Below are 57,671 nucleotides of genomic sequence, written 5' to 3'. Positions count from 1 at the left end.
CAGCTCGAGGGTGTACGTGTGGCGCACCCGCTGCTGGCTGGGGGGTTCGACGGTGGCGGAGACGATCTCGGCGCCCTCCAGGGCGATCGCCTCGGTGAGGTCGGCCAGGAGATGGGGCCGGCCGAACGATTCGGCGACCAGCGTCACCCGGCATTCGGTGGTGTCCCCCCAGCGCACACCGATCTCCGCGCGCCCCCGGCTCTTCATGTCCGCCACCGCGGCGCACTCCCCGCGGTGCACGGTCACCACTCCCCCGCGGACCGCGAACCCGGTGATCTCGTCCGGCGGCACGGGCGTACAGCATCCGGCGAGCCGTACGGCGGCTCCGGGCCGGTCCACGAGGACGTCGGCGCGCCGGGGGCGCGCGGCCGGGGCTCCGTCCGCGGGGCGGGCGGTGGGGGCGGCCTCGGCGGTTCCGGCCCGGGTGGCGCCGTCGGCGGGCCCGGTAATGCCGCCGTGCGCGGCCTCGCCGTCGGTGCCGCCGCCGGGGTGCGCGGTGAGCCAGCGCTGGATGGCGATGCGGGCGGCCGCGGTGTGGGCGTGCTCCAGCCACTCGCGGGAGGGCTCGGAGGCCGGGTCCTGGCCCATGAGGAGCTGGACCGTGTCACCGTCGCCCAGGACCGTGCTGAGCGTGGCCAGGCGGCCGTTGACCCGGGCGCCGATGCAGGCGTGCGCGTCCTCGCCGTACTGCGCGTACGCGGCGTCGACGCAGGTGGCGCCCTCGGGCAGGCCCAGGGTGCCGCCGTCGGGGCGGAACACGGTGATCTCCCGGTCCTGGGCGAGGTCCTCACGCAGGGTGGACCAGAACGTGTCGGGGTCGGGGGCGGCCCGCTGCCAGTCGAGCAGCCGGGACAGCCAGCCCGGGCGGGTGGGGTCGGCGCGCTCGCCGTCGGCCGGGGCGTCGGCCGCGGGTGGGTCGGTGTTCGAGGTGTCGGTCGCGGCGGCGTACGGGTTGCCGAGCGCGACGACGCCGGCCTCGGCGACCTTGTGCATCTGGTGGGTGCGGATGAGGACCTCGACGACCTGGCCGTCCGGCCGGGCGACCGCGGTGTGCAGCGACTGGTACAGGTTGAACTTCGGTACGGCGATGAAGTCCTTGAACTCCGAGACGACCGGCGTCATGCAGGTGTGCAGCTCACCGAGGACGCCGTAGCAGTCGGCGTCCTCGTTCACCAGCACCAGCAGCCGGCCGAAGTCGGTGCCGCGCAGCTGCCCGCGTTTGCGGGCGCGGCGATGGACGGAGACGAAGTGCCGTGGCCTGATCAGGACTTCGGCGGGGATGCCCGCCTCCCGCAGCACACCGCGGGCCTCGTCGGCGACCTCGGCGAGGGGGTCCACGGAGCGGGCGGCGTTCTCGGCGATGAGTTCCCGCGTGTGCTGGTACTCCTCGGGGTGGAGGATGGCGAAGACCAGGTCCTCCAGTTCGGTCTTGAGGGCCTGCACACCGAGGCGTTCGGCGAGCGGGATGAGGACGTCACGGGTGACCTCGGCGATCCGCGCCTGCTTCTCGGGACGCATCACACCGAGGGTGCGCATGTTGTGCAGGCGGTCGGCGAGTTTGATCGACATCACGCGCACGTCGTTGCCGGTGGCGACGAGCATCTTGCGGAAGGTCTCCGGCTCGGCGGCGGCTCCGTAGTCGACCTTCTCCAGCTTCGTGACGCCGTCGACCAGGTACCGCACTTCTTCGCCGAACTGTTCCCGCACCTGCGCGAGCGTCACCTCGGTGTCCTCGACGGTGTCGTGCAGCAGTGAGGCCGTCAACGTGGTCGTCTCCGCGCCCAGTTCGGCGAGGATCAGGGTCACGGCGAGCGGATGGGTGATGTACGGCTCACCGCTCTTGCGCATCTGGCCGCGGTGGGAGGACTCGGCCAGGACATAGGCGCGGCGCAGGGGTTCGAGGTCCGCGTCCGGGTGGTGGGCGCGGTGGGCCTCCACGACATGGCCGATGGCGTCGGGCAGCCTGTCGCGGGCGGCGGGGCCGAGCAGCGCGGCCCGGCCGAGCCGGAGCAGGTCGATCCGGGGCCGGGACTTCCTGCGGCCCGCCGTGGCCGTGAGCGCCGTGGGCGCTGCCGGGCCAGCGGTCGCAGGGTTCGTGGCCTCCGCACTCATGGGCACCTCCGGCTCTCTTACCGGCGGACGGGGCCCCAGGGCATACGCGGCTCAGGGATGGCGACGTTCCCCCGTCCGTGCCGGTGCTTGATGCTACCGAGCCCACCACGTGCGGCCGACCGCCTCTCGCCGAGCGTGAAACGGATCACCCATTCGAGCGAGGGAAGTGAGGTTTAAGGGTTTGCGCCACACGCGCGGCGCTCGGCCGCGGTTTCGAACGGTCCGGCCGCCGGCAGGCGGTGACCCCGGGCGCGCGACGCCTCGTCCTCCTTGTTCCCGCAGGTCAGTGAGCGGCGTTTTCCAGCCAGTCACCGTCGATCTCGCCCTCGGCGACGATCACGGCGGGACCGGTCATCTCGATCTCGCCGTCGGGTCGCTCGGTGATGACCAGGCGACCGCCGGGCACGTCGACGGTGTACGTCGCCGGGGTGCCGGTGACGGCCGGATCGGCGCCGTCCCGCCGCGCGGCGGCCACGGCGACGGCACACGCGCCCGTGCCGCACGAGCGGGTCTCGCCGGAGCCGCGCTCGTGCACACGCATCGCCACGTGCCGCGGGCCGCGGTCGACGACGAACTCGACGTTCACCCCGTCCGGGTAGGCGTCCGCCGGGCCGACCGGCGGCGGGGCCAGCAGGTGGCCGGCGTGCGCGAGGTCGGACACGAAGGCGACGGCGTGCGGGTTGCCCATGTTCACGTTGCGCGCGGGCCAGCTGCGCTCACCGACGGTCACCGTGACGTCTCCCCCGGGGAGGCGGGCGCGGCCCATGCCGACGGTGACGTCACCGTCCTTCGCGATGTGGACGGCCTTGACGCCCGCGCGCGTGGCGATCGCGAGGTCTCCTGCGGCCACATGTCCCGCGTGCTGGAGGTAGCGCGCGAACACACGCACGCCGTTGCCGCACATCTCCGCGACCGAGCCGTCGCCGTTGCGGTAGTCCATGAACCACTCGGCCTCGGCGGCCATCGCCCTGGCCTCCGGGTGCGCCGCGGACCGCACGACATGCAGCACGCCGTCAGCGCCGATACCGGCCCGGCGGTCGCACAGGGCGGCGACGGTGGCCGGGGGCAGTTCGATGGCGTTCTCGGGGTCCGGCACGATCACGAAGTCGTTCTCGGTGCCGTGCCCCTTGAGGAAGGCGATCCGTGTGCTCATCCCCCGATCGTACGGGAGCGGGGTGGGCGGGGCCGGTGGAGCGGCCCCCGGCCCTTCGCGGGGCGTCACGCGCGCGAGGGACGTCTCAGCGGAGTCTTGCCACCCGCCATACGGCGAGGACGACCACCAGGGCCACCAGCAGGAGGTAGCCGAGCACGACGCGCCAGTCGGGTCGGCGGCCGGAGCCGCGCGGGGGAAGGCCGGGCCAGGTGTAGCCCACCCGGCGGGCGGCCATCATGCCCCAGCCCGCCGCGCACGAGCAGATCAGGAGGCCGAGCATGGCGATGACCGCGCCGCTGTCGCCGAAGTCGAAGGCGAGCGGGAAGGCGAACATCAGGGAGCCGACGGCGGAGAGGCCCACGATGGGGGCCAGCTGCCAGATCCGCAGCCGGCGCTGCGGGCGCAGCTCGACCTCGACCTCCGGCCCGACCGGGTACATCTCCTCGGGGTCGGGTCCGTCGGCGGTGACGCCGCCCAGCGCCTCGTCGGGCCCGTCGTCGGCCAGCCGGTCCACGGCCGGCCCGTCCACGATCAGAACGTCCACGGCCAGTCCGTCCCCGGCCGATCCACCCCTGGCCGATACGTCGGCGGACAGATCGTCAGCAATCAGATCGTCCGCGGTCAGGTCTTCCATGGCCGGACCGTCATCGGTCCGACCCAGCTCATCACTCTCCGTAGTGACGTGCTCGGCACTTCGTGCGGTGTCGCGAGGGCCGGCCTCCATCGCCACGCGCCCTCCCAACTAGGCTCCACTTGGTCGATCGAAGCTCGATGATGGCACGGCGCCACAGGCCGGGATGACCGGCGGCGCATCCCGATGCCATGACGTGATCAGGCTGTGACCGGTCGTTCGACCAACGCCAGGGCCTGCTGCGGAAGTTCCCCACGGTCCGCGAGGGCCCCACTCAACCAGTGCACCCGGGGATCGCGCCGGAACCACGAATCCTGACGGCGCGCGAAGCGTTTGGTCGCACGGACGGTCTCGGCCCGCGCTTCCGCTTCGGTGCACTCCCCGGCCAGCGCGGCCAGCACCTGCTGGTAACCGAGCGCGCGGGACGCCGTGCGCCCCTCGCGCAGGCCGCGCGCCTCCAGTGCGCGCACCTCGTCCACGAGGCCCGCCTCCCACATCCGGTCGACGCGTCGCGCGATGCGGTCGTCGAGCTCCGGACGCGCCACATCGACCCCGATCTGGACGGTGTCGTACACGGAGTCGTGGCGGGGCAGATTGGCTGTGAAGGGCCGCCCGGTGATCTCGATCACTTCCAAGGCCCGGACGATACGGCGGCCGTTGCCGGGCAGGATCGCGCGGGCGGCGTCGGGGTCGGCGGCGGCCAGCCGGGCGTGCAGCGCACCCGGGCCGCGCAGCGTCAGCTCCTCCTCCAGGCGGGCCCGGACCTCGGGATCGGTGCCGGGGAACTCCAGGTTGTCGACGGCTCCGCGGACGTACAGGCCGGAGCCGCCGACCAGGACCGGCCAGCGGCCCTCGGCGAGCAGGGCGTCGATCCGCGCGCGGGCCAGCTTCTGGTACTCGGCGACCGACGCGGCGACCGTCACGTCCCAGATGTCCAGCAGGTGGTGCGGGACGCCGCCGCGCTCCTGCGGCGTCAGCTTGGCGGTACCGATGTCCATCCCCCGGTACAGCTGCATGGAGTCGGCGTTGACGACCTCACCGCCGAGGCGCTGGGCCAGGAAGACACCGAGATCGGATTTTCCGGCCGCGGTCGGTCCGACGACGGCGATGACGCGGGGGGCGGGGGATGCGCTGCTCACCGCACCAGTCTCGCAAACCTCCCCGCATGATCCCGAACGAGTTACGTGACGGCGGGCACGGCGGGTCGTTGCCCGTTGCGAGGTGCCTCCTGCGGGACTGCCGGAGGCGGTGACCCGGGCGGCACGACCTTGTGCAACGGGTGACGCGGGAATTCGCCCGCACGAGTACCGTATGGAGTGGAAATGGGCATGTTCGCACGACTCCTCGGCAGGTCGAAGGCGACTCGGGAGGTGCCGGCCGCCGAGACGCGGACCGAAGCGGAGCCGGCCGGGACCGAGGCGGAGGCTGCGCCGGAGGCGGAACCGGCCGAGGCGAAGGGGGCCGGGCAGACGGAGGCGCATGGCCCGGCCGTGGACGGGAACGAGGACGGGGCCGCGCGGGCGGACGCGGGTACGGATGCCGGTGCGGAGGACGGTGCGGACGACGTGTCCGAGGGTGCCGGGATCCCTCGGCAGCAGTCCGCCGAGGAGGCCGCCGACAGTGAGGCAGGCGACGGCGCCCACAGGTGACCGGGGTGCGAGGAAAGGTGGATCATGGGTCTGTTGGACAACATGAAGGCCAAGCTGGGACCGGCGAAGGACAAGGTGTCGGACCTCGCGCGGCAGCACGGGGACAAGGTCCAGGACGGGCTCGACAAGGCCGCGAAGGCCGTCGACGAGCGGACCAAGGGTAAGTACAGCGACAAGATCCAGGCCGGTACGGGCAAGGCCAAGGGTGCGGTGGACCGCCTCGCCCACAAGGACGGCCCCGAGACCCCGGGGTCGGCCACCCGGCCGATGCCGCCCACCCGGCCGGAGGGCCCGCCACCGGTTTCCTGAGCGTCACGCATCGAGGGCGCCCCGGTCCCGGCGGAGTGTCCCCGGACCCGTGTCGGCGGAGGGCTGCGGGGAGCATCTCTCCCCGGCCGTCCGCCGTCGTCGTAGGGCGGCCGCGGAGCGGAGGTCAGGACCAGGTCGCGACCAGATAGCCCACGCCGTACGGGGCGTCCTCGTACAGCAGGGCGCCGGAGAGGCCGGCGTCCTCGGCCGCGGCGGCGAGGACCTGCCAGGGGGCGCGGCCGGACGCCTTCAGTTCGCGGGCCAGCCCGGGGTCGACGGCCCGCAGGGCCGCGAGGTCCGCCGCTCCCAGCGCCCGTGCCGCCTCGGCGTCGAAGGGCGCCGCCCGCTCGTCCAGGTATCCCGGCGCCTTGAGCGTGCGGCAGGCGCTGGCGTCTCCCATCACCAGCAACGCCACGCGCGCGGCCCGGGCCCCCAGTTCCGCGCCGGCCTCGGCACACCGCTCGGGCGCCAGCGACGTGTCGATCCCCAGTCCCTCGATCGGTGCGTCGGCCCAGCCGGTCCGCTCCAGCAGCCAGGCGGCGACGGCCAGCGAGGTCGGCAGCCCACGTGCGGGGACGACGGCGTCCGGGTCGGCGGAGCCCAGGCGTACGTCCAGGCCGACCCCGAATCCGCGGAAGGACCCCGGGGCGCCCTGGGGATACGGCCCGGCCCCGTCCTGCCCGGCAGGACCGACGACCACCAGGAGGTCGGGGCGTGCGGCGGCGAGCACACCGACCGCGTCCGCGCAGGCCGCGCGCGCGGTGTCCAGTTCTGGTGCGGCACCCGCGGCGACCTCGGGCACGAGAAGCGGCGGGCAGGGGCAGACGGCGGCGGCGACAAGCATGATCGGCAGAGTAGCGCCGCACACCCCCGAACCGGCACTCCGCCGGGGGCGCGGACGCGACTGTTCGGGGGCGGCGTGGGGTGACTCCGGAACGGGCGTGGGCGGGCGGGGACCGACCCCGCGGCGGGCGCGGGTCCGACTCCCGGAGGGGCCAAAACCGATTCCACAGCGGGCGCGGGCGGGGCCGCAGGGTGGCGGGGGGACGGCCCCGGGGGCGACCGCCCGTCCCCGGCCGGCCCGGGATCTCCGCCGTCGGGCGACCCCCGCGTCTTCGATGTCCAGCAGCAGCCCCACCAGGGCTTCCGCACCTCAGGGACGTCCGCGAAGGAAGCCGGGGCCCGACGGCATCCCGGCCGAGGCCGCCCGCAGGTCAGGGAGGGGGACGGCCAGTGGCCGTGGATCGCGCTCCGGTCAGTCGCAGCCGCAGCCCGTCGTCGCGGCCGGCAGGGGGGCCGGGACGCCGATCTTCGGGAGGCCGAGCATGACGCCCGCCGGCTTGGCGAGCTCGGCGGCGTTGCGCTTGTCCCAGGCGTCGCCCGCGCGGGTGCGGCGGACGGCGAGGGCGGAACCCTCGGCGAGGAGGTGGTGCGGCGCGGCGTACGTGATCTCGACGGTGACGACGTCGCCGGGGCGCACCTCCTGCTCCGGCTTGGTGAAGTGGACGAGGCGGTTGTCGGCGGCGCGGCCGGACAGGCGGTGCGTGGCACCGTCCTTGCGGCCCTCGCCCTCGGCGACCATCAGATCCAGCGTGCGGCCGACCTGCTTCTTGTTCTCCTCCCAGGAGATCTCCTCCTGGAGGGCGACCAGCCGCTCGTAGCGCGCCTGGACGACCTCCTTGGGGATCTGGTTCTCCATGGTCGCGGCGGGGGTGCCGGGCCGCTTGGAGTACTGGAAGGTGAAGGCCTGCGCGAACCGGGCCTCGCGGACGACGTGCAGCGTGTCCTCGAAGTCCTCCTCGGTCTCGCCGGGGAAGCCCACGATGATGTCGGTGGTGATCGCGGCGTGCGGGATCGCGGCCCGCACCTTCTCGATGATGCCCAGGTAGCGGTCCTGGCGGTACGAGCGGCGCATGGCCTTCAGCACCGTGTCCGAGCCGGACTGCAACGGCATGTGCAGCTGCGGCATCACGTTCGGCGTCTCGGCCATCGCGGCGATCACGTCGTCGGTGAAGTCGCGGGGGTGCGGGGAGGTGAAGCGGACGCGCTCCAGCCCCTCGATGTTCCCGCAGGCGCGCAGCAGCTTGCTGAAGGCCTCGCGGTCGCCGATGTCGGAGCCGTAGGCGTTGACGTTCTGCCCGAGCAGCGTGATCTCGGAGACACCCTCGGCGACCAGCGCCTCGACCTCGGCGAGGATGTCGCCGGGCCGCCGGTCCTTCTCCTTGCCGCGCAGCGCCGGCACGATGCAGAAGGTGCAGGTGTTGTTGCAGCCGACGGAGATCGACACCCAGGCCGCGTACGCGCTCTCGCGGCGGGTGGGCAGCGTGGACGGGAACGCCTCCAGCGACTCGGCGATCTCGACCTGCGCCTCCTCCTGGACGCGGGCGCGCTCCAGCAGGACGGGCAGCTTGCCGATGTTGTGCGTGCCGAAGACGACGTCCACCCAGGGCGCCTTCTGCACGATGGTGTCGCGGTCCTTCTGCGCGAGGCAGCCGCCGACCGCGATCTGCATGCCGGGGCGGGAGACCTTCCTCGGCGCGAGCCGGCCGAGGTTGCCGTAGAGCCGGTTGTCGGCGTTCTCGCGGACCGCGCAGGTGTTGAAGACGACCACGTCCGCGTCCCCGTCCGACCCTTCGGGCGCCCGTACGTATCCGGCCTCTTCGAGCAGTCCGGACAACCGCTCCGAGTCGTGGACGTTCATCTGGCACCCGTAGGTGCGGATCTCGTAGCTCTTGGGTGCGTGAACGTCCACTGCGGGGCTCCGGTCGCTGCTGCTGGTCATGCCTCAAGGGTAGGTGGTCGCCGAGGGCGCCGAGCCGCGGTGGTCCGGGGCCCGGCCGGTGCGGTGGGGGCGGTGAGGGCGGTGGTGCGTCCTCGGAGGCCGAACATGCTGTGGGCCGGCTGTCGCGGGGCCCGTAAGATCGGTGATCTCGGGGGGAGGTGGTCATGGGCAGGCGGCGCCCGGGCACGCCGACGCTGGAGGAGGTGGCCGCCCGTGCCGGAGTGGGCCGGGGCACGGTCTCCCGCGTCGTCAACAACGCGGCGGGGGTGAAGGACTCGACGCGCGTGGCCGTGCAGCGAGCCATAGCGGAACTGGGCTACGTGCCCAATCTCGCGGCCCGGTCCCTGGCCGGGCGCGGGGCGGACGCCGTCGCCCTCGTCATGACGGAACCGGACTGGCGGCTGTTCGCCGAGCCGTTCTTCTCCGAGGTCGTCCGCTCGCTCGGTGACGCCCTGGCCGACACCGGGATGCAGCTGCTGCTCACCCTGGTGCGCTCGGACGCCGAGCGACAGCGCTTCCTGGAGTACGCCCGTGGCGGCCGCGTCGACGGGGTGCTGCTGATGTCCGTGCACGCGGGCGATCCGCTGCCCGACATGCTCGCCGAGGCCCGGCTGCCGACGGTCCTGCTGGGCCGTCGCTCGGGCGACGAGCACGTCAGCCACGTCGACGCGGACAACGTCGGCGGGGCCCGCAGCGCGGTGTCCCACCTGCTGGGTTCGGGCCGGCGGACGATCGCCACGATCACGGGGCCGCTCGACATGTACGTCGCCCAGTGCCGGCTGCGCGGCTACCGCGAGGCCCTGGCGCAGGCCGGCCTGGTCACCGAGCGGTCCTTGATCGCCGAGGGCGACTTCACCGAGGAGAGCGGCCGCCGCGCCATGGCCCGGCTGATCGAGCGGCACCCGGAGATCGACGGCGTCCTCGCCGCGTCGGACACCACGGCCGCCGGTGCCCTCCAGGCACTGCGCGCGGCGGGGCGCCGGGTGCCGCAGGACGTCGCGGTCATCGGCTTCGACGACTTCCCGCTGGCGGAGCGGACCGAGCCGCGGCTGACCACGGTGCGGCAGCCGGTGGCGGAGATCGGCCGGGCCATGGTCCGGCTTCTGCTGGAGGAGATGGCGGAGACGGAGTCGTCCGTGGCCTGGCGGCACGTCGTCCTCCGTACGGAACTGGTGCTGCGCGAGTCGGCCTGAGGCGCCCGGCGCCCCACCCGTAGCGCCACCCGGCCGTGCGCTCGGGAGCGCTCCCATCGTTCCGCATGCCGATACGGCCCGGCGGCCACCTGCGCTTTCGATACCCCTTCGCCACTTCCCCCGCACACAGTCTTGTCAGGGTCATGAACTCTCCCTACAGTCCCTGCCGAACGGAGGAATGGGAGCGCTCCCATCATCGTGGGTGTGAGAGGGCTCCCGCATCGCACCGACCGTCCCGGAGAGGACCCGCATGCGACCGTCCACGCACCCTGCCCGTGGCACGCGCGGCCTGTTGGGCGCGCTGCTCACCGCCCTCGCCGCCCTCGCGGCACTGCTCACCACCGCCCCGCCGGCACACGCCGACACCGCGATCTGCGAGGCGTTCGGGTCGACCACGATCCAGGGCCGCTACGTCGTCCAGAACAACCGCTGGGGCACCAGCGAGGCCCAGTGCATCACGGCCACCGACTCGGGATTCCGGATCACCCAGGCCGACGGCTCGGTCCCGACGAACGGCGCCCCCAAGTCGTACCCGTCCGTCTTCAACGGCTGCCACTACACCAACTGCTCGCCCGGAACCAGCCTCCCGGCCCGGCTCGGCTCCATCTCCAGTGCGCCCACCGGCATCTCCTACAGCTATGTGAGCAACGCGGTCTACGACGCCGCGTACGACATCTGGCTCGACTCCACGCCCCGCACCGACGGCGTCAACCAGACCGAGATCATGATCTGGTTCAACAAGGTGGGGTCCGTCCAGCCCGTCGGCTCGCCGGTCGGCACCGCCACCGTCGCCGGGCGCTCGTGGCAGGTCTGGTCCGGCAACAACGGCTCCAACGACGTGCTGTCCTTCGTCGCCCCGTCGGCGATCACCAGCTGGAACTTCGACGTCCTGGACTTCGCCCACGAGGCCGTCGCCCGCGGTCTGGCACAGAACAGCTGGTACCTGACGAGTGTGCAGGCGGGCTTCGAGCCCTGGCAGAACGGCACCGGCCTCGCCGTGACCTCGTTCTCCTCCACGGTCAACACCGGCGGCGACCCGGGCGGCCCCGGCGGCTCCACGGCCTGCACGGTGGCGTACACGACGAACGTCTGGCAGGGCGGCTTCACCTCCGACGTCACCGTCACCAACACCGGCTCCGCCCCCGTCAACGGCTGGAAGCTGGCCTTCACCCTGCCCGCCGGGCAGCGGATCACCAGCGCCTGGGGCGCCGGTGTCGCGCCGTCCTCGGGAGCGGTCACGGCGACCGGCCTCGCCTACAACGCGCAGATCCCGGCCGGCGGCAAGGCGTCCTTCGGTTTCCAGGGCACCTACGGCGGCATCTTCGCCAAACCGGCCGGCTTCAGCCTGAACGGTGCCGCCTGCACCACCGCCTGACACAGCCCCCGCACCTCCGCGTGACGCGGCCGCCCGCGCGAGCCTCGTGACGCCACCGGCCGCGCGGCCCTTGTGACACGCCCACCTGCCCCGGGACCCGCCCGTCTCCCACACGCCGATCGGCCGGGTCCCGGTTCCACTTCGCGCGGCCCCCACCGGCTCTCCCGGAAAGGCCCACCCGCATGAGCCTCCTGCCCGCCAAGGATCCGCTCTTCCCCTACGGGTACGGGCTGACGTACGCCGGCACGGACCCGACGCCGACCCCCGCACCGACCCCGACGCCGGATGGGTGCACCGCGCGGTTCCGTACCACCTCGGCGTGGCAGGGCGGATACCAGGCGGAGGCCACGGTCGAGAACACGGGCTCCGCGCCGCTGACCGGCTGGTCGGTCGACTGGGACCTGGCCGGCTCCACCGTCACCAGCCTGTGGAACGGCTCGCTCACGACGGCGCAGGGCCACGCCACCGTCCGCAACGCCGCCTTCAACGGCTCCCTGCTCCCCGGCGCCATCACCACCTTCGGCTTCACCGCGAACGGCTCCGCGGGCACACCGGTACCGCACTGCGCCGGCAGCTGAACACGCCACGGCTCACGGCACCGGCGCTCCCGCGACTCCTGCTCACCCCGGCACCCCTCCGGGGCGCACCACCCGCCCGATCCGAACGGAAGGAGCACCACATGGTCCGACACGGCAGACTCCTGTCGGTGGCAGCGGCCCTGTCGACGCTGCTGTCGGCACTCGCCCTGACCCTCCTGGGGCAGGGCAGCGCACAGGCACACGGGGTGGCGATGCTGCCCGGCTCCCGCACCTACCTGTGCTACCTGGACGCGCACACCACCACCGGTGGACTGGATCCCACCAACCCGGCTTGCCGGGACGCGCTGGCGAAGAGCGGGGCGACGGCGCTGTACAACTGGTTCGCCGTGCTCGACTCCAACGCCGGAGGCCGGGGCTCGGGTTACGTCCCGGACGGCACCCTGTGCAGCGCGGGCGACCGTTCCCCATACGACTTCTCCGCATACAACGCGGCCCGCTCGGACTGGCCGCGGACCCATCTGACCAGCGGGGCGACCATCCAGGCGCAGTACAGCAACTGGGCGGCCCACCCCGGTGACTTCCGGATCTACCTCACCAAGCAGGGCTGGTCACCCACCTCCGCCCTGCGCTGGGCCGATCTGGATCTGATCCAGACGGTCACCAACCCGCCGCAACAGGGGTCGCCCGGCACCGAGGGCGGCCACTACTCCTGGGACCTGAAGCTGCCCTCCGGCCGCACCGGGAACGCCCTGGTCTTCATCCAGTGGGTCCGCTCGGACAGCCAGGAGAACTTCTTCTCCTGCTCCGACATCGTCTTCGACGGTGGCCACGGCGAGGTCACGGGCATGCGCACTCCCGGCGGGACCCCCACCCCGACTCCCACCCCCACGCCCACCCCGACCCCGACGGATCCGCACACCGGTTCCTGCATGGCCACGTACTCCGTGGTCAACTCCTGGAGCGGTGGCTTCCAAGCCTCCGTCGAGGTCATGAACCACGGCGCGGCCCCGCTCGACGGCTGGGCCGTGGCCTGGGAGCCCGGCGCGGGCACCAGCATCAGCAATCTGTGGAACGGCACTCGGTCGACCGGCTCCGACGGCACGGTCACGGTCCGCAACGCCGACCACAACCGGGTCGTCCCCGCCGGCGGCAGCGTCACCTTCGGCTTCACCGCCACCTCGACCGGCAACGACTTCCCCGCCGGTGCGATCGGCTGCGTCACGGCACAGGGCAGCACCTGACGCACCTCACCCCGCGACGATCTCACCGCCGACGGTCAGGAGGTCGTCCGCCGTGGTCCGGGCCGGTCATGCCGGCCCGGACGACGCCGTGCGGCCGGGCGGCGGCCCGGTCCCCGGCCGTGGCTCAGTCCCGCGCCGCCAGGTCGTGCAGGGCGGTGACCGTCCTCCAGTTGCGGGTGGTGGCCGGGATGCCGAGGCGGCGCTCGATGAAGGCGTTGTCCAGCCTCGTCCTGCCGTACCCGTCGGGGACGTGCAGGTGGATCTCGTCGCCGGCCAGCGTGAACACGGCGGTCTCGCCGGCCGGCACCTCCAGCCGGGCGGCCTGTTCGGCGGTCGGCTCCCGCGCGAGGAAGGTGACGTGCAGCTTGGCCGGGTCGTCCTCCCGGCCGAGGTAGGGGTTGCGGGCCACGGTGCGGGCCAGGGACTCGGCCGTGCGCAGCAGGACCGTGACCGACACCCCCAGGTCGCCGGCGATCCGCTCCCCGATGCGTGCGGCCAGCTCGGCGTCGGTCTGCCCGGCCGGGGCCGAGAACACCACGTTGCCGCTGCGCAGATACGTCTGGACGGTCTCGCATCCCAGGGCGGTGAACAGGCCGCGCAGGTCCGCCATGGCGATCTGCGTACGGCCGCCGACGTTGATCCCGCGCAGGAGCGCGACGCGCTTCGTCATGCCACCAACCTCTCACGGGGCGGCATGGAGCGACCGTGCAGGGCGGCCGGTCCGGTCCGATGGGCGCCGCCCGGTCGATTGCCGGACGCCGTGCGCTGCGGGACCTCCGGAACCGGCCCGGGGAGGCAGACGGGCACCGGCCTCCGCCGCCCCCTCGCGAGGCAGGTCACATCGGGGCCTGCCCACGACTCACCGGCCACCGCTGACGGGCGCTCGCCGCCGAAGTCAGGCCGCGCCGCCCGGTGTCCAGCCCTGGCGGCGCAGTACGGCCGACACGTCCGGCGCCCGGTAGTGCTCGCCCTTGAGGACCTTGCCGTCGGCCCGGCGGGCCACTTGGCCGTCCGGGCCGAGCTTGCTCATGTTGGCGCGGTGGATCTCGCCGATCACCTCGTCGAGGTCGATGCCGTGCACCAGTGCCGTGCCGTACGCCACGTACACCACGTCGGCCAGCTCGTGCGCGAGCCGGTCGAGCGGGCCCCCGACCGCGACCTCGGCGACCTCCGCGGCCTCCTCGGCGAGCAGTTCCCCGCGGTGGGCCGCCAGTGCGGGGTCCACCTGCGTCGGCGTGCTGCGGGCATCGAGGCCGAAGGCACGGTGGAACTCACGCACGAGACCGGCGGGCGAAGTGCTCATACGGCGACTCTAACGGCCGCCACTGACAGGGCCCGCCGGCCGCGGCCGGCCCCCGGAACGGCCACGGCCCTGGTCAGTGCCGCGCATCGGCTGGCAGGATCGCCCGCATGTCCAAGACGTTCCCCCGTATCAGCAGGCGCCGGGCGCTCCAAGGCGTGGCCGCCGGTGTCGTGGCCCTCGGTCTGCTGCTGTGGTGGCTGCTGCCCCTGGGCGAGAAGCCGCCGAGCGGGACGATCGTGTTCAGCACCGGTACCCCCCGCGGGGTCTACCAGGAGTACGGCGAGCGGCTGCGCGCCGAGCTGGCCACGGACATGCCCGGCCTGAAGGTGAGGCTGCTGAACAGCGCCGGTTCCCAGGAGAACGTCCAGCGGGTGGCGACCGGGCGTGCCGACTTCACCATCGCGGCGGCCGACGCGGTGGCGACGTACGAACTGCGGCACGGCGAGGGCGCCGGGCGGCTACGCGGGGTGGCCCGGCTCTACGACGACTACGTGCATCTCGTCGTGCCCCGCGGCTCCGGCATCAGAAGCGTCGCGGACCTGCGCCACCGACGGGTGGCGACCGGGCTGCCCGACTCGGGGGTGCGGCTGATCGCCGACCGGGTGCTGCGCGCCGCCGGTATCGACCCGGTCAAGGACATCACCCCGGTGTCGGACGGCATCGACACCGGACCCGACCAGCTCCGGCGGGGGAAGATCGACGCGTTCTTCTGGTCGGGCGGGCTGCCCACGAAGGGGCTGGTCGCGCTGGCGAAGAAGGCGGCCTTCCGGTTCGTGCCCATCGACGACGACCTCATCGCCCGGCTGCACAGCGAGGGCGAGGCGGCGCGCTACTACCGGGCCACCAACATTCCCGAGTCGGCCTACCCGGTCGCGCAGCAGGGCGCGCAGGTGCCGACGATCGCGGTGTCCAACGTACTGATCACCCGGACGGACCTGGACCCCCGGCTCACCGAGTGGCTGACCCGTACGGTGATCAAGAGCCGGGACGGCATCGGCGCCCACGTCCACTCCGCCCAGCTGGTGGACCTGCGCACCGCCATCTACACCGACCCGCTGCCGCTCCAGGAGGGCGCCCGGCGCTACTACCGGTCGGTGAAACCCTAGACCGCGGTCCGAGGGCGGCTGCCTAACGGTGTTCCGCGTGCCGCGGGACCGTGACCGTCACCCGCAGTCCGCGCGGTTCGTGGTGGGCGTAGCCGATCGAGCCGCCGCCCGCCGCGAGCAGGGCGCGGGTGATGGACAGGCCCAGGCCCGACCCCCGTACGTTCTGGTGCCGGCCGCTGCGCCAGAAACGGTCTCCCACGCGCGCGAGTTCCTCGTCGGTGAGGCCGGGGCCGGTGTCGGTGACGACGACCGTGGAGGTGTCGCCGTCGGCCCGGACGGCCACCTCCACCGTGCCGTCCTCGGGGGTGAACTTCACGGCGTTGTCGATCACCGCGTCGAGGGCGCTGGACAGGGCGATCGGGTCGGCCCAGGCCGTGGTGGGCGGACAGTCCCCCGTCAGCAGCACGCCCTGGGCGCGGGCGGCCGGCGACCAGGCGGCCACCCGTTCCTCGGCCAGCGCGCCGATGTCGGTCAGGCGGAGGTCGGCCTCGGCGTGTTCGGCCAGCGCCAGGCCGAGCAGGTCGTCCAGTACCTGCGCGAGGCGCTTGCCCTCGGTGCGGACGGAGGCGATCTCCTCGTTGTCCTCGGGGAGTTCGAGAGCGAGCAGTTCGATGCGCAGCAGCAGCGCCGAGAGCGGGTTGCGCAGCTGGTGCGAGGCGTCGGCGACGAAGGCGCGCTGCTGCTCCAGCACGGCCTCGACGTTGTCCGCCATCTCGTTGAACGAACGGGCCAGCCGTCTGAGTTCCGGCGGCCCCCCGGCGACCGCGACCCGGGACTTCAGGCGGCCGGTGGCGATGTCGTGGGTGGTGGCGTCCAGGACCCGTACCGGTTTGAGCACCCAGCCGGTCAGCCGCAGCGCCGCGCCGACGGCGAGCAGCATGGCCGCGATCTCACCGGCCCCGATGAGCAGCCAGCCGCGCAGGATGCGGGAGCGCATCTGCCCGGTGGGCGACTCGGTGACCACGACCGCGACGACGTCCCCGTCCCGGATCACCGGTGAGGCGACGACGAGCCGGCTGCCCTGCCACGGCCACACCTGCCGCGGGTCGTGGCTGCGCCGGCTGAGCAGTGCCTCGTCGAACGCCCTGCGGACCTCCCCGGCTTGCGGTACGAACCAGTCGCCGGGCGCGTTCGCCATCGCCGAGCCGTTGCGGTAGAAGACGCCCGCGCGGATGCCGTAGACGCCGTAGTAGCTCTCCAGTTCGCTGCGCAGACTCTCCTGGCGCTCGTCCGTGGTGGTACGGCGGGAACCGCTGGGGCCGTCGGTGACGAACTGGGCCAGCGCCGCGAAGCGTGCCGTGTCGTCGATCCGGTCGACGACGACCCGCTGCTGCTGGGCGGCGGCCCAGCTGACGGCGAGCGGGACGCCGAGCGCGAGCAGGACCGCCGCCAGCAGGACGATGAGCAGCGGCAGGAGGCGTGTGCGCACCCGTCCCCGCTAGGCGGCCGGGGCGACGAGCCGGTAGCCGACGCCGCGTACGGTCTCGATCAGCGCGGGCATGCGGAGTTTGCCGCGCAGGGAGGCGACGTGCACCTCCAGGGTGCGACCGGTCCCCTCCCAGCTGGTCCGCCAGACCTCGCTGATGATCTGTTCGCGCCGGAAGACCACCCCGGGCCGCTGGGCGAGCAGCGCGAGCAGGTCGAACTCCTTGCGGGTCAGCTGGACCACCGAGCCGTCCACGCTGACCTGGCGGGTGGGCAGTTCGATGCGCATGGGGCCGAGGAGGAGGGCGTCCTCGCCGCCGGCGGCAGGGTCCTCGTGGACGGTGCGCCGGGCGACGGCGTGGATACGGGCGAGCAGTTCCCCGGTGTCGTACGGCTTCACCACGTAGTCGTCGGCGCCCAGGTTGAGGCCGTGGATCCGGGAGCGGACGTCGGACCGCGCGGTGACCATGATGACGGGGGTGGCGGTGCGCTTGCGGATCTTGCCGCAGACCTCGTAGCCGTCCTGGTCGGGCAGGCCGAGGTCGAGCAGGACGACGCCGAAGCCGTCGCTCTCGGGGACCAGTGCCTGCAACGCTTCCTCACCGCTGCGCGCGTGGGTGACGTCGAAGCCGTGCCGCGCGAGGACGGCGGACAGGGCCGCGGCGACGTGGTTGTCGTCCTCGACGAGGAGCAGTCGCATTCAGGCCCCCTCCGTTTTCAGTGGTCGTACGGTCCCGGTGGTCGCGGGGTCTTGTGCCGCACGCGCGCGCGTGCACCATGGCAGTGACGCCGATGGAGAGGACGGCGTCAAGGGGCCCGGGGTTGCGTGCCGCTTCCGTTATCCGGCCGATACGTGCGCGGCGGCGCGTACTACGACACGTGTCCGATTGCTATCGGATCGTGATGCTCAAGTTCCCCTCAGATGTGATGACGCAGGTCACAGCCGCTCACTACTGTCCTCGGAAACCCGAGGAGGACGGAGCCTGAGAGCGATGACCAAAGTTTCGGTGGCCAAGGAAGACGTGGCCACGTCCGACGACCTGGTCGTCCTGAGCGGCGTCAACAAGCACTTCGGCGCGTTGCACGTGCTTCAGGACATCGACCTGACGATCGCCCGCGGCGAGGTCGTCGTGGTCATCGGGCCCTCAGGGTCCGGGAAGTCGACGCTGTGCCGCACCATCAACCGCCTGGAGACGATCGACTCGGGCGCGATCACGATCGACGGCAAGCCCCTGCCGCACGAGGGGCGCGAGCTGGCCCGACTGCGGGCGGACGTCGGCATGGTCTTCCAGTCCTTCAACCTCTTCGCGCACAAGAGCGTGCTCGAGAACGTGATGCTGGGCCAGCTCAAGGTCCGCAAGGCGGACAAGAAGCAGGCCGAGGAGAAGGCGCGCGCCCTGCTGGACCGGGTAGGCGTGGGCACCCAGGCCGACAAGTACCCCGCACAGCTCTCCGGCGGCCAGCAGCAGCGTGTCGCGATCGCCCGGGCGCTGGCCATGGACCCGAAGGTCATGCTCTTCGACGAGCCGACCTCCGCCCTCGACCCCGAGATGATCAACGAGGTCCTCGAGGTGATGCAGCAGCTCGCCCGGGAGGGCATGACGATGATCGTCGTCACGCACGAGATGGGCTTCGCACGGTCGGCCGCGAACCGCGTGGTCTTCATGGCCGACGGCCGGATCGTCGAAGAGGCCGCCCCCGACCAGTTCTTCAGCAACCCGCGCAGCGACCGGGCCAAGGACTTCCTGTCCAAGATCCTGCACCACTGACGGCGTCGCCGCGGTACCGCCCCGGGCGCGTCACCCGCGCCTGAGGGGCCTCGTTCCTCACCACCAAAGGATGTTCAGCATGAAGCTCCGCAAGGTCACCGCCGCCTCGGCCGTCCTCCTCGCCCTCTCCGTGTCCGCCACGGCGTGCGGCGGCGACAAGAAGGACGACAACAGCTCCTCCGGCGGCGGCAAGAAGATCACCATCGGCATCAAGTTCGACCAGCCGGGCATCGGCCAGAAGACCCCCCAGGGTTACGCCGGCTTCGACGTCGACGTGGCCACGTACGTCGCCAAGAAGCTCGGTTACGGCGCGAACCAGATCGAGTGGAAGGAGTCGAAGAGCGCGGACCGCGAGACCATGCTCAAGCGCGGTGACGTCGACTTCATCGCCGCCTCCTACTCCATCACGCCCGAGCGCCAGAAGCTGGTCGACTTCGCCGGCCCGTACCTGCTGGCCCACCAGGACGTGCTGGTCCGCGCGGGCGACAAGAGCATCAAGACGCCGGCCGACCTCAACAAGAAGAAGCTGTGTTCGGTCACCGGTTCCACCTCGGCGACGAACGTCAAGGAGAAGCTCGCCCCCAAGGCGCAGCTCCAGCAGTACCCGACGTACTCCGCGTGCCTGACCGGTCTCCAGAACAAGGTGATCGACGCCCTGACCACCGATGACTCGATCCTCGCCGGGTACGCCTCGCAGGCCCAGTTCAAGGGCAAGTTCAAGCTGGGCGGCCTGAAGATGACCAACGAGAACTACGGCATCGGCGTCAAGAAGGGCAGCGACCTCAAGGCGAAGATCAACAAGGCGCTGGAGCAGATGGTCTCCGACGGCTCCTGGGAGACGGCCGTGAAGAAGAACTTCGGTCCGGCCGGCTACAAGAACGAGCCCGCGCCGAAGATCGGCGACGTCAAGAGCTGAGGCAACGCCCGGGGAACGCGCCGTCCGTGAGGGCGGCACGTCCGGGCATCCCTACACGCGGAAGCGCGGGAGATCGTGTTCGACTTTCTTGAGGGTTACGACGTACTGGGAGCCTTCTGGACGACGGTACAGCTGGCACTGCTGTCCGCCGTGGGCTCCCTGGTCTGGGGCACCCTGCTGGCCGCCATGCGGGTGGGCCCGGTGCCGCTGATGCGCGGTTTCGGCACCGCCTACGTGAACATCGTGCGGAACATCCCGCTCACGGTGATCATTCTGTTCTCCTCGCTCGGCCTCTACTCGACGTTGGGCGTCAGCCTCGGTACCCACGACACCGACACGCTGAACTTCCGGCTGGCCGTGCTGGGTCTGACCCTCTACACGTCGGCCTTCGTGTGCGAGGCGATCCGGTCAGGCATCAACACCGTGCCGGTCGGCCAGGCGGAGGCCGCGCGGGCCATCGGCCTGGGCTTCAGCCAGGTGCTGTTCCTGGTCGTGCTGCCGCAGGCCTTCAGGGCGGCCGTCGGCCCGCTGACCAACGTACTGATCGCCTTGACGAAGAACACGACGGTGGCGGCGGCGATCGGTGTGGCCGAGGCGGCGACCCTGATGAAGGAAATGCTCGACAAGGAGGCGCTGCTGCTTCAGATCTCCGCGGTCATCGCCTTCGGATTCTGCTGCCTGACGCTGCCGACCGGTCTGATCCTCGGCTGGGTGGGCAAGAAGGTGGCGGTGAAGCGATGACCTCGGTCCTGTACGACGCCCAGGGGCCGCGCGCCAAGCGGCGCAACATCCTGTACACGGCGCTCTTCATGGTCGTGCTCGCGGCCGTCGTCTGGTGGGCGTACCTCGCCCTCGACGACAAGCACCAGTTGGACTGGGCGCTGTGGAAGCCGTTCTTCAGCTCCGAGGCCTACACGACGTACATCTGGCCCGGCCTGCGGAACACCCTGACGGCGGCCGCCCTGGCGATGGTCATCGCGCTGCCGCTGGGCGCCGTCTTCGGCATCGCCCGGCTCTCGGACCACGTGTGGGTGCGGGTCCCGGCCACGATCGTGGTCGAGTTCTTCCGCGCGATCCCCGTGCTGATCCTGATGATCTTCGGCAACGAGCTGTACAGCCAGTACACCGACGTGAGTTCCGACGACCGTCCGATGTACGCGGTCGTCACCGGCCTGGTGCTGTACAACGCGTCCGTTCTCGCCGAGATCGTCCGCGCGGGCATCCTCACCCTGCCGAAGGGCCAGTCCGAGGCGGCCATGGCGATCGGCCTGCGCAAGAACCAGGTGATGCGGCTTGTCCTGCTGCCGCAGGCGGTCACCGCGATGCTGCCGGCGATCGTCAGCCAGCTGGTGGTCATCGTGAAGGACACCGCGCTCGGCGGCGCCGTCCTCACCTTCCCCGAACTGCTCTCCGCGGCGAACACGATGAGCGGCTACTACGGCGCCAACACCATCGCCTCCTTCACGGTGGTCTCCCTGATCTTCGTGATCATCAACTTCTCGCTGACCTCGTTCGCGAGCTGGCTGGAGGGCCGGCTGCGGCGGCGCAAGAAGTCGACCGGCGCGGTGCTCGGCGCCCAGGACGTGGCGAACGTCGCGGGCACCACGACCACGGGCATCGCGGCCTGACGGACGATCGGGCCCGAATGCACCACCCGGAGGCAGTGGCGTGATCGCCACTGCCTCCGGTCGCTTGACGCAAACTCTGCCAATGGGTTGCATACCTCGTGTGATCGTGCACCCCGCTCCACCTTCCTGTTCACTCGTCTCCGTCAGGGCATCGTCACGGGCAGGGGGCGCCGCGTCATGGACCCGGTGATCATCGTCGGAGCGGGCCCCGTCGGACTCACGCTCGCCCTGCTGCTGGCCCGTCAGGACGTGCCCGCCGTCGTCCTGGACGAGGGCCCCGGCAAGGACGAACCCCGCCCGGCGCGCACCGTCGTCCTGCGCGAGGACACGGCCGCCCTGCTGGAGCGGCTGACCGGGGTCGCGCTCGCGGAGCAGGGCGTGCGCTGGGCCGGATGGCGTTCCCTGCGGCGCAAACAGGTGATGAGCGAGGTCACTTTCGACGAGGCCGGCCCCGCGGCCCCGCTGCACATCGCCCAGCACGTCCTCACCAACGCCCTGCGCGCGGCCCTCGCCGACGAGCCGCTGGTACGGATGGCCGTGGACAGCCGCCTGGACGCGATCGAGCAGGAGCGTTCCGGCGTCACCGCGCGCACCCGCGGTACCGGCGGCACGTGGTGGCGGGGCAGTTACCTGGCGGGCTGTGACGGCCCCCGCTCGACCGTGCGCAAGCTCCAGGACATCCGCTTCCCGGGCCGTACGGCGGTCGAGCGGCACGCGGTCGCCGCACTGCGCGTGGAACTTCCGTGGGAGGCCCACGCGTTGCTCCACCGGATGCCGCCGTGGCGGCAGTCCGGGCCCCCGGCCGGGGAGGTGACCGCCCGCCCCCTCCCGGACGGTGTGTGGCGCCTGGACTGGCTGCTGCCGCCGGGCAAGGACCTGGTCACGCCCGAGGTCCTGCTGGCCCGCGTCCGCGAGACCCTCGCGGGCTGGTCGGACGGCTCCGCGCCGGTGTACGACCTGCTCGACACCGGTGTCCACACGGTGCACCACCGCCTCGCCCGCCGGTGGCGCGCCGGCCGGATCTTCCTCGCGGGGGACGCGGCGCATCTGCTCGGCGCGCTCGGTACGCAAGGGCTCGACGAGGGTCTCCGGGATGCCGACAACCTCGCCTGGAAGCTGGCCGCTGCCTGGCACCACGGCCCGCACGAGGCCCTGCTGGACAGCTACCAGACCGAGCGGCGCGCGGTGGTCGCCGCCCGGCTGCGCGCCGCCGACCAGGCGCTGCCGGTGCTGCGCGGCGGGGGCGGGCTGCGCCACATCGTCCCCGGCGCGGCCCGGAGCCACGACGCGCTGCTGACGGACGGTCATCTGGGGCGCGGCCCGCTGGGCGGACCCGGGTCGTACGCCGGCTCGCCGCTCGCCCCCGGGCGCCTGGAGGCGGAGATCGCGGTCGGCACCCCGCCCGGCGCGCCGGTGACCGATGTCCGCGTCACGGCGGAGGACGGGTCCTTCGTCCGGTTGCGCGACCGGCTCGGCCGCGGTGCGCTGCTCGTCGTCCTGATCGCGCCCGGCACGGGTGTCTGGGACCGCAGGCACTGGATGTCCGCCGGGGTGATGCCCCGGCTGGCGGCGGCGGTGACCGCGCTGCCGCACCCCGCCGAACTGCTGGTCGCCGAGAGCTATCCGGGCGCGCCGGCGCACAGTGTGCTGCTCGTACGCCCCGACGGTCACCTGGTCACGGCCCTGAGCGGAGTGCGCCCGGCCGACCTGTACGCGGCGGCCGACGCCACGCTGGGCGGCGCGGTGCAGGAGGAGGCGGAAGCCGGTTCGGGCGCGCGCTGACCCGCGCCCCCTCACCCCCGTCCACGAAGTGACTGTCGGTTGACCCGCGTGCGGCAGCGTGCTGTACTCCGGATCGTGACCGACACCTGTGTGCGCCTGTGGCGGAGGGTCCATATGGACCTCGTCCGCTACGCGGGCTGCGTGTGTCGCCCGTCCTGCTGAATTCGCGTCCTTCTCCCTTCCCGGGCGCCGTCGCGCGCCCGTGTCCGCGAACCTGCTCCAGGACGGTGCACGTGTCTGTCTCCTCCCCCTACCCTTCCCTGTCCGCTGCCGCCTCACCTGCCGTCGGCGCGGGACCCACCCAGGCCGAACTCCTCGACTTCGTCCGGCGCACGGCCGCCGACGCGGAACTGATCGCCTCCCTGCCGCTCGACCCCGAGGGCCGCACCTGGGTGCGGCTGGAGGGGCCCGGCGGCAGCGAGGCCTGGCTGATCGGCTGGCCGCCGGGCACCGGCACCGGCTGGCACGACCACGCCGACTCGGTCGGCGCGTTCCTCACCGCCTCCGGCGACCTCACGGAACACTCCCTCGCCGCCCGGCTGCCCACCGACGGCTGGAAGACACTGGAACTCACCGAGGGCGTGGACCGCACCCGGCGGCTGTCCGCCGGCAGGGGACGCGCGTTCGGCCGTCACCATGTGCACGAGGTGCTCAACGAGTCCGGTGACCGACACGCCATCTCCGTCCACGCCTACTACCCGCCGCTGCCCAGGATGCGCCGTTACAGTCGCACCGGCCAGGTGCTGCGCCTGGAGCAGGTCGAACGCCCGGAGGACTGGCAGTGAGCGGCACCATCGAGCAGTCGCAGCAGGCCCAGCAGTCGCAGCAGGCGCGTGTGCCGGGGGGACAGCCGCAGGGCATCGACGACCTCCTGGACCGCGTGCGGACGGGCTACCGGCGCGTCGAGGCACGGGAGGCGTACGAGGCGGCGCGGGCCGGTGAGGCGCTGCTGGTCGACATCCGGTACGCGGCCCTGCGGGAGCGCGACGGGCTGATCCCGGGAGCCCTCGTCGTCGAGCGCAACGAACTCGAGTGGCGTCTCGACCCGCAGGGCAGCCACCGTGTCCCGCAGGCCACGGGGCACGATGTGCGGGTCGTCGTCGTCTGCAACGAGGGGTACGCCTCCAGCCTCGCGGCCGCGTCCCTGCACCAATTGGGCCTGCACCGGGCGACGGACCTGGCCGGCGGCTTCCAGGCCTGGCGCGCGGCGGGGCTGCCGGTGGAGCCGGCACGGTCCTGAGCCACGCTTCACCCGTGCGTCACGCGGAGCGGTGAACCCCAAGGACCCGCCCGGGGCTTCACCGCTCCACCCGCCCGCGTGCCCCGGGCGGTACCGGTGCTACTCCTGCGCCGTGGCGACGGTCACCGCCCGCACCCGGAGCGCGGCGCGCCCCGGCACCGCTGCGGCCACCAGGGCGAGGAGACCGGCGGCCGCGACGACGGCGGCGTAGAGCAGCGGGGTCACCGTGGCCGCCACCCGGCCCGTCATGCCGACGCTGAACGCGGTGAGCACGGCGAGCGCGATACCGCTGCCGAGCGAGGTGGCCAGGAGCAGGACGGCCAGTACCTCGGTGCGCAGCATCCGCAGCACCTGACGGCGGGTCGCGCCGGCGAGGCGGAGCAGGGCGAACTCCCGGACACGTTCGGCGACCGACATGGCGAGCGTGTTGACGACGGCGATGGCCGTGAACGCCAGGACCAGACCCATGGCGAGGTAGTTGACCTCGGCGTTCGTCTGCTGCCGGTCGGCCTGGAGGGCGTCGGCGGCGGCCGGAGAGAGAATCCGCACTCCCGGGAACTCACGGAGCGTAGTCGCGAGTTGTGTCTGTGTACGGGCGGTGCGGACGAGGACGGAGGAGGCGAGCGGGTTGTCGACGTGGCGGGCCACGAGGTCGTGGGCGAAGGTGAGATCGCCGAAGCCGAGCCCCCGGGTGTAGACGGCGGCGACGGTGAGCGTGGCGGGGGTCCCGTCGCCGAGCGTGAGCTTCAGGGTGCTTCCGGGCCCGATGTGCTGCTGGTCGGCGGCCAGTTCGCTGACGGCCACGGTGCCGGGGCCGAGCCGGCCGAGGGAACCGGCGGTGACCTCCGGGTCCCAGGTGCGGGTGAGGCCCTTCGGGGTGACGCCCTGCGCCGGGTACTTGTCGAGGCCGACGCGCACCGTCGTGCGGACCACCTCGGTGACGGTGTCGTGCCGGGCGCGCAGCCGCTCGGCGGCCTCGCCGGGGACGCCGGGCCCCTGGGCGGCGACCACCCAGTCGGCCCGGACGCCTTCGCGGGCCTGGGTGCGGGCCGCGTCCCCGAGGGTGGACTGCACGAACAGGACGGTGCAGGTCATGCCGACGAACAGGGTGAGGGGGGTGACGACGGAGGCCATGCGGGCGGCGTTGCCGCGCAGGTTGGCGGTGGCGAGCCGGCCGCCGTGACCGGTGAGCCGGAGCGGGCCGGCGAGGACCAGCGCGGCGGCCCTGACCAGGAGGGGGCCTAGCAGGGCGACGGCAGTGGACAGGACGACGACGGCGAGGAAGGTCACGGGAGTCGAGGCGGGCTCGGCGCGCAGGAAGGTGAGGACGACGACGAGGACGACTCCGCCGGAGAGGAGCAGGAGCCCGGCGGCGATCCGGCCCCAGGCGGGCCGGGTGGGCTCGGCCCTGGCTTCGGTGAGCGCCTCGGCCGGCCGGATCCGGGCGATCCTGCGGGAGGCGATCCGGGCCGCGGCCCAGGCACCGAGCAGGGTGGCGGCGAGAGCGGCGAGCGGCGGGAAGACACCGACGGTGCGCTCCAGCGTGTCGGGTACGGCACCCAGGGCGACGAACCTGGCGTACAACCAGCCGCCCAGCGGCATCCCGAGGAGTGCGCCGGCCGTGCCCGCCGCCGCGCCGACGATCAGCGCCTCCCGGCCGAGCAGGGCGCGGATCTGCCCGGACGTGGCGGCGACGGCCCGCAGCAGGGCGAGTTCCCGGTGGCGCTGCTGCACGGTGAGCGCGAAGGTGCCGACGACCACGAGCACCGCCACCAGCAGCGACGTGCCGCCCATGGCGCCGCCCATGCTGACCAGCCGGGTGCGGGCGGCAGCCGCGTCCAGGAACTCGACGGGCCCACGGGCGTCGCCGGTGCTGACCTGGGCGGTGGTGCCGTGCAGCGCCCGCGCGACGGCCCGGCGCACCTGCTCGGGGTCCGCCCCCTTGACCGGCAGTACACCGAAGGCGGTGACCTGCCCGGGGTGCGCGGCCAGCCGGCGAGCCTCGGCGGCGGAGAAGAACAGGGACGTCTGGTGGCGTACGGCGGTGGCCGGGGTGGCGATGCCGGTGACGCGGTAGCTGCGCGGGGCCTGTGTGGACTGCACGGTGAGCCGGTCGCCGGGCCGCAGCCGGGCCCGCGCGGCGAGGCCACCGTCGATGACGACGTCACCGGCGGCCTCGGGGGCGCTGCCCGTGGTCAGCCGGTACGGCGTCAGCGCGGCGGACTCCCAGGCATGACCGTATGCGGTACGGCCACCGGTGCCGGCCGGGGTCGACGGCTGCGCCGGGAAGGTGAGTTCGGGGACGACCCGGGCCACGCCGGGGGTGCGGGCGAGGGTGCCGCGCAGGTGTGCGGGGAGCCAGGCACGCTCGGCGATGGGTTTCGCCTTGTGCTTGACCTTGGTCTTGCCCTTCTTGTGCTTGACGGTGGTCCGGTGGACGTACTGGTCCGCGGAGACGACGACGGGAGCGGCGGCGTAGCGCTCGGTCCGGATGGTGCCGCGCAGGCCGGTGTCGAGCAGGGTGCCGCACGCGGTGATCAGAGCGGCGGCGCACATCAGGGCGAGGAAGGCGCCGAGGAATCCGGCCTTGCGGGCGCGGACCGTCCGGAGGGCGTAACGCAGCAGCATCGGGGCGGGCTCTCTTCTGTTGTACGCATCGGCGGTGACAGTGCGCTGGGCACGCGTACAGACTCACCGGTGCGGGGGTGGAGAGCACTGCGGTGGCCCGGCGTCCTCGGCGGGGGGCTAACCCCACCCCGGCGCCGGTTCCCGTCGGCCGGTCCCGGAGGGCCGCGTCAGAAGAGGTCCCCGCCCTCGGGGAACTCCGCTTCCTCGCCCTCTTCCTCCAGGGCCTGGCGGACGACGCGGAGGGCCATGCCCTCTGCGTAACCCTTGCGGGCGAGCATCCCGGCGAGGCGCCGGAGCCGTTTGTCCCGGTCGAGGCCGCGCGTGGCGCGCAGCTTGCGGGCGACCAGTTCGCGGGCGGTCGCCTCCTCCTGCTCGGAGTCGAGCTGGGCGACGGCCTCGTCGATCAGCGCGGGGTCGACCCCCTTGGTGCGCAGCTCCCGGGCGAGTGCCCGGCGGGCGAGTCCCCGGCCGTGGTGCCGGGACTCCACCCAGGCGTCCGCGAAGGCGCCGTCGTCGATGAGCCCGACCTCCTCGAACCGGGAGAGCACCTCGTCGGCGACGTCGTCGGGGATCTCCCGCTTGCGCAGGGCGTCCGCGAGCTGCTTGCGGGTGCGCGGGGCCCCGGTGAGCAGGCGCAGGCAGATCGCCCGGGCCCGCTCAGCCGGGTCCCCTGAAGACTCCCCCCGCTCGGCCCTCGACGAGGGAAGGGCGTCTTCGTCCTCACCGGGCGCGTCCCCGAAACCGCGCCTCCGGCCACGTCTGCGGCCCCCACCCCGCGGGCCGCCGTCGGCTCCGGAGCCACGGCCGGGCGAGCCGGCCCTTCGCGGCTCACCGTCCGCGGCCTCCGGGTGGCCTCCGTCGCCCCCATCTCCGCCGGTGGCACCGTACGCGTCGAACCCGGCGTCGGCGTCACGCCCGCCGTACTCGTCGTACGCGCCACTCCGCCCGGACTCGCCGTAACCGTGGTCCGGGTGCCCGTCGCCCCCGGACCCGGCAAGCCGGTGTCCGTCGCCCCGGTGTCCGTCGTCACCGTCCGTGGCGGAGTCCGGCCGTCCCCGGGTGCCCCTCCCCCGTAGCGCGCCGGGGGAGGCGTACTCGTACTCGGCCCAGTCGGTTCGTCGTGTCACGGGTCAGCTCTTGGCTGCGGCGGCCTTGGGCTTGGCGGCCTTGGCGGCTGCCGGGGCGGGCACCGACTTGGCGTCGTCCGCCGCGGCGATGGTGACCGCCGCGTCCGCGCCCGGCTCAGCGGCCGGCTTCTCCGGCCGGACGCCCACGCCCAGCTTCTCCTTGATCTTCCTCTCGATCTCGTTGGCCAGGTCGGGGTTGTCCTTGAGGAAGTTGCGCGCGTTCTCCTTGCCCTGGCCGAGCTGGTCGCCCTCGTACGTGTACCAGGCGCCGGCCTTGCGGACGAAGCCGTGCTCCACGCCCATGTCGATCAGGCCGCCCTCACGGCTGATGCCGTGGCCGTAGAGGATGTCGAACTCGGCCTGCTTGAAGGGCGGCGCGACCTTGTTCTTGACCACCTTGACGCGGGTGCGGTTGCCCACCGCGTCGGTGCCGTCCTTCAGCGTCTCGATACGCCGGATGTCGAGCCGCACCGAGGCGTAGAACTTCAGCGCCCGGCCACCCGTCGTGGTCTCCGGGGAGCCGAACATCACACCGATCTTCTCGCGGAGCTGGTTGATGAAGATCGCGGTGGTCTTGGACTGGTTGAGCGCGCTGGTGATCTTCCGCAGGGCCTGGCTCATCAGGCGGGCCTGGAGACCGACGTGGCTGTCGCCCATCTCGCCCTCGATCTCCGCGCGCGGGACGAGCGCCGCGACGGAGTCGATGACGATCAGGTCGAGGGCACCGGAGCGGACGAGCATGTCCACGATCTCCAGGGCCTGCTCGCCGTTGTCGGGCTGGGAAAGGATCAGGTTGTCGATGTCGACACCGAGCTTCTGCGCGTACTCGGGGTCGAGGGCGTGCTCCGCGTCCACGAACGCGACCTGGCCGCCGGCCTTCTGGGCGTTCGCGACCGCGTGCAGGGTCAGGGTCGTCTTGCCGGAGGACTCCGGTCCGTAGACCTCGATGACACGGCCGCGCGGCAGGCCGCCGACGCCGAGGGCCACGTCGAGCGCGGTCGACCCGGTCGGGATGACCTCGATGGGCTCCTTCGACCGATCGCCCATGCGCATGACCGCGCCCTTGCCGAATTGCCGTTCAATCTGTGCGAGCGCGGCGTCGAGCGCCTTCTCGCGGTCGGTTCCTGCCATGGGTTCCACCCGGTTTGCTTGAGTCGATCGCTTCACGTCAAAGACGCTAACGCCTGCCACTGACAATGCGCCTCGACGCAGGCCCAGCCTGTGGATAACCGAGGGGCATCTACCCTCGAATCGGGACGTAATCCCCTGCCGAAAGCCTCGCCTGAGCCTCCATATGAATGGATGTTCGATTTTTGTGTCAAGCGCACCACGCGAGCGGGCAGGGCCCCCGGGGGCGGCCGAACGGCTCCGGCCGAGCTCCCCGTACGGACAGCGGCATCCGGACATGCGGACATCCGGACATGCGGCCGTGCGGCCGCTCGGCCGCGCGACCGCAGCGGTCCGCCGCGGTCACCGCCCCGGCCCTACGGCCGCTCCTGCCCGGCGGAACGGCCGGACCACAGCCGACGGACGCGCGTGAGCGTTCCCGGACCGCCCGGCCGGCCCTGGTGCCCGTGCACCCGGGGGTCGTCCGTGACGGCGTACCGCTTCACGTACGCCCCGAGGAACGCCTGGAGGGTGGCCACCGCGGGGATGGCGATCAACGCGCCGACCGCACCGAGCAGCGCGGTCCCCGCGATGACCGAACCGAAGGCGACCGCCGGGTGGATGTCCACCGTCTTGGCGGTCAGCTTGGGCTGGAGCATGTAGTTCTCGAACTGCTGGTAGACCACGACGAAGGCCAGCACCCACACCGCGTACCAAGGGTTGACGGTGAACGCGATCAGCATCGGCAGCGCGCCCGCCAGGTACGTCCCGATGGTGGGGATGAACTGCGAGACCATGCCGACCCAGACACCGAGCACGGGCGCGTAGGGCACGCCCAGGGACTCGAGCAGGATGTAGTGCGCGACCCCGGAGATGAGTGCCATGAGGCCGCGCGAGTAGAGATAGCCGCCCGTCTTGTCGACGGCGATCTCCCACGCGCGCAGCACCTCGGCCTGGCGGGCGGGCGGCAGGACGGAGCACAGGGCGCGGCGCAGCCGGGGGCCGTCCGCGGCGAAGTAGAACGAGAACAGCCCGATCGTCAGCAGCTGGAAGAGGCCGCCGAGGACCTGGGCGGACACGTCGAGGACACCGGCCGCGCTGTTCTGCGCGTACTTGCGCAGCCAGTCGGAGTGGAGCAGCCCCTCCTGGACGTCCACCCGTCGGAGTTCCGTGTGGAAGCTCTTGTTGATCCAGTTGATGAGCGAGTCGAGGTAGTCCGGGAAACCCTCGATCATCTTGATGATCTGACCGGCCAGCATCGACCCGAGCAGCGTGACGAAACCGGCGGCGAGGACGGTCAGCCCGAGGAAGACCAGGAAGGTGGCGAGCCCCCGGCGCATCCCGCGGGCCGCCATCCGGCTCACCGCCGGCTCGATCGCGAGAGCCAGGAAGAACGCGATCAATATGTTGATCAGCAGGGCGGTCAGCTGGTGGAAGGCCCAGCTGCCCAGCTGGAACGCGGCGATCAGCGCGAGCGCGAGCACCATGGCGCGCGGCAGCCAGCGCGGCATCCGGCCGGGAGGGGCGAGGGCCCCGGAAGGCGGGGCGACGACCCCGGAGGCCGGAGCCCGGCCGGGTGGCGTCGTCGCCGGTGCCGTGTGCGGGTCGGACGCCGCGGCCGGTTCGTCGCCGACGGCGGGCGGTGCCAGGGGGTCCTCGTGAGTCGATGCCACGGGCCAAGTCTCGCCCACGCCACGGACAGCCGGTGCCCGTGGGCAGCCTTCGTGACAGATCAGTGCCGTACCGCCGGTTCCCCCACCGGGCTCGACCCGTGCAACCAGCGCATTCCGGCCGGCCGGCCGGCGTCCGTCAGCGTCTCTCGCCGGGCACGCTCATGACCGCGCAGACCACGCGCCACACGTCCTTGGCCTCCCAGCCGGCGTCCAGTGCCTCGTTCACCGTGCGTCCGCCCAGGTCCGCCATGACGTGATCACGCGCGAAGGTGTCGGCGTACTCCGGACCGAAGTGTTCCGCCATCCGCTGCCAGAAGACCGTCAACCGCATGACTCCAGTATCCCGCCCCTGAGTGTGGGCCCTGGCCCGGAGTGCTTCCCGAGACCGCTTTCCGTCCTACGGTCTGACCCATGCCCGAAACAGGAGACTCCCCACTCCCCTCCACGCCGCCGGCGCTCTCCCCGCTCCTGCGCGCCGAGCAGTTCGTGTGGCTCACCGCGCGCGTGCTGGAACAGCGCCTCTTCGCCCACCACTTCCTGCACGGCACCCCGGACACGGTGGAGACGGCGCTGGACGCCTACCGCAACGAGGACGGCGGCTACGGGCACGCGCTCGAACCCGATCTGCGCGGACCGGTCAGCCAGCCCCTGCACACCGCGCACGCCCTGCGCGTGCTGGACGCCATCGGGCGGTGCGGCGGACAGCGGGTGGAGCGCGTGTGCCGCTATCTGACCTCCGTCTCCACTCCGGACGGCGCGTTGCCGGCCGTCCACCCCAGCCAGCGCGGGTATCCGACGGCGCCGTTCGTCCCCGTCGTCGACGACCCACCGAGCGAGCTGCTGGCCACCGGACCGGTGGTCGGCGTGCTGCATCGCAACGCGGTGTGGCACGCGTGGCTGTTCCGGGCCACCGACTTCTGCTGGCAGGCCGTGGAGTCCCTGGAGAAGTCCCACCCCTACGAGGTGGAGGCCGCCGTGACCTTCCTGGACTCCGCTGCCGACCGCCCGCGCGCGGAGGCCGCCGCCGACCGGCTGGGCCGCCTGGTGCGGGAGCAGCGCCTCGCGGCGCTGGACCCCGGCCGTCTCGACGCGTTCCCGGTCGCCTCCGGTTACGCCCCGGGCGAGCACCACTTCCCGCACGACTTCGCCCGCAGCCCGGACTCGCTCGCGCGCGCGTGGTTCACCGATGACGAGATGGCGCGCTCGCTGGACCACCTGGCCGCCGAGCAGCGGGAGGACGGCGGCTGGCCCGTCCGCTGGCGTCAGTGGGCCCCGGCCCCCGCGCTGGAGGCACGCCCCCTGGTGACGATCGAGGCACTGCGCACGCTGCGGGCACACGGCCGCTTCGTGGGCTGACCGGCCCGGCGCACGGCTTCGTGTACTGACCGGTCGGGCGCACGGCCTCTTCGTGAGCCGGCCGGTCCAGGGCGCCGGAGGGGCGGCCCGGTGGGCCGGAACAGCTGACCCCAGCCCGTTGGGCGGGACGGCTCCGCCTCACGCGCCGACAGCCCGTACGGCCGCCGTCCACCCTCACGGCCGCAGACGCGCGGGGCCCGGAGCCGTGAGCGCAAACGCGCGGGGCTCGGAGCCGCCGTAGCACCCCGCTATGCCGCCGCCCCGCTTCGCGCCGCCCGCCCGCCCGCACCGCGGTGGGCGCCCGCGAGGGACACAAAGCCCGCTCATTCGGATTTGCCCAGGTCAGGGCGATTGTCAGTGGGCGGGTGCAGGATGGACGCATGGTCAGCTCCGCACACCGAGCCCTGGACGGCTTCTCCCCCGCGACCCGCGGCTGGTTCACGGGGGCGTTCTCCGCGCCCACCGCGGCCCAGGCCGGCGCGTGGCAGGCCATCCGGGAGGGCTCGGACGTGCTGGTGGTCGCCCCGACCGGCTCGGGCAAGACACTGGCCGCGTTCCTCGCCGCCCTGGACCAGCTGGCCTCGGCCCCGCCCCCGGCCGATCCGAAGAAGCGCTGCCGGGTGCTGTACGTGTCGCCGCTGAAGGCGCTCGCGGTCGACGTCGAGCGCAATCTGCGCAGTCCGCTGACCGGCATCCGCCAGGAGTCCGTGCGCCTGGGCCGGCCCGAGCCCGAGATCCGGGTCGGCATCCGCTCCGGTGACACCCCCGCCGCCGAGCGCCGCGCGCTGTCCACCCGCCCGCCGGACATCCTCATCACCACCCCCGAGTCGCTGTTCCTGATGCTGACGTCGGCCGCGCGCGACGCGCTGGCCGGCGTGGAGACGGTGATCCTGGACGAGGTGCACGCCGTCGCGGGCACCAAGCGCGGCGCGCACCTCGCGCTCTCCCTGGAGCGGCTGGACGAGCTGCTGCCGAGGCCCGCCCGCCGGATCGGCCTGTCGGCGACCGTGCGCCCCGTGGACGAGGTGGGCCGGTATCTGTCGCCGCGCCGCAAGGTGGAGATCGTCCAGCCGGAGTCCGGCAAGGAGTTCGACCTGTCCGTGGTCGTCCCGGTCGAGGACATGGGGGAGCTGGGCGGTTCCCCGGCGGCCGACGCGGCCGGGGGCGGTGAGCGGCCGTCGATCTGGCCGCAGGTGGAGGAGCGGATCGCCGACCTGGTCCAGTCCCACCGCTCCACGATCGTCTTCGCCAACTCCCGTCGGCTGGCGGAACGACTGTGCAACCGGCTCAACGAGATCGCGTACGAGCGCGCCACCGGCGAACCCCTGGACGAGCACCACTCCCCCGCCCAGCTGATGGGCGGCTCGGGCGCGGCCCAGGGCGCGCCCCCGGTGATCGCCCGCGCGCATCACGGCTCGGTCTCCAAGGAGCAGCGTGCCCTGGTGGAGGAGGACCTGAAGGCGGGCCGGCTGCCCGCGGTGGTCGCCACGTCCAGCCTGGAACTGGGCATCGACATGGGCGCCGTGGACCTCGTCGTGCAGGTCGAGTCCCCGCCCTCGGTCGCCTCGGGCCTGCAGCGCGTGGGCCGCGCGGGACACCAGGTCGGCGCCGTCTCCACCGGTGTGGTCTTCCCGAAGTACCGGGGGGACCTCGTCCAGGCGGCCGTGGTCACCGAGCGGATGCGCACGGGAGCCATCGAGTCCCTGAGGGTCCCCGCGAACCCACTGGACGTCCTCGCGCAGCAGCTGGTCGCCATGACGGCGCTGGACACCTGGCAATACGACGACCTGCTCGCCGTGGTCCGCCGCGCCGCCCCGTTCGCCTCGCTCCCCGAGTCCGCGTTCACGGCGACGCTCGACATGCTCGCGGGCCGCTATCCGTCGGACGCGTTCGCCGAGCTGCGCCCGCGCGTGGTGTGGGACCGGGTGGCCGGGACGGTCACCGGCCGGCCCGGTGCCCAGCGTCTCGCCGTCACCTCCGGCGGCACGATCCCGGACCGCGGCCTGTTCGGGGTCTTCCTCGCCGGTTCCGACCCCAAGAAGGGCGGCGGCCGGGTTGGTGAGCTGGACGAGGAGATGGTCTACGAGTCCCGGGTGGGCGACGTCTTCACGCTGGGCACGAGTTCCTGGCGCATCGAGGACATCACCCGCGACCGCGTCCTGGTCTCCCCCGCGCCGGGCGTACCGGGCCGGCTGCCCTTCTGGAAGGGCGACCAGCTCGGCCGCCCGCTCGAACTGGGCCGCGCGGTCGGCGCGTTCCTGCGCGAGGTCGGCTCGCTGTCCAAGGACGACGCCCGGCTGCGCCTGCTCACCGCGGGTCTGGACGCCTGGGCGGTGGACAACGTGCTGTCGTATCTCGACGAGCAGCGCGAGGCCTGCGGCCATGTCCCGGACGACCGCACGATCGTCGTGGAGCGGTTCCGGGACGAGCTGGGCGATTGGCGGGTCGTCGTGCACTCGCCGTTCGGCGCCCAGGTCCACGCCCCCTGGGCGCTCGCCCTCGGCGCGCGCCTGTCCGAGCGGTACGGCATGGACGCGCAGGTCATGCACGCCGACGACGGCATCGTGCTGCGCCTGCCCGACGCCGACCTGATGGGCCTGGACCTGCTCGACCGGGAGCCGGTGAAGTCCGGCACCGAGTACGACGGCGACCAGGCCCCGGTCGGCGCGGCGGACATCGCCTTCGACAAGGGCGAGGTCGACCAGATCGTCACCGACCAGGTCGGCGGCTCGGCGCTGTTCGCCTCCCGGTTCCGCGAGTGCGCCGCCCGCGCGCTGCTGCTGCCGCGCCGTACCCCGGGCAAGCGCACCCCGCTGTGGCAGCAGCGGCAGCGGGCGGCCCAGCTGCTCCAGGTGGCGAGCGAGTTCGGTTCGTTCCCGATCGTCCTGGAGGCGGTCCGCGAATGCCTCCAGGACGTCTTCGACGTTCCCGGGCTGGTGGAGCTGATGGGCGACCTCGAGTCCCGCAAGGTGCGCCTGGTCGAGGTCACCACCCCGGAGCCGTCACCGTTCGCCCGCTCCCTGCTGTTCGGGTACGTCGCCCAGTTCCTGTACGAGGGCGACTCCCCGCTGGCCGAGCGCCGCGCCGCCGCGCTGTCCCTGGACTCGCGACTGCTGGCCGAACTGCTGGGCCGGGCGGAGCTGCGCGAACTGCTCGACGCGGAGGTGCTGACCGAGCTGGAGCGCGAACTCCAGTGGCTCACGGAGGACCGCCGGGTCAAGGACGTGGAGGGAGTCGCCGACATACTGCGCCTGCTCGGCCCGCTGACCGACGCCGAGCTGGTCGCACGGGGCGCGGACCCGCAGTGGGCGCGGGAGCTGGCCGGTGCCCGCCGGACCATCAGGGTGCGGATCGCGGGCGCCGAGCACTGGGCGACCGTGGAGGACGCGGGCCGGCTGCGCGACGCGCTCGGCACGGCGCTGCCCGTCGGTGTCCCCGAGGCCTTCACCGAGCCGGTCAAGGACCCGCTGGGCGACCTCCTCGCGCGGTACGCCCGCACGCACGGCCCGTTCACGTCGGCCACGGCGGCGGCCCGCTTCGGCCTGGGTGTCGCGGTCACGGAGGGCGCCCTGCAACGGCTCGCCGCCAACGGCCGAGTCGTCCAAGGCGAGTTCCACCCGGCGGGCATCGGCCAGGAGTGGTGCGACGCGACCGTACTGCGCCGCCTGCGCCGGCGCTCCCTGGCCGCCCTGCGGCACGAACTGGAACCCGTGCCACCCCCCGCGCTCGCGCAGTTCCTGCCGCAGTGGCAGCACATCGGCAAGGGCCACGGGCTGCGGGGCGTCGACGGACTGGTGCGCGCGGTGGAGCAGTTGCAGGGCGCCTCGGTGCCCGCCTCCGCGCTGGAGAAGCTGGTCCTGCCCTCCCGCGTGGCGGCCTACACGCCCTCGATGCTGGACGAACTGACCGCCGCGGGCGAGGTGGTGTGGGCCGGAGCGGGCGCCCTGCCCGGCAAGGACGGCTGGGTCTCCCTCTACCTGGCCGACGCGGCACCGCTGCTGCTGCCGTCACCGCACCCGCTGGAGCTGACCCCGCTGCACCAGTCCGTCCTGGACGCCCTCCTGGGCGGCTACGGCCTGTTCTTCCGGCAGATCGCCGACCAGGTCCGGGCCACCGCCCACCCGGAGGCCACCGACCCGCAACTGGCCGACGTGCTGTGGGACCTGGCCTGGTCGGGCCGGCTCACCAACGACACGCTGGCGCCGATGCGTTCCCTGCTGGGCTCGGGCCGTACCGCGGGCTCGACGGCGCACCGTGCCAAGCGCAGCATCCCGCGCGGCCGGTACGGCTCCCCGACGGCCGCGGCGCGCACCGCCTCCCGCACCGGCCCGCCGACCGTCGCCGGCCGCTGGTCGCTGCTGCCCGCGGCCGAGCCCGACGCCACCGTGCGCGCGCACGCGCTGGCCCGCACGCTCCTGGACCGGCACGGCGTGGTCACCCGCGGCGCGGTCTCCGCGGAGGGTGTGGAGGGCGGCTTCTCGGCGGTGTACCGGGTGCTGTCCGTGTTCGAGGAGAGCGGCCAGGCCCGGCGTGGTTACGTGGTCGAGGGCCTGGGCGCGGCCCAGTTCGCGATGGACGGTGCGGTGGACCGCCTGCGTGCGGTGGCGAACGCCCGCGAGCGGTCGCAGGGCCTGCCCGTCCCGGCCGGTCCCAGCGGCTTCGGGGGCCCGGGCGGCGCGAACGGTTTCGCCGGCCCGGGCTTCCCCAATCCGTTCGACGCTCCGTTCGACGCGCCCTTCGGCACAGCCGACGGCACTCTGCACGGCCACACACCCCCCGGCACCTCCGACGGGGCCGACGGCGGTCTCGCCCACCCCGGTCTGGACGGCGACTTCACGTGGCCGCCGGAGGACCGCGCCACCACCGCCGGTGACCGCGCGTCGCGCGGCCTCGCCGACCCCTTCGCCTCCCCCGGCTACGGCGGCCCCCGCGGTAGCGGTCCCTCCCCCTACGCCTCCACCCCCGGTGGCTCCCGCTCCTACGGCTCCGCCCCCTTCGGTCCGGCCGCGCACCGGAGCCAGGGCAACGGCCGTACGGGGGCCCCGGCACCCGACCCGCGTGCGGTGGTTCTCGCCGCGGCCGACCCCGCGAACGCCTACGGCGCCGCCCTTCCCTGGCCGGAGCCGCCGACCGGAGCCGGGCACAAGCCGGGCCGCAAGGCGGGCTCGCTGGTCGTCCTGGTGGAGGGCGAACTGACGCTGTACATGGAGCGCGGCGGCAAGACACTGCTGGCCTGGCCCGCCGCCCCGGACACCGACATCCCCGACGACCCCCGCCTCGGTACGGCCGCCGAGGCGCTGGCCGCGGCGGCGCGCGCGGGTTCGCTCGGCACGGTCACGGTCGAGCGGATCAACGGCGTCCAGGCCCTGACCTCGCCCGTGGGCACCCTCCTGGAGACGGCGGGATTCGTGGCGACACCCCGCGGCCTGCGCCTGAGAGCGTGACCGGCACCGTGGCCGCGCCGAGCGCGTGGCACCCTTGACGCATGCCCGAAGGTGACACGGTCTGGCAGGCCGCGCGGCGGCTGCACGAGGCCCTCGCGGGCAGGGCGCTGACCCGGAGCGACTTCCGGGTGCCGAAGTACGCGACGGTGGACCTGGCCGGCCGCACGGTGCTGAACACGATCCCGCGCGGCAAGCACCTGCTCACCCGGTTCGAGGGCGGTCTGACCCTGCACACCCATCTGCGCATGGAGGGAGCGTGGAAGGTGTTCGGCACGGGCGAGCGCTGGCGGGGCGGCCCGTCGCACCAGATCCGCGCCGTCCTCACCACCGCGGACCGCGCGGCCGTCGGCTACCGCCTCACGGTCCTGGAGCTGCTGCACACGACCGACGAGGAACGGGTCGTCGGCCACCTCGGCCCCGACCTGCTCGGCCCGGACTGGAATCCCGGGCGCGCCCTGGCCAACATCCTCGCGGACCCGGCCCGTCAGCTCGGCGAGGCCCTGCTCGACCAGCGCAACCTGGCCGGCATCGGCAACGTGTACAAGAGCGAGCTGTGCTTCCTACTCGGCGTGACCCCCTGGCTGCCGGCCGGCGCACTCCCCGCGGACCGCGCCGAGAAGCTGCCCCTCCTGGCCAAGAAGCTGCTGGAGGCGAACCGCGACCGCCCCGTCCGGCAGACCACCGGCCTGCCCCGGCAGGACCTGTTCGTCTACGGCCGCGCGTCCCGCCCGTGCCTGCGCTGCCGCACCCCGGTGCGGGTGGCCGACCAGGGCGACGGCTCGCAGGAACGGCCCACGTACTGGTGCCCCACCTGCCAGACGGGCCCCACTCCCGCACCGGGCTCACCGCAGCGCTGGCGCGAGAAGTACCCCCGCCGCACCGGCTGACCGCCCGCCACCGAGGCATCCCGGCACCTCGCCACCGCCACGCCCCGGCACCGCCGCACGTCACCACCCCGCACACCGGCACCCCCACGCCCCCAACCGTCACACGCCGGCGCCACCGCGCCTTCACGGGGAGTCGGGCACCTCACCCGAAGGGGGCTGCGGCGCCGTGACGATGTCGTCCGCCCGCCAAGCGGCCTCCCAGCGGCCGGCGGGCACGGCCCCGGCCGCGCGCCGCTTGGGCGCGCAGTGCACGGGCAGCAGGCTCAGCCCCCAGCCGCCCACCACGACGGCACCTTCCAGCACACCCGGGCCCTCGCCCATGGCGAGCCGCAGCGCGGCCCACCACCAGGCGGCGCCGCAGCCGAGCGCCACCCCATAGCGCACTATTCGCCCCACCATGCCCGCCACCACCTCCAGCCGGACGCCAGAGCGTCGCCCGTCCCGCTCGGGAGGCGCACCACGGGCTCACCGAAACAACGCCGGACCACTCGCTCCACCGACGGCCCGGCACCGGGCCGTCGTCCTCCGGTGAGCCGCTAGGCGTGCTCCGCCTGGAACATCCAGTGATGCTTCTCCAGGTCGGCGGTGATGCCGATGAAGATGTCCTGGGACACCGGGTCCGCCTCGCCGGTCGCGTTCACCCGTTCCCGCATGCGGACGATCACCGCACCGAGCGCGTCCACCATCGTGCCGACCGCGTCCGTGTCCTTGACCCATCCCGCCGGGGCGGTGCCGATGCCGCTCCCGGACGCCACCGAGGCGGCGCGCCCGTCGGGCGGGACGCCCAGCGCCGAGGCCCGCTCGGCCACGGTGTCGGAGTGGGTGCGGGCGGAGTCGACCACCTCGTCGAGCTGGAGGTGGACGGAGCGGAAGCGGGGCCCGACGACGTTCCAGTGGATCTGCTTGGCGACCAGGGCGAGGTCCACCAGGTCGACGAGGGCACCCTGGAGGGCCTCGGACACGGTCTTCAGGTCCGCGTCGGCCAACGGGCTCTTCACAACGTACATCCGCTTCCTCCGGTGCTTCGGCCCCGTCACGTCCCTCCACGATGACCGCACCGCCCGACTCCGGCAAACGGACGAAGGACCGGGAGCCCGCGCGGGGCGCCGTGAGGAAGCGGAAGCCCCGGCCGGCTTCCCAGGGGTCACTGGGGAGAGCCGGCCGGGGCCTCACTCGTATCGGTTTTTCGGGCCGCGTGGGCGCACCCTAGGCGGCGACCACGTCCACGGCCTCCGCGGGTGCCTTGATGGTCACCCGTTCCGGTGGCACGCCGGTCACCGAGACGGAACCCAGCATCGGCCGGACCGGCGCGGGCACGTGCTGGGCCGCGGCGGACTGGGCCAGTTCGGCGAGCGCCAGTTCGTCGCTCACCTCTCGCATGAGTTCCGACATCCGTACGTCCAGCGCGTCGCAGATGGCGGCGAGCAGCTCGGAGGAAGCCTCCTTCTGCCCCCGCTCCACCTCGGAGAGATAGCCGAGCGAGACTCGGGCGGACGAGGAGACTTCGCGCAGAGTACGGCCCTGGCGTTGGCGCTGCCGACGCAGCACGTCACCCAGCAGGCGACGGAGCAGAATCATCGGTGGCTCCCTCCTCGGACCGCGTAGCCGCATCCTTCTCGCCCCACCGTACCGCCTCGCGCCGCGGCCGTGCGGGGAGCGATGTCGTGTTCACTCAGGGCTGCAAACATCAATACCCCCCGTTCCGTTCCGTATCCTGTGCCCGCTCATTCCCGGTCTGTTCGCCCGCAAGCCGCTCCAGAAGCACTGCGAGTACGCTCCGTACACTCTCCATACGAATTTCCGTACGGCTGCCGTTCAACCGCAGACCCTCCACTTTTCCGCCACCGGCAGAACCGGTCCGGGCGGTGGACGGTCCGGCGACGGCGACGTACACCGTCCCGACGGGTCGGCCGTCCTGGGGGTCGGGGCCGGCGACCCCGGTGGTCGCTATGCCCCAGTCGGCTCCCAGCGCCTCACGGACTCCGGCCGCCATCTCTGCCGCGACCTGCGGATCCACCGCTCCCCGCTGGGCCAGCAGAGTGGCGTCCACGCCCAGCAGCCGGTGCTTCAGCTCGGTGGCGTAGGCCGTGACCGAGCCCCGGAACACCCGGGACGCCCCGGGCACACCCGTGATCTCCGCGGCTACCAGGCCCCCGGTCAGCGACTCGGCGACGGCGAGGGTCTCGCCCCTCACTGTCAGTAGTCGCACCAGCTCGGTGGCCGCGGAACTCACGCTTCCTTCTCCTCCAACGCCGCCGCGCGCTCGGCGATTCCCTGCCGCCGCAGCACAATGGCCTGTCTTACGTAGTCGAGGCCGGTGACGACCGTGAGGACGACCGCCGCGGCCATCACCCAGAACCTGAGGCTGGCCAGCCATCCCGTCAGCGGCAGGACGTACATCCCGACGGCCACGCCCTGGGTGAGCGTCTTGAGCTTGCCGCCCCGGCTGGCGGGGATCACGCCGTAGCGGATGACCAGGAAACGCAGCAGGGTGATGCCCAGTTCCCGGCCGAGGATGACGACCGTGACCCACCACGGCAGATCGTCCAGCGCCGACAGGCAGACGAGCGCCGCCCCCATGATCGCCTTGTCGGCGATGGGGTCGGCGATCTTCCCGAAGTCGGTGACCAGGTCGTACGTGCGCGCCAGATGCCCGTCGAACAGGTCGGTGATCATGGCGACGGCGAAGGACGCCCAGGCCAGCGAGCGCCAGGCCGGGTCGTGACCGCCGTCGGCCAGCATCAGGGCCACGAAGCCCGGCACCAGGACCAGCCGGAGCATCGTCAGCAGATTGGCGACGTTCCAGACGCTGGCCTGGTTGACGGCCGCGGCCGCGATCTTCCCGCCGCGGGCCGGCTTGCCGCCGCCCTCGTGGGCCGTGGTCGGGCCCGAAGCAGAACCGGAGACCTCGGACGTGTCGCCGTCGGCAGCGGCGGCGGTGCCCGGAGTGCCCTGCGCGCCGGAGGAGCCGCCCGCGGCGGATGCCGGGACTCCGGTCATCTGCCCGCCTCCTCACTACACGCGAGCGAGCCGGTCAGCGGCTCGGCGACCAGGTCGACACCTTCCGTACCGACCACCTTCGCCTCGACCATACGTCCGACCCGCAGGCCGGCGCCGCTCGTGAGCAGGACGTGGCCGTCGGTCTCCGGGGCCTGGTGCTCGGCCCGGCCGTGGACGCCCTCCTCCTCGTCGACGGACTCCACCAGGACGTGGACGGTCTCGCCGACGCGCTCCTCGGCCCGCTGCGAGACGAGTTCCTCGGCGAGCCGGGAGATCCGCGCCAGCCGCTCGGCGACGAGGTCCTCGTCCAGCTTGTTCTCGTACGTCGCCGCTTCCGTGCCGTCCTCGTCGGAGTAGCCGAAGACGCCGATGGCGTCCAGCCGGGCGCCGTTGAGGAAGCGCTCCAGTTCGGCCAGGTCGGACTCGGTCTCGCCGGGGAAGCCGACGATGAAGTTGGAGCGCACGCCGGCCTGGGGTGCCTTGCCTCGGATGGTGTCGAGCAGTTCGAGGAACCGGTCGGTGTCGCCGAAGCGGCGCATGGCGCGCAGCACGTCGGGCGCGGAGTGCTGGAAGGACAGGTCGAAGTAGGGCGCGACCTTCGGCGTGGAGGTCAGCACGTCGATCAGGCCCGGGCGCATCTCGGCCGGCTGGAGGTAGCTCACCCGCACCCGCTCGATGCCGTCGACCTCGGCCAGCTCCGGCAGGAGGGACTCCAGCAGGCGGATGTCGCCGAGGTCCTTGCCGTAGGAGGTGTTGTTCTCGGAGACCAGCATGATCTCCTTGACGCCCTGCTCGGCCAGCCAGCGGGTCTCGTTGAGGACGTCGCTGGGGCGGCGGGAGATGAAGGAGCCGCGGAAGGAGGGGATGGCGCAGAACGAGCAGCGCCGGTCGCAGCCCGAGGCGAGCTTGACCGAGGCGACGGGGGCGCCGTCCAGCCGGCGGCGCAGCGGCGCGCGGGGGCCGGAGGCGGGCGCGACCCCCTCGGGGAGGTCGGCCGGGGCGTGTCCCGGCAGCGCCACCGCCGTGGCCGACTCCTGTCGCTCGGCGGGGCTGATCGGGAGCAGTTTGCGCCGGTCGCGCGGAGTGTGAGCGGCGTGGATGCCGCCGGAGAGGATGGTCTGGAGACGGTCGGAGATGTCCGCGTAGTCGTCGAAGCCGAGCACGCCGTCGGCCTCGGGCAGCGCTTCGGCCAGCTCCTTGCCGTACCGCTCGGCCATGCACCCCACGGCCACCACGGCCTGGGTTCTGCCGTGGTCCTTGAGGTCGTTGGCCTCCAGCAGGGCGTCGACGGAGTCCTTCTTGGCGGCCTCCACGAAACCGCAGGTGTTGACCACGGCGACGTCGGCGTCCGCGGCGTCCTCGACGAGCTGCCAGCCGTCCGCCTCCAAACGGCCTGCGAGCTCCTCGGAATCCACCTCGTTACGAGCGCAGCCGAGAGTGACGAGTGCGACGGTACGGCGTTCAGGCATGGGCTCAAGACTACTTCGTCCCGCTGACAGCCCATGTCGACGGGGTTGGCCGAGGCCGGCCGACTCCGTCACATCCGCGCCGCGGGCCGGTCAGCCGGCCACCGGGTCGCCCTTGGTGTAGGTCAGCCGCTCCACCGCGCCGGGCTTGAAGGTGTCGTCGATCTTCTTGCCGTTGACGTACAGGTCGATGGCGCCCGCGTCGCCCAGGATCAGGTTGATCTTGGTGCTGTCCTGGAACGTCTTCGACTCGCCCTTCTTCAGCAGCCCGTCGAAGAGCATCCGGCCGTTGTGGTCCTTGGCCGAGATCCAGCTGCGTCCGTCGGGCGCGCTGACCTGGACGGTCACCTTGTCCTGGGGCGCGGCGGCGATGGCGCTGTCGGAGGGCTCGCCGGTCGGCGCGGCGGGCTTCGCCTTCTTCGGCGTCGCCGAGGCGGTCTTGCCGGCGGCGGGCGTGGCGCCCTCGGCGACCTGCGCCCGGGAGCCGCCGTCGCCGCCCTTGACGGCGGTGAACCCGACGAAGCCGATCACCACGACGATCGCGGCGACCATGGCCGCGGTCCAGTTCGGGCCGCGGCGCTCGGGCCGGATCCGCTCCGCCTCGAACATGGGTGCGGCGGGGGTGGGTGCGGGACGGCCGCCGTGCTCGGCGTCGTACCGGGCGATCAGCGGACCGGGATCGAGGTGGACGGCCCGGGCCAGCGTCCGGATGTGCCCCCGGGCGTACACGTCGCCGCCGCAGGGGGTGAAGTCGTCCGCCTCGATGGCGTGCACGATGGCGAGTCGGACGCGAGTGGCACTGCTGACGTCGTCCACCGTCAGCCCGGCCGCGATCCGCGCCTGCTGCAAGGCACGGCCTACGGAGGGCCGGGCCTCGTGGAACTCGTCTGGGATCGGACGCTCGTCTTCAGGGGAGTTGCCGAGGGACACGGGGGCGCCTTTCGAGCGTGTAGCCACCTGTGCTGGAAGCTCAGTCTAGGGGGGGTACGAAAGGGTGGGGCAAGCGGGCGGCGGGACTTTGTACGCCGTCGGATCGGCCCGGAACACCGACGGCCGGACAGGCTGGTACCCCAGGATGGAGGGCCTACCTGTCCTCTCGCTCAACTGGACGTACGACCAAGGGAAACGGTTGCTCACCGATGTCTAACGGGTGGGTCACGGGGTCCGGCCGGTCGGCGTAACCCACGTCCGCCGGACGCTCCTTCGCGCTACCCCTCACTCTCCCCGCGTATGACCGCGAGCACGCCGTCCAGTTCGTCGGGTTTCACCAGGACGTCACGCGCCTTGGAGCCCTCGCTCGGTCCCACGATGTTGCGGGACTCCATCAGGTCCATGAGCCGCCCGGCCTTGGCGAAGCCGACGCGCAGCTTGCGCTGGAGCATGGACGTCGACCCGAACTGGGTGGAGACGACCAGTTCGGCCGCCTGGCACAGCAGGTCGAGGTCGTCGCCGATGTCCTCGTCGATCTCCCTCTTCTGCTTGCTGCCGACCGTGACATCGTCCCGGAAGACGGGCGCCATCTGGTCCTTGCAGTGCTGGACGACGACCGCGACCTCCTCCTCGGTCACGAACGCGCCCTGCATACGGGTCGGCTTGTTCGCGCCCATCGGCAGGAACAGGCCGTCGCCCTTGCCGATCAGTTTCTCGGCGCCCGGCTGGTCGAGGATGACCCGGGAGTCGGCGAGGGAGGAGGTGGCGAAGGCCAGCCGGGAGGGCACGTTGGCCTTGATCAGACCGGTGACCACGTCCACCGACGGGCGCTGGGTGGCGAGCACCAGGTGGATGCCGGCCGCGCGCGCGAGCTGCGTGATGCGCACGATCGCGTCCTCGACGTCCCGCGGCGCCACCATCATCAGGTCGGCCAGCTCGTCGACGATCACCAGCAGGTACGGGTACGGCTGCAGCTCCCGCTCGCTGCCCTCGGGCGGCTTGACCTTGCCCTCGCGCACCGCGCGGTTGAAGTCGTCGATGTGCCGGTATCCGTAGGCGGCCAGGTCGTCGTACCTGAGGTCCATCTCGCGCACGACCCACTGCAGTGCCTCGGCGGCCCGCTTGGGATTCGTGATGATCGGCGTGATCAGGTGCGGGATGCCCTCGTAGGCGGTCAGCTCGACGCGCTTGGGGTCGACGAGGATCATGCGGACGTCTTCCGGGGTCGCCCGCATCATGACCGAGGTGATCAGGCAGTTGATGCAGGACGACTTGCCGGAACCGGTCGCGCCGGCGACCAGCATGTGCGGCATCTTCGCCAGCGAGTGCATGACGTACCCGCCCTCGACGTCCTTGCCGAAGGCGACCAGCATCGGGTCGTCGTCCTCGGCGGACTCCGCGAGACGCAGGACGTCACCGAGGTTGACCATCTCCCGGTCGGTGTTCGGGATCTCGATGCCGACCGCGGACTTGCCGGGGATCGGGCTGATGATCCGCACGTCGGGGCTGGCCACCGCGTAGGCGATGTTCTTGGTGAGCGCGGTGATCCGCTCGACCTTCACGGCGGGGCCCAGCTCGACCTCGTAGCGGGTGACCGTCGGGCCGCGGGTGAAGCCGGTCACGGCCGCGTCGACCTTGAACTCCGTGAACACCTGGGTGAGCGAGGCGACGACCGCGTCGTTGGCCGCGCTGCGCGCCTTGCCGGGGCCGCCGCGCCGGAGCAGGTCCAGCGAGGGCAGCGCGTAGGTGATGTCACCGGACAGCTGGAGCTGTTCCGCGCGCGAGGGCAGCTCCCGGGGCACCTCGGGGGCCTTCTTGGTCAGATCCGGCACAGGTCCGGACGCGACCCGTTCCTGCTTCGGCCGGGGCGCCGGGGCGGGCACGGGCGGGGTCGCGGGTGCCGCGACCGGCGAGGGCGAGAGCGGCGGCGCGGACACCGGGGCGGTGGCCTCGCGGTGGTCCGCACCCACCCCCTGCGTGAGGTCGGCGACGAGCGGGGACGGCGGCATGCCGTGCTGCACGGCACCGTCGAGCGCGGCGGCGGCGGCCGCGGCGACGTCCACGGCGTCCGGATGCCGCTGCGGATCCGGCTGGGGCACGGCGGAGCGCCTGGGGCGCCCGCGGCGCTGCGAGAGGGCCTCCTCCTCGGCCCTGCCGGGGTCGTACGCCCGGGGGGCGCGGGCGCGTCCGCGCGGACGCGCCGGCGGCGCCTCGCGCCACTGCTCGTCGTAGTCCTCGCCGTAGTACGCGCCGTCCTCGGCGAACCCGTCGTCCTCGTGGTCGGGCAGCAGCCCCAGGCTCACGCCGAGCGCCCGCAGCCGCTGCGGGACGGCGTTGACCGGGGTGGCGGTCACCACCAGCAGGCCGAACACCGTCAGCAGCACCAGCAGGGGTACGGCGAGCACCTCGCTCATGGTGTACGTCAGCGGGGTGGCCGCCGCCCAGCCGATGAGGCCGCCGGCGTCCCTTATGGCCTGCATGCCGGCGCTGCGCGCGGGCGCGCCGCAGGCGATGTGGACCTGGCCGAGCACACCGACGACGAGTGCCGACAGGCCGATCACGATCCGGCCGTTGGCCTCCGGCTTCTCGGGATGCCGTACGAACCGTACGGCGATCACCGCGAGCAGTATCGGCACCAGCAGGTCGAGCCGGCCGAAGGCGCCGGTGACGAGCATCTTCACCAGGTCGCCGACGGGCCCCTTCAGGTCCGCCCAGGTGCCGGCGGCGACGATCAGGGCGACACCGAACAGCAGCAGGGCGACGCCGTCCTTGCGGTGGGCCGGGTCGAGGTTCTTCGCGCCCTGCCCTATGCCGCGGAAGACGGCGCCGACGGCGTGCGCGAGACCCAGCCAGAGGGCGCGCACAAGCCGGTAGAGCCCTCCGGTGGCGCTGGGAGCCGGCCTCGGCGGCACGGCCTTCCTGGCCGCCGGCTTCCTGGCGGGCGCCTTCCTGGCCGCGGCCTTCTTCACGGCGGCCCTCTTCACCGGAGCCTTCGCGGGAGCTGCCACCTTCTTCGCGGGCTGCTTCTTGGCTGCGGACGGACGTGAGGCCATGGGTGTGAGGTTACCGGGGGAGACGACGGCGGACACGTGTGCCCACAGCTTCACCCGTTCGTGTCGCGCCTGCGGAGGACCGGAACTGACGCCCGCTCATCGGCAACGCGGGACCCGGCACGCGTCAGTTCTGGGACGGCAGGGAGGCACCGCCGCCCGTGCCCGGCTCCAAGGCGTCGAGCGCGCGGCGCAACCCGGTGAGCTTGCGCTCCAGATGGGCCGCCGTGGCGACGGCCGCCGCGTCCGCGGAGTCGTCGTCCAGCTGCTTGGACAGCGCCTCGGCCTGCTCCTCGACGGCCGCGAGCCGCGCGGACAGCTCCGCGAGCAGCCCGGCCGGCTCCCGGCCGGCGACCGCGCCCTTGCCGGCGCCGCCTTCCAACTGGAGCCGCAGCAGCGCCGCCTGCTCACGCAGCTGGCAGTTCTTCATGTACAGCTCGACGAAGACCGAGACCTTCGCGCGCAGCACCCACGGGTCGAACGGCTTGGAGATGTAGTCCACCGCGCCGGCCGCGTAGCCCCGGAAGGTGTGGTGCGGGCCGTGGTTGATCGCCGTGAGGAAGATGATCGGGATGTCACGGGTCCGCTCGCGCCGCTTGATGTGCGCCGCCGTCTCGAAGCCGTCCATGCCCGGCATCTGGACATCCAGCAGGATGACCGCGAAATCGTCCGTGAGCAGCGCTTTGAGCGCTTCCTCCCCGCTCGATGCCCGCACCAGCGTCTGATCGAGCGCAGAGAGGATGGCCTCCAGCGCCAGCAGATTCTCCGGCCGGTCATCGACCAGGAGGATCTTGGCCTTCTGCACCATGGCCCGCCCTCCTCGCCCCGGCGGTACGCCGGGCGCCGCCCCAGGGGACGACTCCCTTTCGCCGCCCGTCCTTGTGCCGGTCATCGTAGCCGCACCCCGCCTGTCGCCACACCCTGTCACCGTGATGTCACTGTGCACGTAGAGGAAACGCGGCGGGGCTCCGGAGGGTTCCCGGAATCCCGCATTCCTGCGTGTTCCCCGCCTTCATGATGCAACAACCTCCGGCACCCTCCCGACGTTCCCGCGAGTTCACGCCACACCCGGCCGCACCGCCCGCCCCACCGCGCCCCGCCGTACCGCGGCCCGCCGCACTCACTGCGGACTCATCCACTGGCGCATCACCGACAGCAGGTGGTCGGGGTCGACCGGCTTGGTGACGTAGTCCGAGGCACCCGACTCGATCGCCTTCTCCCGGTCGCCCTTCATCGCCTTCGCCGTGAGCGCGATGATCGGCAGCCCCGCGAACTGCGGCATCCTGCGGATCGCCGTGGTCGTCGCGTACCCGTCCATCTCCGGCATCATGATGTCCATCAGCACGACCGCCACATCGTCGTGCTGCTCCAGCACCTCGATGCCCTCACGGCCGTTCTCCGCGTACAGCACCGAGAGGCCGTGCTGCTCCAGGACGCTGGTCAGCGCGAACACGTTGCGGATGTCGTCGTCGACGATCAGCACCTTCTCCCCGCCGAACCGCACCACGGGGCCCGGCTGCGAGGTGCTCTCCTGCTCCGGCGCCGCCGTCCACTGCCCGGCCCGCTGCTCCTCCGCCGGCAGGCTGCGCCGGCGGCGCCGGAACAGGGCCGCCGGACCGTTCTGCGTCTCCCGGTACGACTTCACCTCGGCCGGCGTCTCGATCTCCGCGGCCGACAGCTCCAGGGACCTGCGTGCCTCGGAGGCCACCAGGTCACCGGCCTCCAGCGCGGCCACGGGCTGCTGGTAGCCCTGCGGCGGCAGCTCGCTCGGGTGCAGCGGCAGGTACAGCGTGAACGTCGAGCCGCGGCCCGGTTCGCTCTGCGCGTGGATCTCACCGCCGAGCAGCTGCGCGATCTCCCGCGAGATCGACAGGCCGAGCCCGGTCCCGCCGTACTTGCGGCTCGTCGTGCCGTCCGCCTGCTTGAACGCCTCGAAGATCACCCGCATCTTGCTGGCCGCGATGCCGATACCGGTGTCGGTCACCGAGAACGCGATCAGCTCACCCTCGGGATCGACCAGCGAACCGGCCTCCAGCAGTTGCTCCCGGATCGACTGCGGGACCGCCGCGCCGGCGGGCCGGATCACCAGCTCCACCGACCCGGAGTCGGTGAACTTCACCGCGTTGGACAACAGGTTCCGCAGCACCTGGAGCAGCCGCTGCTCGTCGGTGTGCAGGGTGGCCGGCAGCTCCGGGGAGACCCGCACCGACAGGTCCAGGCCCTTCTCCGCGGTCAGCGGCCGGAAGGTGGCCTCCACGTAGTCCACGAGCTGCACGAGCGCGATGCGCGTCGGGGAGACGTCCATCTTGCCCGCCTCGACCTTCGACAGGTCGAGGATGTCGTTGATCAGCTGCAACAGGTCCGACCCCGCGCCGTGGATCGTCTCGGCGAACTCCACCTGCTTGGGCGACAGGTTGCCCTCGGCGTTGTCGGCGAGCAGCTTGGCCAGGATCAGCAGCGAGTTGAGCGGCGTGCGCAGCTCGTGCGACATGTTGGCGAGGAACTCGCTCTTGTAGCGCATCGACACCGCGAGCTGCTCGGCACGCTCCTCCAGGACCTGCCGGGCCTCCTCGATCTCGGTGTTCTTCACCTCGATGTCCCGGTTCTGCCGGGCCAGCAGCTCGGCCTTCTCCTCCAGTTCGGCGTTGGAGGCCTGGAGCGCCTTCTGCCGGTTCTCCAGCTCGGCCGACCGCTCCCGCAGCTGCTCGGTCAGCTCCTGCGACTGCTTGAGCAGCTTCTCGGTCTTGGTGTTGACCGAGATGGTGTTCACGCTGGTCGCGATCATCTCCGCGATCTGATTGAGGAAGTCCTTCTGGATCTGCGTGAACGGCGTGAAGGACGCCAGCTCGATCACGCCGAGCACCTCGCCCTCGAACAGCACCGGCAGCACGATCACCTGCGCGGGCGGAGCCTCGCCGAGCCCGGAGGCGATCTTCAGGTAGCCGCTGGGCGCCCTGTCCACCAGGATCGTGCGCTTCTCCTCGGCGGCCGTGCCGATCAGCGCCTCACCCGGCCGGAACGACGTCGGCATGGAGCCCATCGAGTAGCCGTACGAGCCCAGCATCCGCAGCTCGTAACCGTCCTCGCCGCCACCGGTCGCCTTGCCCTCCATCAGCGGCATCGCCAGGAAGAACGCGCCGTGCTGCGCGGACACCACCGGCGTCAGCTCGCTCATGATCAAGGAGGCCACGTCCTCCAGGTCCCGGCGGCCCTGCATGAGCGCGGAGATGCGGGCCAGGTTGCCCTTCAGCCAGTCCTGCTCCTTGTTGGCGATCGTGGTGTCGCGCAGGTTGGCGATCATCTTGTTGATGTAGTCCTGGAGCTCCTGGATCTCGCCGGAGGCGTCCACGTCGATCTTCAGGTTGAGATCGCCGCGGGTCACCGCGGTCGCCACGCGCGCGATGGCACGCACCTGCCGGGTCAGGTTCCCGGCCATCTCGTTCACCGACTCGGTGAGGTCCCGCCAGGTGCCGTCGACGTCACGCACGCGTGCCTGGCCGCCGAGCTGCCCCTCGGTGCCCACCTCGCGGGCCACGCGCGTGACCTCCTCGGCGAAACTGGACAGCTGGTCGACCATCGTGTTGATCGTCGTCTTCAGCTCCAGGATCTCACCGCGCGCGTCGATGTCGATCTTCTTAGTCAGGTCGCCCTTGGCGATCGCGGTGGTCACCATCGCGATGTTGCGGACCTGACCGGTCAGGTTGGACGCCATCTGGTTCACCGATTCGGTGAGGTCCTTCCAGGTGCCGGCCACCCCGGGTACGTGCGCCTGGCCGCCCAGGATGCCGTCCGTGCCCACCTCACGGGCCACCTTGGTGACCTGGTCGGCGAACGAACTCAGCGTCTTGACCATCGTGTTGATGGTGTCGGCGAGCTGCGCGACCTCACCGCTGGCCTCGATCGTCACCTGCCGCGTCAGGTCACCGTTGGCGACCGCCGCGGCCACCTGGGAGATGTTCCGCACCTGCATGGTGAGGTTGTTGGCCATCAGATTGACGTTGTTGCTGAGGTCCTTCCAGATGCCGGTGACCCCCGGCACGTGCGCCTGCCCGCCCAGGATGCCCTCGGTGCCCACCTCGCGGGCCACCCGCGTCACCTGCTCGGCGAAACTGGACAGCTGGTCGACCATCGTGTTGACCGTCGTGACCAGTTCGAGGATCTCGCCCTTGGCGTCGACCGTGATCTTCTTCGACAGGTCGCCCTTCGCGACCGCCGTGGTGACCTCGGCGATGTTGCGCACCTGGATGGTCAGGTTGTTCGCCATGAAGTTCACGGACTGCGTGAGGTCCTTCCAGGTGCCGGAGACACCCTGGACCTCGGCCTGCCCGCCGAGCATGCCCTCCGTGCCCACCTCACGGGCGACCCGCGTGACCTCCTGGGCGAACGACGACAGCTGGTCGACCATCGTGTTCAGCGTGTTCTTCAGCTCCAGGATCTCCCCGCGCGCGTCCACGGTGATCTTCTGGGACAGGTCACCGCGCGCCACCGCCGTGGCGACCTGCGCGATGTTGCGCACCTGCGCGGTGAGGTTGCCGGCCATGCCGTTCACGGAGTCGGTCAGGTCCCGCCACACACCGGCGACCCCGGGCACCTGCGCCTGCCCGCCGAGCCGGCCCTCCGTACCCACGTCACGCGCGACCCGCGTCACCTGGTCGGCGAAGGCGGACAGCTGGTCCACCATCGTGTTGATCGTGTTCTTCAGCTCGAGGATCTCGCCGCGCGCGTCGACATCGATCTTCTGCGACAGGTCGCCGTTGGCCACCGCCGTGGTCACCTGCGCGATGTTGCGCACCTGCGAGGTCAGGTTGCCGGCCATGAAGTTGACGGAGTCCGTCAGCTCCTTCCAGGTGCCGGACACCCCGTCCACCCGGGCCTGCCCGCCGAGGCGGCCCTCCGTGCCCACGTCCCGGGCCATCCGCGTGACCTGGTCGGCGAACGAGGACAGCTGGTCCACCATCGTGTTCACGGTGTTCTTCAGCTGGAGCATCTCGCCGGACACGTCCACGGTGACCTTCTGCGACAGGTCGCCGTTGGCCACCGCCGTGGTCACCTGCGCGATGTTGCGGACCTGCCCGGTGAGGTTGCGGAACGCGGTGTTGACGGAGTCCGTCAGGTCCTTCCACGTCCCGGCCGCACCCGGCACCTGCGCCTGGCCGCCCAGCTCGCCCTCGACACCGATCTCCCGCGCGACCCGCGTCACCTCCGCACCGAACGAGGACAGCTGGTCCACCATGCCGTTGACGGTGTTCTTCAGCTCCAGCATCTCACCGGCCACGTCCACGGTGACCTTCTGCGACAGGTCACCGCTGGCCACGGCGGTCGTCACCGCGGCGATGTCCCGCACCTGCGTGGTCAGGTTCCGGAACACCGTGTTGACGGAATCCGTCAGGTCCTTCCACGTCCCGGCCGCACCCGGCACGTTCGCCTGCCCGCCGAGCCGCCCCTCCGCGCCGACCTCGTTCGCCACGCGCGTGACCTCGTCCGCGAAGATCCGCAGCGTCTCGGTCATCTGGTTGATCGTCTCGGCGAGCTGCGCGACCTCGCCGCGCGCCGGAACCGTCACCTTCTGCGACAGGTCACCACTGGCCACAGCCGTCGTGACCTGCGAGATCCCGCGGACCTGCGCGGTCAGGTTGCCGGCCATCGTGTTGACGGAGTCGGTCAGCTCCTTCCACACACCGGCCACCTCGGGCACCCGCGCCTGACCGCCCAGGATGCCCTCGGTGCCCACCTCCCGGGCCACCCGCGTGACCTCGGAGGAGAAGGACGACAGCTGGTCCACCATCGTGTTGACGGTGTTCTTCAGTTCCAGCATCTCGCCGGCGACATGGACGGTCACCTTGCGGGACAGATCACCCCGGGCGACCGCCGTGGTCACCAGCGCGATGTCCCGCACCTGCGCCGTCAGCCGGTACGCCATGGTGTTGACGGACTCCGTCAGGTCCTTCCACGAACCCGACATCCCGCGCACCTGGGCCTGCCCGCCGAGCTTGCCCTCGGTGCCGACCTCGCTGGCCACGCGCGTGACCTCGTCCGTGAACGTCGACAACTGGTCGACCAGGTTGTTGACGGTACGGCCGACCTTCAGGAACTCACCGCGCAGCGGATGCCCCGTGCCGCCGTCCGGCCCCTGCGTCCGCAGTTCCATGCGGGGCGAGAGATCACCCTCGGCGACCGCCGTGAGCACCCGACTGACCTCCGAAACGGGCCAGACGAGATCGTCCACCAGCGCGTTGGAGTTGTCGACGGCCGCCGCCCAGGAGCCCTCGCAGGCCCCCGTCTCCAGCCGCTCCGTGAGCTTCCCCTCACGCCCGACCATGCGCCGCACCCGCGACAGTTCGCCGGTGAGGTGCAGATTGCGGTCCGCCACCTCGTTGAAGACGGCGGCGATCTCCGACATCACGCCGTCCCCGGACACCGTGAGCCGCTTGCGGAAGTTTCCGTCCCGCATCGACACGAGCGCCGCCAGCAGCCGGTTCAGGGCCGCCGTGTCCACCTCGGTGGTCGCGCCGCTCCTGCCTGGGGTCGGTCCGCCCTTCGCGTGCGTCCTCGTGCCCCGCGTCGCCGCGCCAGACTCCACTGTGTCCCTCCCGGAGGGGTAGACCGCTACTGCTGTGCCGGCCGCTTCCGCCCGGAGTGCCGTCATCGGCACACCGGGCACTCGGCGCACCGGTTACTGCTGCGTGTTCCTGCCAGTTCCGCTCAGACGGGATCCGGCCTCACCAGGGGCTGCTGCCCGCCCGTACGGAACGCACGCAGCCCGACCCGACCTCCATCGCAAGCCTGCCCAGTGTTTCACCCCGGCCGAACCAGGCCATAACAGTTCGGCAGCTTCGCACATCGTCCGCACACCGTGGGGGGTGAACACCGGCGACCGGCATCCGCTCGGACCGTGAAGGTAAGTAACCTTGCAAGCGGCTGTCCAGCCGCACCGGTCCGACCGGCCTGGGCGGTGGCACGAGCACGAGCGGGCATCGGAGGGGCGGCCGCACACCATGACCACCGGAGTGATCCCCGAGGGACAGCCCCCGGAGCCACAGCCGACGGGCGAGGCGATGCCGCAACAGCGGCGCGAGCCGGCCGGCCCCGCAGCGCTGCCCTCCGACGACCGGCCGAGGAGTTCTGTGATCACCGCGCGCGCGGCTGCCAGTTTCGAGCCCGTCGGACGATCGGTCGCGACCGCCCGGTCCTTCGTCCGCGACACCCTCCAGGGCTGGGGGTTCGCCGACATCGTCGACGACGCCGTCGTCCTGACCAGCGAGCTGGTGACCAACGCGGTCGTCCACGCGGGCACGCACGCGGAGGTGCTCTGCCTGCGCACCGAGGACGGCGTGCGCATCGAGGTCTCCGACCGCTACCCGGAGCGCGAGGTCCCCGTCCAGAGCAGCGCAGTCGCCATGGGCAGCCCCGACCGCGAGGGCGGCCGCGGCCTCCAGTTGTGCGCGGCCCTGGCCACCCGCTGGGGCGTGGACTACACCCCCACCCACAAGAACGTCTGGTTCCAGCTCAACCTGCCCGCACGCGCGGTCGGCACCCGCACCGCCGGCCCCGCTCTGCCCGCCGACCTGCTCCCGCTGGCCGACGGGCGGGTCCGCGTCGCGGTCCTCCAGGCCGACCGCAAGGGCACCGTCAGCTCCTGGAACGAGGACGCCGAGGAACTGTTCGGCTTCCCCGCGGCCGAGGTCGTCGGCAAGCCCCTCACCGAGCTGGCGGCCTGGCCGCACACCCCGGGCACCGGCACCGGCATCGCCGAGGCCTTCCAGCTGTCCCGCTGGGAGGGCACCTACGGCATCCGCGGCGCCGACGGCCGCGTGGTCCAGGTGTACGCCTCCCACCTGCGGGTGCGCGACACCGGCGGCGAGCCGTCCACCGTCTGCCTGCTGGTCCGGGACCACGAGCGCGCCGTCCTCCAGACACCGTCCCGCGTCCCGGCAACCGACCAGGCCTCGTCCGGCGACGGGCAGAACACCGATCCGTTCGAGGTGTTCATCGGCTCACCCGCCCCCGACGACCTCGACGGCCTGCTCCAGCGCACGGTGGAGCGCGCCCGGGACATGCTCGACGGCGACTCCGCGTTCCTGCTGCTCGCCACCGACGACGAGACGGAGCTGGAGGTCCGCGCCTCCACCGGCCTGCCTTCCGCCCGCCAGCGCTTCGCACGGGTGCCCGTCGACGCGGGCCCCGGCCGCTACGGCTCCGCGCGCATGCCCGCCGTCCATGACGACCTGGCCGCCGTCCCCGGCGCCGTCCCGCTGCTCGCCGGCACCGGCATGCGCTCGGTCGTCACCGTCCCGCTGAAGGTCGAGGGCCGCCTGACCGGCTCCCTCGGCGTCGCGGCGGAGGCACCCGGCCGCTACACCAACGAGGAGGCCCTGCGCCTCCAGTTCGCCGCCGACCGCATCGCCCTGGCCGTCGAGTCGGCCCGCCTCGGCGAACTGGAACGGTTGCGCCGCGGCTCGCTGAGCTTCCTGGTCGAGGCCTCCGACCTGCTCGCCGGCACCCTGGACCGGGACCAGACGCTGGCCCTGATGGCACAGATGACCGTCCCCACCCTGGCCACCTGGTGCGCGGTGTACACCATCGCCGACCAGGCGTCCGAGCCGTACCTGTCGTACGTCCTGCATGAGGACGAGGAACTCATCGACGGCATCAAGTCGTTGCTGTCGAAGGTCTCCCCGCCGGATCCGGTGCCCACGCCCGGCGCCCGCGTCTGGACGATTCCGGGTGAGGTCGCCCACCAGGCGGCACTGCGCAGCTCCATGCGCAGCCTGGGGCTGGCGGGCGGCTCCACCCAGTTCTCCTCCGCCATCGGGCCGACGCTCGCGACGGCCTCCGCCGTCGGCGGGGAGACGGTCGTGCTGCCGCTCGTCGCCCGCAACCGCGTCATCGGCATGCTGACCCTCGGCAAGCCCACCGACGAGCACTTCCGCCAGGAGAACCTGGAGCTGGCCGAGGACCTGAGCCGCCGGGCCGCCCTCGCCCTGGACAACGCCCGCCTGTACTCGGAGCGCACGGCCATCAGCCAGGCACTCCAGCGCAGCCTGCTCCCGCCGGGCCTGCCGCACATCGACAACGTCGAGGTGGAGGTCATCTACCGCGCGGCCGGCGAGGGCAACGAGGTCGGCGGCGACTTCTACGACCTCTTCCCCATCGGCGACGGCGCGTACGGATTCGCCATCGGCGACGTCTGCGGTACGGGCCCGAACGCGGCGGCGGTCACCGGCCTGGCCCGGCACGCCCTGCGCCTGCTGGCCCGGGAGGGACTGTCGGGGCCGGCGGTCCTGGAACGCCTGAACTCCGCGATCCTCGACGAAGGCGACCGCAGCCGCTTCCTGACCCTCCTCTACGGCGAGCTGCGCCCGCAGGAGGACGGCAGCGCCGAGCTGAAGGTGGTCTGCGCCGGCCACCCGCTGCCACTGCGGCTGCGCCAGGACGGCACGGTCGTGGCGGCGGCCGAACCGCAGCCACTGCTGGGCGTCATAGAGGACCTGGAGCTGTACGAGGAGACGGTCACCCTCGACCCCGGTGACGTGCTGCTCTGCGTCACGGACGGCGTCACCGAACGGCGGGAGGGTACGCGCATGCTGGGCGACGACGGCCTCGCCGACGTCCTGACGACGTGCACGGGCCTGACGGCGGGGGCGGTCGCGGCACGCATCATGCGCGCGGTGGAACGCTTCGCCTCGGACGCCCCGTCGGACGACATGGCGATTCTGACGATGCGGATCCCGGAAATCCACCAGGAGGCATGAGAAAGGCCCCACCCGGAAGGGTGGGGCCTTTTCGCCGGAGCCCCCAAACGGAATCGAACCGTTGACCTTCTCCTTACCATGGAGACGCTCTACCGACTGAGCTATAGGGGCCGGTCGCTTTCGAGGTTTCCCTCGCGGCGACGAAGAAACTGTACCCCGGACAGGGCCGAGTTCCCAAATGCGTTCGGTGCCCGTTCAGAAGGCGGGCTGGAGCAGTCCGCCGAGCGCGTTGCAGGCGGAGACGATGCGCTGCATCTCGCGTTTCGTCAGTGAGGCGTCCACCGGGAGTGCGAGCGTCTCGTCGGCGGCCAGCTCGGTCTCGGGCAGTGACACGCGGCGGCGGAACTCCGGCAGCCGGTGCACGGGTGTCTTCACCGGCACCCGGCAGTCGACTCCCTTGGCCCGCAGGGCGCGTGCGAAGGCGTCCCGGTCCGGCCGGCCGTTGCCGGGCACGCGGACGACGTACTGCTGGTAGGTGTGCCCGTCCCCGCCGTCCGGCGTCCGGACGCCCTTGAGTCTGGCGTCGAGGTAGCCGGCCCGCTCCCTGCGCTGCGCTGTCTCGTCGTAGGGCGCCTCGGACTCGGCGTGTTCCAGCACGAGCAGCCCGTGGCGCTGTCCGAGTGCGAGCAACCGCCCCATCTCGGCCCGCCGTCCGAAGCGGTGCACGGCAACGGCGGCCGCGGTACGGGAGGTTATGGCCGCGTCGATGGCCTCCGGGGCGACGCAGTAGGTCACCGGGTCTATGTCGGCGAACACCGGGAGCGCGCCGGCCCTTATCACGGCCTCAGCCACCTCGGCGTTCCCGAAGGCCGGTACGACGACCTCGTCACCGGCTCCGACGCCGGCGGCCCTGAGCAGTGCAGCAGTTCCCATGTGCTGGATGCTGGGCGCGCAACGTGAACGACACGTTACGCACAACAGAAAAAGGCCGGACCCTGAACCGAAGTTCAGGGTCCGACCTTTTCTCAAAGATTGTTCGGCGGTGTCCTACTCTCCCACAGGGTCCCCCCTGCAGTACCATCGGCGCTGTGAGGCTTAGCTTCCGGGTTCGGTATGTAACCGGGCGTTTCCCTCACGCTATGACCACCGAAACACTAT

At 72.2% G+C, this 57,671-nt stretch carries 45 protein-coding genes, 1 tRNA gene and 1 rRNA gene (1 of these 47 running past the window's edge); 19 read left to right on the top strand and 28 right to left on the bottom strand.

From position 1 onward, the window contains the following. The 4 genes from ACGFT1_RS05440 to miaA form a co-directional block, all read right to left on the bottom strand. A protein-coding gene (locus ACGFT1_RS05440) for a bifunctional (p)ppGpp synthetase/guanosine-3',5'-bis(diphosphate) 3'-pyrophosphohydrolase (RefSeq protein WP_373907712.1) crosses the window boundary here: on the bottom strand, positions 1 to 2,112 show its 5' portion. Its footprint begins 129 nt before the window's first position; only the first 2,112 of its 2,241 coding nucleotides appear in the window; its start codon is at positions 2,110 to 2,112; its stop codon lies beyond the left edge, outside the window. A 283-nt stretch (positions 2,113 to 2,395) separates the two neighbouring features. Beyond that, complete coding sequence (gene dapF, locus ACGFT1_RS05435) at positions 2,396 to 3,265, bottom strand: diaminopimelate epimerase (RefSeq protein WP_373907711.1); 870 nt, start codon at positions 3,263 to 3,265, stop codon at positions 2,396 to 2,398. Positions 3,266 to 3,350: 85 nt separating this feature from the next. Then, complete coding sequence (locus ACGFT1_RS05430; protein ID WP_373907710.1) at positions 3,351 to 3,899, bottom strand: hypothetical protein; 549 nt, start codon at positions 3,897 to 3,899, stop codon at positions 3,351 to 3,353. 197 nt (positions 3,900 to 4,096) lie between these two features. Beyond that, a complete protein-coding gene (gene miaA / locus ACGFT1_RS05425; protein ID WP_361998464.1) occupies positions 4,097 to 5,035 on the bottom strand; it encodes a tRNA (adenosine(37)-N6)-dimethylallyltransferase MiaA in 939 nt (312 codons plus the stop codon). A 189-nt stretch (positions 5,036 to 5,224) separates the two neighbouring features. On the opposite strand from miaA, the gene ACGFT1_RS05420 reads away from it, so the two are divergent. Beyond that, positions 5,225 to 5,545 (top strand): hypothetical protein, encoded by a 321-nt coding sequence (locus ACGFT1_RS05420; RefSeq protein ID WP_373907709.1) that lies wholly within the window; start codon positions 5,225 to 5,227, stop codon positions 5,543 to 5,545. A 24-nt stretch (positions 5,546 to 5,569) separates the two neighbouring features. Further along, positions 5,570 to 5,854, top strand: coding sequence for an antitoxin (locus ACGFT1_RS05415; RefSeq protein WP_373907708.1), 285 nt, complete (start codon positions 5,570 to 5,572; stop codon positions 5,852 to 5,854). A gap of 124 nt (positions 5,855 to 5,978) precedes the next feature. On the opposite strand, the gene ACGFT1_RS05410 is transcribed toward ACGFT1_RS05415, so the two are convergent. Together ACGFT1_RS05410 and miaB are read right to left on the bottom strand one after the other, a co-directional pair. Then, complete coding sequence (locus tag ACGFT1_RS05410; RefSeq protein ID WP_373907707.1) at positions 5,979 to 6,698, bottom strand: class III extradiol dioxygenase subunit B-like domain-containing protein; 720 nt, start codon at positions 6,696 to 6,698, stop codon at positions 5,979 to 5,981. A 411-nt stretch (positions 6,699 to 7,109) separates the two neighbouring features. Beyond that, positions 7,110 to 8,636, bottom strand: a complete 1,527-nt coding sequence (miaB, locus tag ACGFT1_RS05405; protein ID WP_373907706.1) for a tRNA (N6-isopentenyl adenosine(37)-C2)-methylthiotransferase MiaB — start codon at positions 8,634 to 8,636, stop codon at positions 7,110 to 7,112. Between the two features lie 164 nt (positions 8,637 to 8,800). Between miaB and ACGFT1_RS05400 the strand changes: the two genes are divergently transcribed. The 4 genes from ACGFT1_RS05400 to ACGFT1_RS05385 all read left to right on the top strand — a co-directional run bounded on the left by ACGFT1_RS05400 (position 8,801) and on the right by ACGFT1_RS05385 (position 12,984). After that, a complete protein-coding gene (locus tag ACGFT1_RS05400; RefSeq protein ID WP_373907705.1) occupies positions 8,801 to 9,829 on the top strand; it encodes a LacI family DNA-binding transcriptional regulator in 1,029 nt (342 codons plus the stop codon). Positions 9,830 to 10,079: 250 nt separating this feature from the next. Next, complete coding sequence (locus ACGFT1_RS05395) at positions 10,080 to 11,204, top strand: cellulose binding domain-containing protein (RefSeq protein WP_373907704.1); 1,125 nt, start codon at positions 10,080 to 10,082, stop codon at positions 11,202 to 11,204. Between the two features lie 182 nt (positions 11,205 to 11,386). Beyond that, the gene (locus ACGFT1_RS05390) at positions 11,387 to 11,782 is read left to right on the top strand and encodes a cellulose binding domain-containing protein (protein ID WP_373907703.1); all 396 of its coding nucleotides are present in this window, start codon (positions 11,387 to 11,389) and stop codon (positions 11,780 to 11,782) included. 101 nt (positions 11,783 to 11,883) lie between these two features. Then, positions 11,884 to 12,984, top strand: a complete 1,101-nt coding sequence (locus tag ACGFT1_RS05385; RefSeq protein WP_373907702.1) for a lytic polysaccharide monooxygenase — start codon at positions 11,884 to 11,886, stop codon at positions 12,982 to 12,984. A gap of 124 nt (positions 12,985 to 13,108) precedes the next feature. On the opposite strand, the gene ACGFT1_RS05380 is transcribed toward ACGFT1_RS05385, so the two are convergent. Next, on the bottom strand, positions 13,109 to 13,654 hold the full coding sequence (locus ACGFT1_RS05380; RefSeq protein WP_373907701.1) for a DUF1697 domain-containing protein: 546 nt from the start codon (positions 13,652 to 13,654) through the stop codon (positions 13,109 to 13,111). 225 nt (positions 13,655 to 13,879) lie between these two features. Beyond that, complete coding sequence (locus ACGFT1_RS05375) at positions 13,880 to 14,287, bottom strand: MazG nucleotide pyrophosphohydrolase domain-containing protein (RefSeq protein WP_373907700.1); 408 nt, start codon at positions 14,285 to 14,287, stop codon at positions 13,880 to 13,882. A 107-nt stretch (positions 14,288 to 14,394) separates the two neighbouring features. On the opposite strand from ACGFT1_RS05375, the gene ACGFT1_RS05370 reads away from it, so the two are divergent. Beyond that, positions 14,395 to 15,393, top strand: coding sequence for a TAXI family TRAP transporter solute-binding subunit (locus ACGFT1_RS05370; RefSeq protein ID WP_373907699.1), 999 nt, complete (start codon positions 14,395 to 14,397; stop codon positions 15,391 to 15,393). A gap of 22 nt (positions 15,394 to 15,415) precedes the next feature. Here ACGFT1_RS05370 and ACGFT1_RS05365 read toward each other — a convergent pair whose 3' ends face one another. Together ACGFT1_RS05365 and ACGFT1_RS05360 are read right to left on the bottom strand one after the other, a co-directional pair. Next, on the bottom strand, positions 15,416 to 16,822 hold the full coding sequence (locus ACGFT1_RS05365; protein WP_373907698.1) for a sensor histidine kinase: 1,407 nt from the start codon (positions 16,820 to 16,822) through the stop codon (positions 15,416 to 15,418). A gap of 9 nt (positions 16,823 to 16,831) precedes the next feature. Continuing rightward, entirely contained in the window at positions 16,832 to 17,518 is a 687-nt protein-coding gene (locus ACGFT1_RS05360; RefSeq protein WP_373907697.1) for a response regulator transcription factor, read from the bottom strand. A gap of 292 nt (positions 17,519 to 17,810) precedes the next feature. Here ACGFT1_RS05360 and ACGFT1_RS05355 point away from each other — a divergent pair, with 292 nt between their 5' ends. The 8 genes from ACGFT1_RS05355 (at position 17,811) to ACGFT1_RS05320 (ending at position 24,153) form a co-directional block, all read left to right on the top strand. Then, positions 17,811 to 18,587 carry an amino acid ABC transporter ATP-binding protein gene (locus tag ACGFT1_RS05355; RefSeq protein WP_373907696.1) on the top strand — a complete coding sequence of 259 codons (777 nt, stop codon included), beginning with the start codon at positions 17,811 to 17,813 and terminating at the stop codon, positions 18,585 to 18,587. A gap of 79 nt (positions 18,588 to 18,666) precedes the next feature. Next, positions 18,667 to 19,503, top strand: a complete 837-nt coding sequence (locus ACGFT1_RS05350) for a glutamate ABC transporter substrate-binding protein (protein ID WP_373907695.1) — start codon at positions 18,667 to 18,669, stop codon at positions 19,501 to 19,503. 75 nt (positions 19,504 to 19,578) lie between these two features. Beyond that, positions 19,579 to 20,244, top strand: a complete 666-nt coding sequence (locus ACGFT1_RS05345; protein WP_373907694.1) for an amino acid ABC transporter permease — start codon at positions 19,579 to 19,581, stop codon at positions 20,242 to 20,244. Then, positions 20,241 to 21,131, top strand: a complete 891-nt coding sequence (locus tag ACGFT1_RS05340; protein ID WP_373907693.1) for an amino acid ABC transporter permease — start codon at positions 20,241 to 20,243, stop codon at positions 21,129 to 21,131. The genes ACGFT1_RS05345 and ACGFT1_RS05340 overlap by 4 nt, the downstream gene beginning before the upstream one ends. Before the next feature lie 177 nt (positions 21,132 to 21,308). Further along, positions 21,309 to 22,913 carry an FAD-dependent monooxygenase gene (locus tag ACGFT1_RS05335; RefSeq protein ID WP_373907692.1) on the top strand — a complete coding sequence of 535 codons (1,605 nt, stop codon included), beginning with the start codon at positions 21,309 to 21,311 and terminating at the stop codon, positions 22,911 to 22,913. Between the two features lie 114 nt (positions 22,914 to 23,027). Further along, the gene (locus ACGFT1_RS05330) at positions 23,028 to 23,075 is read left to right on the top strand and encodes a hypothetical protein (RefSeq protein WP_309506048.1); all 48 of its coding nucleotides are present in this window, start codon (positions 23,028 to 23,030) and stop codon (positions 23,073 to 23,075) included. 71 nt (positions 23,076 to 23,146) lie between these two features. Continuing rightward, the gene (locus ACGFT1_RS05325; protein ID WP_373907691.1) at positions 23,147 to 23,698 is read left to right on the top strand and encodes a cysteine dioxygenase; all 552 of its coding nucleotides are present in this window, start codon (positions 23,147 to 23,149) and stop codon (positions 23,696 to 23,698) included. Positions 23,699 to 23,748: 50 nt separating this feature from the next. Continuing rightward, complete coding sequence (locus tag ACGFT1_RS05320; protein WP_373908223.1) at positions 23,749 to 24,153, top strand: rhodanese-like domain-containing protein; 405 nt, start codon at positions 23,749 to 23,751, stop codon at positions 24,151 to 24,153. 99 nt (positions 24,154 to 24,252) lie between these two features. On the opposite strand, the gene ACGFT1_RS05315 is transcribed toward ACGFT1_RS05320, so the two are convergent. From ACGFT1_RS05315 to ACGFT1_RS05295, 5 genes are all read right to left on the bottom strand, one after another. Continuing rightward, positions 24,253 to 26,781, bottom strand: a complete 2,529-nt coding sequence (locus tag ACGFT1_RS05315; RefSeq protein WP_373907690.1) for an FtsX-like permease family protein — start codon at positions 26,779 to 26,781, stop codon at positions 24,253 to 24,255. 167 nt (positions 26,782 to 26,948) lie between these two features. Next, positions 26,949 to 27,908 (bottom strand): recombination regulator RecX, encoded by a 960-nt coding sequence (gene recX, locus ACGFT1_RS05310; protein WP_373907689.1) that lies wholly within the window; start codon positions 27,906 to 27,908, stop codon positions 26,949 to 26,951. A 3-nt stretch (positions 27,909 to 27,911) separates the two neighbouring features. Then, positions 27,912 to 29,039, bottom strand: coding sequence for a recombinase RecA (recA, locus tag ACGFT1_RS05305; protein WP_373907688.1), 1,128 nt, complete (start codon positions 29,037 to 29,039; stop codon positions 27,912 to 27,914). 353 nt (positions 29,040 to 29,392) lie between these two features. Further along, positions 29,393 to 30,526: an AI-2E family transporter gene (locus ACGFT1_RS05300; RefSeq protein ID WP_373908222.1), complete on the bottom strand. Its 1,134-nt coding sequence runs from the start codon at positions 30,524 to 30,526 to the stop codon at positions 29,393 to 29,395. Between the two features lie 298 nt (positions 30,527 to 30,824). Further along, complete coding sequence (locus ACGFT1_RS05295; protein WP_373907687.1) at positions 30,825 to 31,019, bottom strand: DUF3046 domain-containing protein; 195 nt, start codon at positions 31,017 to 31,019, stop codon at positions 30,825 to 30,827. Positions 31,020 to 31,099: 80 nt separating this feature from the next. Here ACGFT1_RS05295 and ACGFT1_RS05290 point away from each other — a divergent pair, with 80 nt between their 5' ends. The 3 genes from ACGFT1_RS05290 (at position 31,100) to ACGFT1_RS05280 (ending at position 38,375) form a co-directional block, all read left to right on the top strand. Further along, the gene (locus ACGFT1_RS05290; protein WP_373907686.1) at positions 31,100 to 32,044 is read left to right on the top strand and encodes a hypothetical protein; all 945 of its coding nucleotides are present in this window, start codon (positions 31,100 to 31,102) and stop codon (positions 32,042 to 32,044) included. Between the two features lie 380 nt (positions 32,045 to 32,424). Then, positions 32,425 to 37,488 carry an ATP-dependent helicase gene (locus tag ACGFT1_RS05285; RefSeq protein ID WP_373907685.1) on the top strand — a complete coding sequence of 1,688 codons (5,064 nt, stop codon included), beginning with the start codon at positions 32,425 to 32,427 and terminating at the stop codon, positions 37,486 to 37,488. Between the two features lie 41 nt (positions 37,489 to 37,529). Continuing rightward, positions 37,530 to 38,375 carry a DNA-formamidopyrimidine glycosylase family protein gene (locus ACGFT1_RS05280; RefSeq protein WP_373907684.1) on the top strand — a complete coding sequence of 282 codons (846 nt, stop codon included), beginning with the start codon at positions 37,530 to 37,532 and terminating at the stop codon, positions 38,373 to 38,375. Between the two features lie 123 nt (positions 38,376 to 38,498). On the opposite strand, the gene ACGFT1_RS05275 is transcribed toward ACGFT1_RS05280, so the two are convergent. The 10 genes from ACGFT1_RS05275 to ACGFT1_RS05230 all read right to left on the bottom strand — a co-directional run bounded on the left by ACGFT1_RS05275 (position 38,499) and on the right by ACGFT1_RS05230 (position 53,401). After that, on the bottom strand, positions 38,499 to 38,774 hold the full coding sequence (locus ACGFT1_RS05275) for a hypothetical protein (protein ID WP_373907683.1): 276 nt from the start codon (positions 38,772 to 38,774) through the stop codon (positions 38,499 to 38,501). A gap of 137 nt (positions 38,775 to 38,911) precedes the next feature. Then, a complete protein-coding gene (locus ACGFT1_RS05270) occupies positions 38,912 to 39,382 on the bottom strand; it encodes a Dps family protein (RefSeq protein ID WP_373907682.1) in 471 nt (156 codons plus the stop codon). 199 nt (positions 39,383 to 39,581) lie between these two features. After that, positions 39,582 to 39,953, bottom strand: a complete 372-nt coding sequence (locus ACGFT1_RS05265) for a helix-turn-helix domain-containing protein (RefSeq protein WP_373907681.1) — start codon at positions 39,951 to 39,953, stop codon at positions 39,582 to 39,584. Positions 39,954 to 40,062: 109 nt separating this feature from the next. Beyond that, positions 40,063 to 40,608, bottom strand: a complete 546-nt coding sequence (locus ACGFT1_RS05260; RefSeq protein ID WP_373907680.1) for a CinA family protein — start codon at positions 40,606 to 40,608, stop codon at positions 40,063 to 40,065. Continuing rightward, positions 40,605 to 41,375 (bottom strand): CDP-diacylglycerol--glycerol-3-phosphate 3-phosphatidyltransferase, encoded by a 771-nt coding sequence (pgsA, locus tag ACGFT1_RS05255; RefSeq protein ID WP_373907679.1) that lies wholly within the window; start codon positions 41,373 to 41,375, stop codon positions 40,605 to 40,607. The genes ACGFT1_RS05260 and pgsA overlap by 4 nt, the downstream gene beginning before the upstream one ends. Further along, entirely contained in the window at positions 41,372 to 42,844 is a 1,473-nt protein-coding gene (rimO, locus tag ACGFT1_RS05250; protein WP_373907678.1) for a 30S ribosomal protein S12 methylthiotransferase RimO, read from the bottom strand. Before rimO ends, pgsA begins: the two co-directional genes overlap by 4 nt. Positions 42,845 to 42,934: 90 nt before the next feature. Further along, the gene (locus ACGFT1_RS05245; RefSeq protein WP_373907677.1) at positions 42,935 to 43,771 is read right to left on the bottom strand and encodes a helix-turn-helix domain-containing protein; all 837 of its coding nucleotides are present in this window, start codon (positions 43,769 to 43,771) and stop codon (positions 42,935 to 42,937) included. 278 nt (positions 43,772 to 44,049) lie between these two features. After that, the gene (locus tag ACGFT1_RS05240; RefSeq protein WP_373907676.1) at positions 44,050 to 46,824 is read right to left on the bottom strand and encodes a DNA translocase FtsK; all 2,775 of its coding nucleotides are present in this window, start codon (positions 46,822 to 46,824) and stop codon (positions 44,050 to 44,052) included. Positions 46,825 to 46,948: 124 nt separating this feature from the next. Beyond that, positions 46,949 to 47,629 carry a response regulator gene (locus ACGFT1_RS05235; protein ID WP_356825372.1) on the bottom strand — a complete coding sequence of 227 codons (681 nt, stop codon included), beginning with the start codon at positions 47,627 to 47,629 and terminating at the stop codon, positions 46,949 to 46,951. A gap of 312 nt (positions 47,630 to 47,941) precedes the next feature. Next, entirely contained in the window at positions 47,942 to 53,401 is a 5,460-nt protein-coding gene (locus ACGFT1_RS05230) for a HAMP domain-containing protein (protein WP_373907675.1), read from the bottom strand. Positions 53,402 to 53,816: 415 nt separating this feature from the next. Between ACGFT1_RS05230 and ACGFT1_RS05225 the strand changes: the two genes are divergently transcribed. Further along, positions 53,817 to 56,573, top strand: a complete 2,757-nt coding sequence (locus tag ACGFT1_RS05225; RefSeq protein WP_373907674.1) for a SpoIIE family protein phosphatase — start codon at positions 53,817 to 53,819, stop codon at positions 56,571 to 56,573. A 38-nt stretch (positions 56,574 to 56,611) separates the two neighbouring features. On the opposite strand, the gene ACGFT1_RS05220 is transcribed toward ACGFT1_RS05225, so the two are convergent. The 3 genes from ACGFT1_RS05220 to rrf form a co-directional block, all read right to left on the bottom strand. Further along, a tRNA-Thr gene (locus tag ACGFT1_RS05220) sits at positions 56,612 to 56,684 on the bottom strand. Between the two features lie 84 nt (positions 56,685 to 56,768). Then, positions 56,769 to 57,446, bottom strand: coding sequence for a DegT/DnrJ/EryC1/StrS family aminotransferase (locus tag ACGFT1_RS05215; RefSeq protein WP_373907673.1), 678 nt, complete (start codon positions 57,444 to 57,446; stop codon positions 56,769 to 56,771). 101 nt (positions 57,447 to 57,547) lie between these two features. Continuing rightward, positions 57,548 to 57,664 (bottom strand): 5S ribosomal RNA (rrf, locus tag ACGFT1_RS05210). Positions 57,665 to 57,671 lie beyond the last annotated feature (7 nt).

This window comes from Streptomyces sp. Y20 (assembly GCF_043195475.1).
Taxonomy (GTDB): domain Bacteria; phylum Actinomycetota; class Actinomycetes; order Streptomycetales; family Streptomycetaceae; genus Streptomyces.
Note: the sequence above shows the minus strand (reverse complement) of the source record. Positions and strands in the feature narration are given on the sequence as shown.

Bases quoted from the DNA above. Each gene is read 5' to 3' on its own strand.
- dapF (WP_373907711.1), bottom strand. From the start codon at position 3,265: ATGAGCACACGGATCGCCTTCCTCAAGGGGCACGGCACCGAGAACGAC.
- ACGFT1_RS05430 (WP_373907710.1), bottom strand. From the start codon at position 3,899: ATGGAAGACCTGACCGCGGACGATCTGATTGCTGACGATCTGTCCGCC.
- ACGFT1_RS05420 (WP_373907709.1), top strand. From the start codon at position 5,225: ATGTTCGCACGACTCCTCGGCAGGTCGAAGGCGACTCGGGAGGTGCCG.
- ACGFT1_RS05415 (WP_373907708.1), top strand. From the start codon at position 5,570: ATGGGTCTGTTGGACAACATGAAGGCCAAGCTGGGACCGGCGAAGGAC.
- ACGFT1_RS05410 (WP_373907707.1), bottom strand. From the start codon at position 6,698: ATGCTTGTCGCCGCCGCCGTCTGCCCCTGCCCGCCGCTTCTCGTGCCC.
- miaB (WP_373907706.1), bottom strand. From the start codon at position 8,636: ATGACCAGCAGCAGCGACCGGAGCCCCGCAGTGGACGTTCACGCACCC.
- ACGFT1_RS05400 (WP_373907705.1), top strand. From the start codon at position 8,801: ATGGGCAGGCGGCGCCCGGGCACGCCGACGCTGGAGGAGGTGGCCGCC.
- ACGFT1_RS05395 (WP_373907704.1), top strand. From the start codon at position 10,080: ATGCGACCGTCCACGCACCCTGCCCGTGGCACGCGCGGCCTGTTGGGC.
- ACGFT1_RS05390 (WP_373907703.1), top strand. From the start codon at position 11,387: ATGAGCCTCCTGCCCGCCAAGGATCCGCTCTTCCCCTACGGGTACGGG.
- ACGFT1_RS05385 (WP_373907702.1), top strand. From the start codon at position 11,884: ATGGTCCGACACGGCAGACTCCTGTCGGTGGCAGCGGCCCTGTCGACG.
- ACGFT1_RS05380 (WP_373907701.1), bottom strand. From the start codon at position 13,654: ATGACGAAGCGCGTCGCGCTCCTGCGCGGGATCAACGTCGGCGGCCGT.
- ACGFT1_RS05375 (WP_373907700.1), bottom strand. From the start codon at position 14,287: ATGAGCACTTCGCCCGCCGGTCTCGTGCGTGAGTTCCACCGTGCCTTC.
- ACGFT1_RS05370 (WP_373907699.1), top strand. From the start codon at position 14,395: ATGTCCAAGACGTTCCCCCGTATCAGCAGGCGCCGGGCGCTCCAAGGC.
- ACGFT1_RS05360 (WP_373907697.1), bottom strand. From the start codon at position 17,518: ATGCGACTGCTCCTCGTCGAGGACGACAACCACGTCGCCGCGGCCCTG.
- ACGFT1_RS05355 (WP_373907696.1), top strand. From the start codon at position 17,811: ATGACCAAAGTTTCGGTGGCCAAGGAAGACGTGGCCACGTCCGACGAC.
- ACGFT1_RS05350 (WP_373907695.1), top strand. From the start codon at position 18,667: ATGAAGCTCCGCAAGGTCACCGCCGCCTCGGCCGTCCTCCTCGCCCTC.
- ACGFT1_RS05340 (WP_373907693.1), top strand. From the start codon at position 20,241: ATGACCTCGGTCCTGTACGACGCCCAGGGGCCGCGCGCCAAGCGGCGC.
- ACGFT1_RS05335 (WP_373907692.1), top strand. From the start codon at position 21,309: ATGGACCCGGTGATCATCGTCGGAGCGGGCCCCGTCGGACTCACGCTC.
- ACGFT1_RS05315 (WP_373907690.1), bottom strand. From the start codon at position 26,781: ATGCTGCTGCGTTACGCCCTCCGGACGGTCCGCGCCCGCAAGGCCGGA.
- recA (WP_373907688.1), bottom strand. From the start codon at position 29,039: ATGGCAGGAACCGACCGCGAGAAGGCGCTCGACGCCGCGCTCGCACAG.
- ACGFT1_RS05300 (WP_373908222.1), bottom strand. From the start codon at position 30,526: ATGCCGCGCTGGCTGCCGCGCGCCATGGTGCTCGCGCTCGCGCTGATC.
- ACGFT1_RS05295 (WP_373907687.1), bottom strand. From the start codon at position 31,019: ATGCGGTTGACGGTCTTCTGGCAGCGGATGGCGGAACACTTCGGTCCG.
- ACGFT1_RS05290 (WP_373907686.1), top strand. From the start codon at position 31,100: ATGCCCGAAACAGGAGACTCCCCACTCCCCTCCACGCCGCCGGCGCTC.
- ACGFT1_RS05285 (WP_373907685.1), top strand. From the start codon at position 32,425: ATGGTCAGCTCCGCACACCGAGCCCTGGACGGCTTCTCCCCCGCGACC.
- ACGFT1_RS05280 (WP_373907684.1), top strand. From the start codon at position 37,530: ATGCCCGAAGGTGACACGGTCTGGCAGGCCGCGCGGCGGCTGCACGAG.
- ACGFT1_RS05275 (WP_373907683.1), bottom strand. From the start codon at position 38,774: ATGGTGGGGCGAATAGTGCGCTATGGGGTGGCGCTCGGCTGCGGCGCC.
- ACGFT1_RS05270 (WP_373907682.1), bottom strand. From the start codon at position 39,382: ATGTACGTTGTGAAGAGCCCGTTGGCCGACGCGGACCTGAAGACCGTG.
- ACGFT1_RS05265 (WP_373907681.1), bottom strand. From the start codon at position 39,953: ATGATTCTGCTCCGTCGCCTGCTGGGTGACGTGCTGCGTCGGCAGCGC.
- pgsA (WP_373907679.1), bottom strand. From the start codon at position 41,375: ATGACCGGAGTCCCGGCATCCGCCGCGGGCGGCTCCTCCGGCGCGCAG.
- rimO (WP_373907678.1), bottom strand. From the start codon at position 42,844: ATGCCTGAACGCCGTACCGTCGCACTCGTCACTCTCGGCTGCGCTCGT.
- ACGFT1_RS05240 (WP_373907676.1), bottom strand. From the start codon at position 46,824: ATGGCCTCACGTCCGTCCGCAGCCAAGAAGCAGCCCGCGAAGAAGGTG.
- ACGFT1_RS05235 (WP_356825372.1), bottom strand. From the start codon at position 47,629: ATGGTGCAGAAGGCCAAGATCCTCCTGGTCGATGACCGGCCGGAGAAT.
- ACGFT1_RS05225 (WP_373907674.1), top strand. From the start codon at position 53,817: ATGACCACCGGAGTGATCCCCGAGGGACAGCCCCCGGAGCCACAGCCG.
- ACGFT1_RS05215 (WP_373907673.1), bottom strand. From the start codon at position 57,446: ATGGGAACTGCTGCACTGCTCAGGGCCGCCGGCGTCGGAGCCGGTGAC.